The organism is Hamadaea sp. NPDC050747, from assembly GCF_040654195.1.
Taxonomy (GTDB): domain Bacteria; phylum Actinomycetota; class Actinomycetes; order Mycobacteriales; family Micromonosporaceae; genus Hamadaea.
Genome location: NZ_JBFAHM010000008.1, coordinates 113,288 through 157,008 on the forward strand (window position 1 = coordinate 113,288; position 43,721 = coordinate 157,008).

At 67.8% G+C, this 43,721-nt stretch carries 49 protein-coding genes, 3 tRNA genes and 2 pseudogenes (1 of these 54 cut by a window edge); 25 read left to right on the forward strand and 29 right to left on the reverse strand.

The window, feature by feature from the left end:
* Together AB0H43_RS20195 and AB0H43_RS20200 are read left to right on the forward strand one after the other, a co-directional pair.
* Positions 1-51, forward strand: partial view of an isochorismatase family protein gene (locus AB0H43_RS20195; protein WP_360001101.1) — the 3' portion only. Its footprint begins 537 nt before the window's first position; the window shows 51 of its 588 coding nt (coding positions 538-588); its start codon lies off the left edge, out of view; its stop codon occupies positions 49-51.
* Positions 48-956 carry a DJ-1/PfpI family protein gene (locus AB0H43_RS20200; protein ID WP_360001103.1) on the forward strand — a complete coding sequence of 303 codons (909 nt, stop codon included), beginning with the start codon at positions 48-50 and terminating at the stop codon, positions 954-956. Before AB0H43_RS20195 ends, AB0H43_RS20200 begins: the two co-directional genes overlap by 4 nt.
* A gap of 122 nt (positions 957-1,078) precedes the next feature.
* On the opposite strand, the gene AB0H43_RS20205 is transcribed toward AB0H43_RS20200, so the two are convergent.
* From AB0H43_RS20205 to AB0H43_RS20215, 3 genes are all read right to left on the reverse strand, one after another.
* Entirely contained in the window at positions 1,079-2,086 is a 1,008-nt protein-coding gene (locus AB0H43_RS20205; protein ID WP_360001104.1) for a LacI family DNA-binding transcriptional regulator, read from the reverse strand.
* 79 nt (positions 2,087-2,165) lie between these two features.
* Entirely contained in the window at positions 2,166-2,603 is a 438-nt protein-coding gene (locus tag AB0H43_RS20210; protein WP_360001106.1) for a YdeI/OmpD-associated family protein, read from the reverse strand.
* A gap of 129 nt (positions 2,604-2,732) precedes the next feature.
* Positions 2,733-3,125: a VOC family protein gene (locus AB0H43_RS20215; protein WP_360001108.1), complete on the reverse strand. Its 393-nt coding sequence runs from the start codon at positions 3,123-3,125 to the stop codon at positions 2,733-2,735.
* Positions 3,126-3,211: 86 nt separating this feature from the next.
* On the opposite strand from AB0H43_RS20215, the gene AB0H43_RS20220 reads away from it, so the two are divergent.
* Complete coding sequence (locus AB0H43_RS20220; RefSeq protein ID WP_360001110.1) at positions 3,212-4,060, forward strand: sigma-70 family RNA polymerase sigma factor; 849 nt, start codon at positions 3,212-3,214, stop codon at positions 4,058-4,060.
* 26 nt (positions 4,061-4,086) lie between these two features.
* On the opposite strand, the gene AB0H43_RS20225 is transcribed toward AB0H43_RS20220, so the two are convergent.
* Entirely contained in the window at positions 4,087-5,049 is a 963-nt protein-coding gene (locus tag AB0H43_RS20225) for a TetR/AcrR family transcriptional regulator C-terminal domain-containing protein (RefSeq protein ID WP_360001112.1), read from the reverse strand.
* Positions 5,050-5,272: 223 nt separating this feature from the next.
* Between AB0H43_RS20225 and AB0H43_RS20230 the strand changes: the two genes are divergently transcribed.
* The 3 genes from AB0H43_RS20230 (at position 5,273) to AB0H43_RS20240 (ending at position 10,106) form a co-directional block, all read left to right on the forward strand.
* On the forward strand, positions 5,273-6,490 hold the full coding sequence (locus AB0H43_RS20230; RefSeq protein WP_360001115.1) for an FAD-dependent monooxygenase: 1,218 nt from the start codon (positions 5,273-5,275) through the stop codon (positions 6,488-6,490).
* 59 nt (positions 6,491-6,549) lie between these two features.
* The gene (locus AB0H43_RS20235; RefSeq protein ID WP_360001117.1) at positions 6,550-7,917 is read left to right on the forward strand and encodes an exonuclease domain-containing protein; all 1,368 of its coding nucleotides are present in this window, start codon (positions 6,550-6,552) and stop codon (positions 7,915-7,917) included.
* Positions 7,918-8,174: 257 nt separating this feature from the next.
* The gene (locus AB0H43_RS20240) at positions 8,175-10,106 is read left to right on the forward strand and encodes an EAL domain-containing protein (RefSeq protein WP_360001119.1); all 1,932 of its coding nucleotides are present in this window, start codon (positions 8,175-8,177) and stop codon (positions 10,104-10,106) included.
* 15 nt (positions 10,107-10,121) lie between these two features.
* Here the strand turns inward: AB0H43_RS20240 and AB0H43_RS20245 are convergent, their stop codons facing one another.
* The gene (locus tag AB0H43_RS20245; RefSeq protein WP_360001120.1) at positions 10,122-10,382 is read right to left on the reverse strand and encodes a hypothetical protein; all 261 of its coding nucleotides are present in this window, start codon (positions 10,380-10,382) and stop codon (positions 10,122-10,124) included.
* A 16-nt stretch (positions 10,383-10,398) separates the two neighbouring features.
* Between AB0H43_RS20245 and AB0H43_RS20250 the strand changes: the two genes are divergently transcribed.
* Positions 10,399-11,325, forward strand: coding sequence for a substrate-binding domain-containing protein (locus AB0H43_RS20250; RefSeq protein ID WP_360001122.1), 927 nt, complete (start codon positions 10,399-10,401; stop codon positions 11,323-11,325).
* 34 nt (positions 11,326-11,359) lie between these two features.
* Here the strand turns inward: AB0H43_RS20250 and AB0H43_RS20255 are convergent.
* From AB0H43_RS20255 to AB0H43_RS20265, 3 genes are all read right to left on the reverse strand, one after another.
* Positions 11,360-11,432 (reverse strand) — tRNA-Arg (locus AB0H43_RS20255).
* Positions 11,433-11,446: 14 nt separating this feature from the next.
* Positions 11,447-11,520: transfer RNA gene (locus tag AB0H43_RS20260), tRNA-Arg, on the reverse strand.
* A gap of 389 nt (positions 11,521-11,909) precedes the next feature.
* Positions 11,910-11,982: transfer RNA gene (locus AB0H43_RS20265), tRNA-Trp, on the reverse strand.
* 252 nt (positions 11,983-12,234) lie between these two features.
* Between AB0H43_RS20265 and AB0H43_RS20270 the strand changes: the two genes are divergently transcribed.
* Genes AB0H43_RS20270 through AB0H43_RS20280 form a run of 3 tightly spaced genes read left to right on the forward strand, consistent with a single transcriptional unit; the run spans position 12,235 to position 14,656 of the window.
* Positions 12,235-13,188 (forward strand): threonine/serine dehydratase, encoded by a 954-nt coding sequence (locus tag AB0H43_RS20270; RefSeq protein ID WP_360001124.1) that lies wholly within the window; start codon positions 12,235-12,237, stop codon positions 13,186-13,188.
* 9 nt (positions 13,189-13,197) lie between these two features.
* Positions 13,198-13,971 carry a hypothetical protein gene (locus tag AB0H43_RS20275; protein ID WP_360001126.1) on the forward strand — a complete coding sequence of 258 codons (774 nt, stop codon included), beginning with the start codon at positions 13,198-13,200 and terminating at the stop codon, positions 13,969-13,971.
* A 22-nt stretch (positions 13,972-13,993) separates the two neighbouring features.
* The gene (locus tag AB0H43_RS20280) at positions 13,994-14,656 is read left to right on the forward strand and encodes a nitroreductase (RefSeq protein WP_360001127.1); all 663 of its coding nucleotides are present in this window, start codon (positions 13,994-13,996) and stop codon (positions 14,654-14,656) included.
* A gap of 43 nt (positions 14,657-14,699) precedes the next feature.
* On the opposite strand, the gene AB0H43_RS20285 is transcribed toward AB0H43_RS20280, so the two are convergent.
* From AB0H43_RS20285 to AB0H43_RS20310, 6 genes are all read right to left on the reverse strand, one after another.
* Positions 14,700-15,443, reverse strand: coding sequence for an isocitrate lyase/phosphoenolpyruvate mutase family protein (locus AB0H43_RS20285; protein ID WP_360001129.1), 744 nt, complete (start codon positions 15,441-15,443; stop codon positions 14,700-14,702).
* Positions 15,440-16,114 carry a hypothetical protein gene (locus AB0H43_RS20290; RefSeq protein ID WP_360001130.1) on the reverse strand — a complete coding sequence of 225 codons (675 nt, stop codon included), beginning with the start codon at positions 16,112-16,114 and terminating at the stop codon, positions 15,440-15,442. Before AB0H43_RS20290 ends, AB0H43_RS20285 begins: the two co-directional genes overlap by 4 nt.
* A 45-nt stretch (positions 16,115-16,159) precedes the next feature.
* Positions 16,160-16,528, reverse strand: a complete 369-nt coding sequence (locus tag AB0H43_RS20295) for a hypothetical protein (protein ID WP_360001132.1) — start codon at positions 16,526-16,528, stop codon at positions 16,160-16,162.
* 62 nt (positions 16,529-16,590) lie between these two features.
* A complete protein-coding gene (locus AB0H43_RS20300; protein WP_360001133.1) occupies positions 16,591-18,024 on the reverse strand; it encodes an MFS transporter in 1,434 nt (477 codons plus the stop codon).
* Entirely contained in the window at positions 18,021-18,338 is a 318-nt protein-coding gene (locus AB0H43_RS20305; protein WP_360001135.1) for a heavy metal-associated domain-containing protein, read from the reverse strand. Before AB0H43_RS20305 ends, AB0H43_RS20300 begins: the two co-directional genes overlap by 4 nt.
* Before the next feature lie 79 nt (positions 18,339-18,417).
* Entirely contained in the window at positions 18,418-20,529 is a 2,112-nt protein-coding gene (locus AB0H43_RS20310) for a tetratricopeptide repeat protein (RefSeq protein WP_360001137.1), read from the reverse strand.
* A 96-nt stretch (positions 20,530-20,625) separates the two neighbouring features.
* Between AB0H43_RS20310 and AB0H43_RS20315 the strand changes: the two genes are divergently transcribed.
* Positions 20,626-22,203: a recombinase family protein gene (locus AB0H43_RS20315; protein WP_360001139.1), complete on the forward strand. Its 1,578-nt coding sequence runs from the start codon at positions 20,626-20,628 to the stop codon at positions 22,201-22,203.
* 325 nt (positions 22,204-22,528) lie between these two features.
* On the forward strand, positions 22,529-22,822 hold the full coding sequence (locus tag AB0H43_RS20320) for an STAS domain-containing protein (protein ID WP_360001140.1): 294 nt from the start codon (positions 22,529-22,531) through the stop codon (positions 22,820-22,822).
* A gap of 53 nt (positions 22,823-22,875) precedes the next feature.
* Here the strand turns inward: AB0H43_RS20320 and AB0H43_RS20325 are convergent, their stop codons facing one another.
* Positions 22,876-23,187, reverse strand: a complete 312-nt coding sequence (locus tag AB0H43_RS20325; RefSeq protein ID WP_360001142.1) for an alkyl sulfatase C-terminal domain-containing protein — start codon at positions 23,185-23,187, stop codon at positions 22,876-22,878.
* A gap of 113 nt (positions 23,188-23,300) precedes the next feature.
* Between AB0H43_RS20325 and AB0H43_RS20330 the strand changes: the two genes are divergently transcribed.
* Positions 23,301-23,843 (forward strand): hypothetical protein, encoded by a 543-nt coding sequence (locus tag AB0H43_RS20330; protein ID WP_360001144.1) that lies wholly within the window; start codon positions 23,301-23,303, stop codon positions 23,841-23,843.
* Positions 23,844-24,183: 340 nt separating this feature from the next.
* On the opposite strand, the gene AB0H43_RS20335 is transcribed toward AB0H43_RS20330, so the two are convergent.
* Complete coding sequence (locus AB0H43_RS20335; RefSeq protein WP_360001146.1) at positions 24,184-24,771, reverse strand: hypothetical protein; 588 nt, start codon at positions 24,769-24,771, stop codon at positions 24,184-24,186.
* 223 nt (positions 24,772-24,994) lie between these two features.
* On the opposite strand from AB0H43_RS20335, the gene AB0H43_RS20340 reads away from it, so the two are divergent.
* Positions 24,995-25,558 carry a hypothetical protein gene (locus AB0H43_RS20340; RefSeq protein ID WP_360001148.1) on the forward strand — a complete coding sequence of 188 codons (564 nt, stop codon included), beginning with the start codon at positions 24,995-24,997 and terminating at the stop codon, positions 25,556-25,558.
* A 115-nt stretch (positions 25,559-25,673) separates the two neighbouring features.
* On the opposite strand, the gene AB0H43_RS20345 is transcribed toward AB0H43_RS20340, so the two are convergent.
* Together AB0H43_RS20345 and AB0H43_RS20350 are read right to left on the reverse strand one after the other, a co-directional pair.
* Positions 25,674-25,928, reverse strand: a complete 255-nt coding sequence (locus tag AB0H43_RS20345; protein ID WP_360001150.1) for a hypothetical protein — start codon at positions 25,926-25,928, stop codon at positions 25,674-25,676.
* Positions 25,929-26,160: 232 nt separating this feature from the next.
* Positions 26,161-27,132, reverse strand: a complete 972-nt coding sequence (locus tag AB0H43_RS20350; protein ID WP_360001152.1) for a replication-relaxation family protein — start codon at positions 27,130-27,132, stop codon at positions 26,161-26,163.
* A gap of 1,071 nt (positions 27,133-28,203) precedes the next feature.
* Here AB0H43_RS20350 and AB0H43_RS20355 point away from each other — a divergent pair.
* Positions 28,204-29,028 carry a hypothetical protein gene (locus AB0H43_RS20355; RefSeq protein ID WP_360001154.1) on the forward strand — a complete coding sequence of 275 codons (825 nt, stop codon included), beginning with the start codon at positions 28,204-28,206 and terminating at the stop codon, positions 29,026-29,028.
* On the opposite strand, the gene AB0H43_RS20360 is transcribed toward AB0H43_RS20355, so the two are convergent.
* Together AB0H43_RS20360 and AB0H43_RS20365 are read right to left on the reverse strand one after the other, a co-directional pair.
* The gene (locus AB0H43_RS20360; protein ID WP_360001155.1) at positions 28,988-29,530 is read right to left on the reverse strand and encodes a hypothetical protein; all 543 of its coding nucleotides are present in this window, start codon (positions 29,528-29,530) and stop codon (positions 28,988-28,990) included. The genes AB0H43_RS20355 and AB0H43_RS20360 overlap by 41 nt on opposite strands.
* 661 nt (positions 29,531-30,191) lie before the next feature.
* On the reverse strand, positions 30,192-30,518 hold the full coding sequence (locus tag AB0H43_RS20365) for a hypothetical protein (RefSeq protein WP_360001157.1): 327 nt from the start codon (positions 30,516-30,518) through the stop codon (positions 30,192-30,194).
* Between the two features lie 627 nt (positions 30,519-31,145).
* On the opposite strand from AB0H43_RS20365, the gene AB0H43_RS20370 reads away from it, so the two are divergent.
* The 3 genes from AB0H43_RS20370 to AB0H43_RS20380 all read left to right on the forward strand — a co-directional run bounded on the left by AB0H43_RS20370 (position 31,146) and on the right by AB0H43_RS20380 (position 33,498).
* Positions 31,146-31,979, forward strand: coding sequence for a hypothetical protein (locus AB0H43_RS20370; protein ID WP_360001159.1), 834 nt, complete (start codon positions 31,146-31,148; stop codon positions 31,977-31,979).
* Between the two features lie 97 nt (positions 31,980-32,076).
* A complete protein-coding gene (locus tag AB0H43_RS20375; RefSeq protein ID WP_360001161.1) occupies positions 32,077-32,424 on the forward strand; it encodes a hypothetical protein in 348 nt (115 codons plus the stop codon).
* Positions 32,425-32,499: 75 nt separating this feature from the next.
* Entirely contained in the window at positions 32,500-33,498 is a 999-nt protein-coding gene (locus AB0H43_RS20380) for a restriction endonuclease (RefSeq protein WP_360001163.1), read from the forward strand.
* Positions 33,499-33,797: 299 nt separating this feature from the next.
* Here the strand turns inward: AB0H43_RS20380 and AB0H43_RS20385 are convergent, their stop codons facing one another.
* The 7 genes and pseudogenes from AB0H43_RS20385 to AB0H43_RS20415 form a co-directional block, all read right to left on the reverse strand.
* Complete coding sequence (locus AB0H43_RS20385; protein WP_360001165.1) at positions 33,798-34,469, reverse strand: helix-turn-helix transcriptional regulator; 672 nt, start codon at positions 34,467-34,469, stop codon at positions 33,798-33,800.
* Positions 34,470-34,471: 2 nt separating this feature from the next.
* A complete protein-coding gene (locus tag AB0H43_RS20390) occupies positions 34,472-34,819 on the reverse strand; it encodes a hypothetical protein (RefSeq protein WP_360001167.1) in 348 nt (115 codons plus the stop codon).
* A 941-nt stretch (positions 34,820-35,760) separates the two neighbouring features.
* Positions 35,761-36,105, reverse strand: a complete 345-nt coding sequence (locus AB0H43_RS20395) for a hypothetical protein (protein WP_360001169.1) — start codon at positions 36,103-36,105, stop codon at positions 35,761-35,763.
* A gap of 193 nt (positions 36,106-36,298) precedes the next feature.
* Positions 36,299-36,496, reverse strand: a pseudogene (locus AB0H43_RS20400) (hypothetical protein); the annotation flags it as partial.
* 89 nt (positions 36,497-36,585) lie between these two features.
* On the reverse strand, positions 36,586-37,032 hold the full coding sequence (locus AB0H43_RS20405) for a helix-turn-helix transcriptional regulator (RefSeq protein ID WP_360001171.1): 447 nt from the start codon (positions 37,030-37,032) through the stop codon (positions 36,586-36,588).
* 11 nt (positions 37,033-37,043) lie between these two features.
* Positions 37,044-37,328 carry a hypothetical protein gene (locus tag AB0H43_RS20410; RefSeq protein ID WP_360001172.1) on the reverse strand — a complete coding sequence of 95 codons (285 nt, stop codon included), beginning with the start codon at positions 37,326-37,328 and terminating at the stop codon, positions 37,044-37,046.
* Positions 37,329-37,385: 57 nt separating this feature from the next.
* On the reverse strand, positions 37,386-37,670 hold the full coding sequence (locus AB0H43_RS20415) for a hypothetical protein (RefSeq protein WP_360001173.1): 285 nt from the start codon (positions 37,668-37,670) through the stop codon (positions 37,386-37,388).
* 313 nt (positions 37,671-37,983) lie between these two features.
* Here AB0H43_RS20415 and AB0H43_RS20420 point away from each other — a divergent pair.
* The 5 genes and pseudogenes from AB0H43_RS20420 to AB0H43_RS20440 form a co-directional block, all read left to right on the forward strand.
* Positions 37,984-38,121 (forward strand): annotated as a pseudogene (locus tag AB0H43_RS20420) (GntR family transcriptional regulator); the annotation flags it as partial.
* 120 nt (positions 38,122-38,241) lie between these two features.
* Positions 38,242-38,751, forward strand: a complete 510-nt coding sequence (locus AB0H43_RS20425) for a UTRA domain-containing protein (RefSeq protein ID WP_360001677.1) — start codon at positions 38,242-38,244, stop codon at positions 38,749-38,751.
* 9 nt (positions 38,752-38,760) lie between these two features.
* Positions 38,761-39,588, forward strand: a complete 828-nt coding sequence (locus tag AB0H43_RS20430; protein ID WP_360001174.1) for a glycosyltransferase — start codon at positions 38,761-38,763, stop codon at positions 39,586-39,588.
* A 128-nt stretch (positions 39,589-39,716) separates the two neighbouring features.
* Complete coding sequence (locus AB0H43_RS20435; protein ID WP_360001176.1) at positions 39,717-40,166, forward strand: hypothetical protein; 450 nt, start codon at positions 39,717-39,719, stop codon at positions 40,164-40,166.
* 15 nt (positions 40,167-40,181) lie between these two features.
* A complete protein-coding gene (locus AB0H43_RS20440; protein WP_360001178.1) occupies positions 40,182-40,610 on the forward strand; it encodes a hypothetical protein in 429 nt (142 codons plus the stop codon).
* 28 nt (positions 40,611-40,638) lie between these two features.
* Here the strand turns inward: AB0H43_RS20440 and AB0H43_RS20445 are convergent, their stop codons facing one another.
* Positions 40,639-40,767: a hypothetical protein gene (locus AB0H43_RS20445; RefSeq protein WP_360001180.1), complete on the reverse strand. Its 129-nt coding sequence runs from the start codon at positions 40,765-40,767 to the stop codon at positions 40,639-40,641.
* An 86-nt stretch (positions 40,768-40,853) separates the two neighbouring features.
* Between AB0H43_RS20445 and AB0H43_RS20450 the strand changes: the two genes are divergently transcribed.
* Entirely contained in the window at positions 40,854-41,561 is a 708-nt protein-coding gene (locus AB0H43_RS20450; protein WP_360001182.1) for a hypothetical protein, read from the forward strand.
* Between the two features lie 100 nt (positions 41,562-41,661).
* A complete protein-coding gene (locus tag AB0H43_RS20455; protein WP_360001184.1) occupies positions 41,662-42,378 on the forward strand; it encodes a hypothetical protein in 717 nt (238 codons plus the stop codon).
* 545 nt (positions 42,379-42,923) lie between these two features.
* Here the strand turns inward: AB0H43_RS20455 and AB0H43_RS20460 are convergent.
* The coding region (locus AB0H43_RS20460; protein WP_360001186.1) for a hypothetical protein at positions 42,924-43,721 on the reverse strand (798 nt) is incomplete at its 5' end.

Here is a 43,721-nt window from a genome sequence, read left to right on the forward strand (position 1 = left end):
AGCGGCCGGTTCGCCACGATCGCCACGGTCGAGGAGCTGACCGGCGCGTGACCACCGTCGTCTTCCTGCTCGCCCCCGGCGTGCACCTGCTGGACCTGGCCGGACCGGCGCAGGCGTTCTCGTCCGCCGCCGACTTCGGCGCGGACTACCGGCTGGCATACGTGGGCGAGCAGGAGGGCGTGGCGGCCAACCAGGGATTGTCGCTGCTCGCGGGCGTCGAGTGGCCGGAGCTGACCGCCGACGACCTCGTGGTGGTGCCCGGCTGGAAGGCGGCCTCGGCACACAACCGGGACAAGTTCCGCCCGGCGACACTGGAACGGCTGCGGGAGCACCACCGTCGAGGTGGGACGGTCGCGTCGGTCTGCGCGGGCGCGTTCGCCCTCGGCGAGGCGGGCCTGTTGGACGGCCGTCGCTGCACGACCCACCACGACCTCCAGGACGAGCTCGCCGCGGTCTACCGCCGGGCCGGCGTCGTGCGCGACGTGCTCTACGTCGTGGACGGCCGCGTCGTCACCTCGGCCGGCATCGCCAGCGGCATCGACCTGGCCCTGCACCTGCTCGCCCAGCGCCACGGCCCGGCCCTGGCCGCGCGGGTCGCCCGCGAGATGGTCGTGTACGCCCGGCGCAACGGCGACGAACGCCAGGAAAGCGCGATGCTGCGTCATCGGGCCCACGTGAACGACGCGGTGCACCGGGTCCAGGACGTCATCGACTCCCGGTACGCCGACCGCCTGCCGTTGGCGGAACTGGCCGCGTCCGGCGGAGTCAGCGAGCGTACGCTCACCCGCCTGTTCGACCGGGTGCTCGGGCTGACCCCGTTGCGGTATCAGCAACTGCTGCGAGTGGAACGCGCGGAGCACCTGATCGGGCACGGTGCGACCGTCGAGGCGGCGGCGCGGGCGGTCGGCTTCGAGGATGCCCGGATGCTGCGGCGGCTGCGCTCCCGCACCGCCTAGCGTTCCGCCCTCGTCGGCGCTCGCCGATTCAGCGCGTTATCCGGGATGACGCGGCCTTCCGATCGGCCAGGAAGATGATCTAGGCGATGAAGGGTCGTCGGGGCGACCATAACTCGCCAAGATCACCTAGGGCCCGCCGTGGGGCGGGTGCTGTCCCGGCGGACCAGGCTGACCGGGAACCGCACCCGGAGGCCGCTCGGCGGGACGCCGTCGAGCAACAGGCGGGTGGCGGCCGCGGCCATCTCCTCGACGGGCAGTCCCATCGTGGTCAGGGGCGGGTTGGTGCAGCTGGCGACGATGCTGTCGTCGAACCCGATGACGCTCACGTCGTCGGGTACGCGCCGCCCGCTCGCGGTGATCGCCTGGATCGCCCCGGCGGCCATGAGGTCGCAGGCGACGAAGATGCCGTCGATGTCGGGGTGCCGCTCAAGCAGCCGCTGGGTCCCCTGGTAGCCGCCGTGGCGGTTGAAGTCCTCGTCGACGGTCAGCTCGGCGAGGCCGAACCGCTCGATCGCCTGCCGATGACCGGTACGCCGGTCGGTCGCGCACGGATTCAGGATCGGGCCGTGCACGGCGGCGATCCTCCGGCAGCCCAGCCGATACAGCTCCTCGATCGCGGCGTACGCCCCGCCGACGTTGTCGGCCGCCATCCCTGGAACGACAGGGGAGGTGGGCACCATCGAAACGACCCGGCGGCACCGGCGATGGAACCGGGCCGCCAGGTCGGGCGGGACGTCGGCGAGCACCGCGCCGAGGGTGGAGTTCGCGGCGATCTCGTCGATGGCGTCGGCGGCGTTCTCCCAGCCGACGGCATGCAGTCGCAGCTGCGTGTTCACCCCGTCGAGGACGGGCACCATGCCGGCCAGGACACGGCCGAAGTAGGGGTGGTTGCCCAGCCAGCCGGCGTCGGGGCAGCTGATCGCGACGACGTCCACGGCTCGCGTACGCCCGGAGGCCAGCGCCCGTGCGTGCTCGTCGGGCCGGTACCCCAGGGATGCGATGGCCGCCTCGACGCGAGCGCGTAACGGCGCGGCCACCCCGGGCGCGTTGTTGATCACGCGGGATGCGGTTGCCCGCGACACTCCGGCGGCACGCCCCACGTCCTCGATCGTGGGCTTGAATTTGCTCATCGGGCCTGGCCTCTCTGCCAAGCGGCTCGGGTATGCCGCAGGGAGAACGCTAGACCCGAGAGCGCTCTCAGCAGAAGGGTCATTCGCCGCGCAGCATCGCGATCGCCTTCTCGATCCGCCGCGCCCGGGTCTCGGGCTTCTTCGCGCTCTCGATCGCCAGCACATGCTCGCGCTTATGGCTGTGCGCCAACCCCTCGTACGCCGCCCGAGCAGCCGGATCGGCGTCGAGCGCGCGGGCGAAGTCATCGGGTTCGACCACGACCCGGGGTTCGGCGTCGAGTTCCAGTGTGACCTCGACCTGTTCGCCGACGGTGACGCCGGCGGCCTGCCGGTTGGCGTTGCTCAGGCCGAGCAGGTTGCGCCCGCGCATGATGGCGACCCGGCTCTTCCAGGTATGCCCGTTGACCGTGATGATCACCGGCGGGCGTTTGCCGCCGCCGAGGGCTTCCACCACATCGGGCGGCACCTCCAGTCCGTGCATCGGTTCTGGCGGCTCGACGTACGTCCGAAACTTCATGGCTTGAATCCTTCCGGCTTCTCCCGCTGGATCAGGGTTCCCGGTCGAATCTTGACCCAAGATTCGACCCAGATCCCTGATCCAGCGGGAAATGGTGCGGCTAGCAAGGCGAGGCAGGTGAGGGGAGTGTCACTCGCCGTAGGTGGTGACCTTCCAGAGGTAGCCGTCCGGGTCGCTGAAGTAGCCGAAGTAGCCGCCCCACTGGGCGGACGCCGCCTCCTTCACCACGCTGCCGCCGGCGGCGACCGCCTTGGCGATCGTCTCGTCGACCTCGGCTCGGGTGGCCGGATTGAAGTGGAACGAAGCGCCCCGGAACCCGGTTCCCTCGGCGGAGACACCGGCGTCCAGGGCCGCCGCGTCCCATTCGTAGAGCGCCAGCTGCGGCGTACCCTCGCCGAGGTTGAGCAGCGCGAAGTGCCGGGTGTCCTTCTCGATCTCGCAGCCCAGACCCTCGGCGTAGAACTTCTTGGCCCGGTCCAGGTCTCGTACGCCGAGCATCAGGGCGCTCAGGTGCAGGTGCATGGGTTTCTCCTTGTAGGTTCCGGATGTCACATCGGCTGGATCTCGCCGGTCATTCGGTATGACAGGGGAGAACGGAGGAACGTGACATGGCCGAGCAGGAGTGGCTCAACGAGCAGTTCGCCGAGCATCAGGACCGGCTGCGGGCGGTGGCGTACCGGATGCTGCGCTCGTCGAGCGATGCCGAGGACGCGGTGCAGGAAGCGTGGCTGCGGGTGAGCCGGGCCGACACCGCCCAGGTGGAGAACCCGGCGGGCTGGCTGACCACCGTCGTCGCCCGGGTCTGCCTCAACATGCTGGAATCCCGCCGTACGCGACGCGAGGACCCGGCCGGAGCGCTGCCGCCCGAGCAGGACGAGCCGGCGGTGCCGACCGGCTCGGCCGGTCCCGAGGACGAGGCGCTGCTGGCGGACTCGGTCGGCGTCGCGCTGCTGGTGGTGCTGGACACGCTGACCCCCGCCGAGCGGCTGGCGTTCGTCATGCACGACGTCTTCGACGTCTCGTTCGCCGAGATCGGCACGATCCTCGACCGGTCGCCCGTCGCGGCACGTCAGCTCGCCAGCCGGGCCCGGCGCCGGGTGCAGGGCGCGGCGGCCGCGTCCGACGCCGCCCGATCGCGTAAGCGCGAGGTCATCGCGGCGTTCCTGGCGGCTTCCCGCGCCGGGGACTTCACCGCGCTCGTCGAGCTGCTGGATCCCGACGCGGTGGCCGGCGACGCCCAAGGGGCTCAGGCGGTCGCGGCGATGTTCTCCGGGCGGGCTCAGGCCGCCGTGCTCGCGCTGGTCGACGGCGTGCCGGCGGCGGTGTGGGCGCATCGTGGCCGGGCCAAGGCGGTCCTCGCGTTCACCTTCGACGACGGCAAGATCACCAACATCGAGTTCGAGACCGATGAGGACCGGCTGCGCGACCTCGACATCGTCCTGCTCGGCGTCGGCTGAGCCCCGACCGGCGGGAAGCAGCCGGGTCAGGGCTTGCCGTGTGCGAGGAAGGCCGCCAGGCCGTCGAGCATCCGGCCCAAGCCGAACTCGAACAGCTTGTCCAGATCGAAGTCGAAGTCGACGTTCTTGGTGAACTCGAAGAACCGCTTCAGGTGCCCGGCGCTCACGAAGTCGTGGAAGGCCTGTTCCTGGGTCTGCATCCATTCGTCCTCGGTCAGCCCGGTCTCGCGCTGGGCCTCCTGCTCCGGTTCGAAGGCGGTGGCGATGCCGCGGACGAAGCTGAACATCGTGATGTGGATGAGCATGCGGGTCAGCATGTCGAGGTCTTCGTCGTCGAACGCGCCGAGGATCCACTCCGTGTGCTGGAGCGCGTTCGGGGCCAGTTGGGGCCGGGTCAGCGACAACACCGGGGCGAGCCACGGATGCCGGTGGAACAGCCGCCATTGGAGGCGGGCGGCCAATTCGAGCTGGGCGCGCCAGCCGGCCGGGCGTTCGGGCGGGAAGTTGTCCTCGCCCATGACGATATCGATCATGTGCAGGATCAGGTCGTCCTTGCTGGGCACGTAGCGGTACAGCGACATCGTCGCCGCCCCGAGTTCGGCCGCGATGCGGCGCATCGAGACCTCGTTCATCCCTTCGGCGTCGGCGATCTCGACCGCCTTGCGGACGATCTTGTCGCGGGTCAGCTCGCCTTCGGACCGCCGGGCCGAGGCCCGTGAAGCCGCCGCGTTCGTGGTCTCGGAGTTCGAGGCCGCCGTGTTCGCCAGGGCCCCGTCGATGTTCGCGACGATGGTGCCGATCCCGGGCACGACGGTGACGACGCCGTCCTGCTGGAGCACGGCGAGCACCTTGGTCGCGGTCGCCAGCGCCACACCCCATTCGCGGGTGATCGCGCGCGCGGACGGCACTCGGTGCCCCGGTTGCAGCTCCCCGGTGGCGATGCGGTGCCGGATCTGGTCGGCGATGCGCTGGTAGGGCGGGACGCTCACGGCTCCTCCGTCACAAGTTCGGGCTGTACTAGTACACCACTGTCCGCCACCGGACTTTGCGTGGCCGCGTGTCGGTTCCCGGCAGCTCCACGCGTACCTCGGTGTTCTAGTACAGTGGTCAGCTGAAACGCCCGGTGTTCTAGGCACTTGCGCTGTTCTAGGGGGCGAACGTATGGTGTACGCATCACGATGTACAGCGTACACGAGACACCCTGGGGGAGTCATGAGCAAGACGGTCCTGATCTCCGGCGCCAGCATCGCCGGACCGGCCCTGGCCTTCTGGCTGAAGCGGTACGGCTTCACGCCGACGGTGGTCGAGATCGCGCCGACGTTCCGGCCCGGCGGCCAGGCCGTCGACCTGCGCGGCGCCGGCAAAGAGGTCACCGAGCGCATGGGCGTCATGCCCCGAGTCAAGGAACTGTGCGTCGACGAGCGCGGCATCGCCGGCGTCAACGCCAAGGGACAGCGCACGTACGCGATGCCCGCCGACATGTTCGGCGGCGAGGGGATCGTCGCCGAGATCGAGATCATGCGCGGCGACCTGACGCAGGTGCTGGCCGAGGCGACGACCGACGTCGAGTACCTGTTCGACGACCGGATCGTCGAACTGACCGAGGTCGGCGACGGCGTCCAGGTCACCTTCGCGAGCGGGCTCACCCGTCGGTTCGACTTCGTCGTCGGAGCCGACGGCGTGCACTCGGGCGTACGCCGGCTGGCCTTCGGTCCGGAGGAGCAGTACGTGACGCCGCTGGGCGCGTACACGGCGTATTTCACCGTGCCGGACCCGGGCGACCTGGACCACTGGTTCCTGATGTACAACGAGCCCGGCGGCCTGTGCGTGGGCATCCGCCCGGAGCGTGGCGGCACCGCGAAGGCGATGATGACGTTCCTGTCGCCGCCGCTGCGGTACGACCGCCGGGACATCACCGCGCAGCAGGAGATCCTGCGGCAGAAGTTCGGCCGCGCGGGCTGGAAGGTTCCGGCGATGCTGGCCGCGATGCCGCACGCCGACGACTTCTACTTCGACACCATGTGCCAGGTGCACGTGGACAAGTGGTGGCAGGGCCGCACGGTCCTGCTGGGCGACGCCGGCTACTGCGCCTCGCCACTCGCGGGGCTCGGTACCAGCCTGTCGCTGGTCGGCGCGTATGTGCTGGCCGGTGAGCTGGCGGCGACCCCGGACGACCACGAGGCGGCGTTCGCGCGATACCAGCAGGAGATGGCCGCCTACGTCAAGCAGGCCCAGGAGCTGCCGCCCGGCGGGGCGAAGGGGATGGCGCCGGGATCCGCCTTCATGATCTCGATGCGCAACCTCTCCATGCGCATGAGCACGCACTGGCCGATGAAGAACGTCATGGCCAAGTTCATGTCGAAGGCGGACGCGATCACCCTGAAGGACTACCGCCGATCCGTCGCGGCGGTGTCGTCCGGGGCGAGGTAGCACCGGTCGCCCGCAAGAGGATACGACTCTGTCGTATCCTCTTGCGACAATCGGACGCGATGGAGCTTTTCGCGTATGCCGAACTGGGCGCCGACGGTCACGAGCTGCCGCGCGGCCCCTACGTCGTCATCGACCTGGAGACCACCGGGCTGTTCCCGGCGGAGGACCGGATCGTCGAGATCGCCATGGCCCGGGTCGAGGACGACCGGATCGTGGAGGAGTGGGCGACGCTCATCGATCCCGGCCGCGACCCCGGCCCCACCTTCCTGCATCACATCAGTCAGGACATGGTGACCGGCGCGCCCACGTTCCGGGAGATCGCGGGGGAGATCCTCGCCCGGCTCGACGGGACTATCGTGGTCGCCCACAACGCCGCGTTCGAGGAGGGCTTCCTCGCCGCGGAACTCGCCCGGCTGCCGATCGAGGTGCCACCGATCCCCGCGTTCTGCACCTTGCGCGTCGCCCGGGAAGTCCTGGCCTCGCCCAACTATCGGCTGGCCACCTGCTGTGAGGTCTGCGGCATCGACCTGCGGGACGCGCATACCGCGCTCGGTGACGTCCGGGCGACCGCCGAACTGCTGCCTCGGCTCGTCGCGGCGGCGCCCGGCCTGCGGTACCCGGTCGCTCCGGCGGCGCTGCCGCGGTTACGCCGGCTGGCCGGCCCGCGTACGCGGGTGACCCGGCTGCGCAAAGGTCAGGACGGCTGGATTCGGTCGATCGTCACCAAGCTTCCGGTGTCGATGTCCGATCACGACCCGATCGGGGCGCAGCCCTACCTCGACTACCTCACCGAAGCGCTGGCCGACGGCCGGCTCACCGGCGACAAGGCGCGTCGGCTGGGTCGCCTCGCCGGCCGGGCCGGGATGGGCGCCGAGCAGGTGCGCGAGCTGCACCGGCGGTTCCTCGACGGCGTACGCGACGCCGCGCTGGGCAGCGGGGTACTGACGCGGCAGGAGCAACTGCGGCTGACCACCATCGCGCAGTTGCTCGACCTGCCCGATTACTTCGCCGACGTCACCCCCGACCTGCCCGCGCAGCCGACCGGCACCGGCCCCCGCGTCTGGTGCAGCCCGCAGGTGCCGCGCCAGATCCGCGTACGCCTGGAGGACGCCGGTTACCAGCTCGCCACGAACCTGACCCGGACCGTCGCCGCCGCCGTGCTCGCCGACACCGACGTACGCCTTCCGCAGGCCCGTCGTGCGGGCGAACTCGGCGCCCGGCTGGTCCCACTGGACGATGTGGACACGTTCATCGACGGCGGGGCGGCGGTCGTGCCCGAACGGGACCGGCTGCCCGCCCCGATCGCGCCGTCCGGCTGGTACCCCGACCCCACCGGTCGGCACGTGTACCGGTTCTGGAACGGTTCGAGCTGGACCGATCGGGTCAGCCCCGGCGGGACGGCGATCTTCACCGACCCGCTCCGCTAGCTGTTCTGTCCCACCCGCGCCCGCGACCGATTAGGTGGCGTATCGACTGATTCTGCTCAATCAACATGAAACAGTCGAATACCTGACAGAAGCGGCGCGCGACCGAGGAAGCCGGCGTGCTGCTCCGAGTCAGCGGGCTGCCTTGGCTTGTCTGGCGAAGGCGACCTAGGCTGGTGATGACGGGACGGGGGTTTCCGTTGGCCAGAAGATCCACGGCACCGACAGAGTCACGCGGGTTGGCGTCGTGGCGGGTTTTGGTGGCGGTGGTAACCGTTGTGGCCTTGACTGTTGTCACCGGCGTTCTGGCCTTCCGCGAGCAGATCCGGTCGCGGACGGTGCAGAGTGCGGTGCAAGAAGCCGAGGTCCTCAGCTCAGTCGTCATCGACCGCAGCCTGACCCTCACCGACATCACCCACGGTATGCATCCGGTGGACCGCTCCGATCTGAAGGCGGATGTCATCCTCCTCAAGCGTCGCGGCGAGGTGGTGGACCTCAGCATCTGGTCGATGACGACCGGAGAGCTCGTTTACGCGGACGAAGGCCAGGGTGGCATCGTCGCACCGAGGCCCGAGGTGTTCGAGCGGGCACGGGCCGGTGAGCCGTTCCTCGGCGACGCGACCGACAATCCCCGCCACGGCGAAAACCTGGTCGTCTACCAGCCGTACGACGCCAACGGCGACGGCGTGATGGACGCGGTAGCCGAGGTCGTGCTGCCCAGCACGTCGGTCGAGGAGTCATTGAGCCGGTCGATGTGGCTGCTGTACGTCGGCGGGCTGCTCGTCCTCCTCCTTGCGATAGCCGGCATTCTGCAGGTACGCCGCAACCAGCTCAGACAAGATCGCGCCGCTATACACGACTCGCTGACCGGTCTGGGCAACCGGATGCTGATGCGCCGGGTGGCGCCACAGATCCTGGCCGACGCGACCGATGCGGCTCCGGCCGCGCTGCTTCTGATCGACCTGGACAGGTTCAAGGCGGTCAACGACACCTTGGGCCACCATGCCGGCGATGACCTACTCGTGGCCGTGGCCGACATCATCCAGCGGGAAGGCGGACCTTCCAGCATCGCGGCGAGGCTCGGTGGGGACGAGTTCGCAGTGCTCCTGCCCCGGGTGTCCGACCGTGCCGCGGCCCGCGAGGTGCCCGACCGGATCCGCCAGGCCATCCGCCGGCCCATGACAATCGCTGGCAGCCGCGTGCAGGTCGACGCCAGCATCGGAATAGCGTGGGCGCCAGCCGACGGCACGGTGCCGGAGGACCTGATGCGCAGCGCCGACATGGCCATGTATCGCGCGAAGCACTCCGGAGCGGGTGTCGCCGAGTACACGCAGGTCGCGGTCGCCAGGCCGCCGAAGCCCGCGGCCACGACGGTGCGCCAGCTGAGCCGAGCCCTGGCCGGCCATCAGCTCGAGCTCTATTACCAGCCAGTCCGCGCCGCAGACTCGACGATCTCCTCGGCGGAAGCCTTGGCGCGGTGGCGTCATCCCGAATACGGACTGCTTGAGGCGAGCATGTTCATCCCCGAGGTGGCCCACACCTCGCTGATGTCCGCCCTGACCGAGTGGGTGCTGCGGCAGGCCGCCGACAGACAGGCCCAATGGCTGGCCGACGGGCTGGACGTCAAGGTGTCGGTGAACCTCGCGGCACGTAGCCTTTACGGCGAGTCCACCGCCGATCTCGTCCGGCGCGTGATCGAAGATCGCCGACTGCCACCAGCCTTGCTCGAACTTGAGGTGAGCGAGGCGACCGTGGTGATCGAGCCAGACCGCGCGATCCCAGCGATGCTGCGTCTGCGCGATGCCGGCGCCGACTTGTGTCTCGACAACTTCGGCGCGGCCTACGGCGCTGTGTCGATCCTGGCCGACGCTCCGATTCACACCGTGAAGATCGATCGGCGATTCGGCGGCCAGATCGTGGAGAGCTCGCTGGCCAGCACCCTGGTGAGCGGGTGGGTGAGGGCTGCTCATGAGCGTGGCCTGTACGTGATCGCCCAGGGCGTCGAGACGCCGGCCGCCGGGCAGTGCCTGATCGATCTCGGGTGTGACGGGGTGCAGGGGTACGGCGTATGCCGGCCTATGCCCGCGCAGGACTTCACCGCATGGCTGACGTCCGTCAGCGGGGGCGCCGGCGGAACAGAGCAAACCACCGAGCCCGAACACTCGCCGGAGACGTCGATGACAGACGCATGACGACCGAGCCGAGCGTCACTTCACGAGACGCACGTCTTTCCAGCCGGGAGGCGACATGTACGCAGTTCGACGGCCACCGCCACGGGCTCGTGCTGCCGTCGCGACCGCCGCCGTCGCCATCATCGCCATCACCGCGTGCACGGCCGGTCCCAGCGACACAGCTCGGCATCGGCCTCCGTCCGGCGACGGGTCGAGCTGTCCGGGCGCGTACGCCTCGGCCAAGGCGGCGGTGGCCCGCGCGAAGATCCCCGCACACGCGTGGACCGGTCCTACCACCGGCCCCCCTGCGGCAGTGGGCAAGACCGTCGTGTTCGTCGCGGCGACCATGACCAATCCCGGGATAGCCGGCGTCGCCAAGGGCACCTCTGAAGCTGCCGGCGCCATCGGGTGGAACATGCACGTCATCGACGGCGACGGCACGCAAGCCGGCATCAACCTCGCCTTCAGTCAGGCCCTCGGTCTGGATCCCGACGGCATCATCATCGCGGGATTCGACACCAGGCCGACAGCTCGCCAAGTGCGCCAGGCAAGAGCGGCAGGCATCCCACTGGTCGGCTGGCACGTCATCGACACGCCTCACCCCGGCACGGGATCAGAGCTGTTTGCGAACGTCACCACCAACGTCGGGGACGTCGCCAGAATCAGTGCGCAGTGGATCATTGCGGAATCGGGAGGAAGCGCCGGCGTGGTGGTATTCACCGATCTGTCCATCCCGTTCGCCCGGAACAAGTCCCAGTTGATCAAGAGAGCTCTGGCGGACTGTTCCGGAGTCAAGGTTCTGTCGACCGAAGACATACCGATCGCCGATTCCAGCAATCAGACGCCGCAGCGAACCTCGGCGTTGATCCGCCGCCTGGGCGACACGTGGACGTACTCCGTGGCAATCAACGATCTTTACTTCGCTGACGCCGCCGCAGCGCTGGACGACGCCGGAAAGCCGGGTGACGGTGCGCCCCTCAACATCGGAGCCGGTGACGGCGACCCGATGGCCTTCAACAGCATCCGAACCGGCCACTACCAGGCCGCGACCGTGCCCGAGCCGTTGCTCGAACAGGGGTGGCAGACGATCGATGAACTCAATCGGGCCCTCAGCGGCACGCCCCGCAGCGGGTACGTCGCGCCCGTGCACCTCACGACCGTCGACAACATCGACGGCGCCACCTACTGGGAACCCGCCGACAACTATCGCGAGCACTACATGCAGGTCTGGCGAAAGTAGCCGCAGCAAGCCGCGACCTCGACGACACGGAAAGCGCCCTCGGCTGGACTCGAACCAGCGACCCCCGAGCTCGGAACCCGGTGCTCTCTCCGCTGAGCTACGAAGGCTTGTCAATCCCCAGTACGCCTGGCAGGACTCGAACCTGCCACCTCCCGCTTCGTAGGCGGGCGCTCTGTCCCGATGAGCTACAGGCGCGTGTTCAGTTGTGCCGTACCCCGCCGGGGAGCGCTTGCGCGAGCCGCCAGAAGTGCGGTCAGCGGGATTCGAACCCCCAAACCTGCGCGTTCTAAGTGCGCCGCCTCTCCCGTTGGGCCAGCCGGGCATCGTGGACAACCGAGGTATCGAACCCCACCCGCGATGTTTGCAGGACATCGCTGCGCACCTGCGCGTCGCCCGAGTACGCGCCCGCCCCCCACGGGCACGCCGTGGCGTACCCGCCCCCGTCGGGCGCGTCAGTCCGGAACCTCCGAGTCGAACGGAGTGTCTCGCGTTCCCAAAACGCACGGGTTGCCGTCTCCCCCGTTCCGGTCGAACTGCAATTCAAATTGCAGAATCCACTATGGAATTAAGAATGCGTGAATAAGCACGGGCGGTAGGAGTCGAACCCACGGCCGCCGGATTTGGAGTCCGGTGCTCTACCAGCTGAGCTACACCCGCAGGGAGCAAAGAAAAAGCCGTCCGCCGGAGTGCCCGGGGACGGCGAAAGCCAAATGTGGCGCGCTTAGCGGCGCCAGCCAACCCGGGTGAGCGAGCCCCGTCGGGGGCACGGCAGTGCGGCGGCGAGTGAGGCTCGGCGCCAGCGTCGGCTTCGCATGTCGTTCCCCTTTCTCATCGGGCTTGCGGGACTGAAGACAACGATAAGGCGTCCACGCTGATTGCGCAATGAAATAAAGCGGTAGGCTGAACGCCGTGACTACTCTGGTGACTCTGGCCGACGTTCGGGCCGCCGCGGACCGCGTCGAGGGGGTCGTCGTGCGCACGCCGCTGCTGCCCGTGCCCGGGATCGGCCCGGATCTGTGGCTCAAACCGGAGAGCCTGCAGCCGACCGGCGCGTTCAAGGTGCGCGGCGCGACCAACGCCGTCCGTTCCCTGCCGGCGGAGTCGCTTCGGGCGGGCGTGGTCACCCACTCCTCGGGCAACCACGGCCAGGCTTTGGCATACGCCGCTCGCATGGCCGGGATCGCCTGCTGGGTGGTCGTCCCCGAAGGCGCGCCGAGCGTCAAGGTCGAGGCCATCCGGGCACAGGGTGCCGAGATCGTGCTGGTCCCGCCCGCCCAGCGGCTGCCGGAGGCGGAGCGGATCGCAGCCGTACGCGGCGCCACCCTCGTGCCGCCGTTCGACGATCCGGCGGTCATCGCCGGTCAGGGCACGCTCGGACTGGAGATCGTCGCGGATCTGCCCGACGTGGACGTCGTGCTGGTGCAGGTCGGCGGCGGTGGGCTGGTCTCCGGTGTCGCCGCGGCGGTGAAGGCGCTCAGCCCGTCGGCCCGCGTCATCGGCGTCGAGCCGGAGCTGGCGGCCGAGACCGCCGAAGGGCTGCATACCGGGACCCTGGTGCCCTGGCCGGTGGAGCGGACCTACCGGACGATCGCCGACGGCGTTCGCACCAGCCCGTCCGAGCTGACCTTCGCCCATATACAGGCCTATGTGGACGACATCGTCACCGTCACCGAGGAGCAGATCCGGGCGGCGGTCGGCGTACTGGCGCATCAGGCGCGGATCGTCGCCGAGCCCAGCGGCGCGCTCACCACCGCGGCGTACCTGGCGGGGAAGGCGCCCGGCGGGCGTACCGTCGCGATCGTGTCCGGAGGAAACGCGGACCCGGCGCTGTTGCACGAACTTCTCCGGCCGTCCGCCGGATAATCAGACCCCGTGGGGTGGACGGCGGGGGCTGTGCGGATCGCGCGCGACGTGCTGCGACGGATGGCGCAGGTCGAGTTGCTCGACCGGGTCTACGTGATCGCGGCCGGCACGTTCGTCTCGGCGCTGCCGATGTTGTTGCTGCTCACCGGGGTGTTCGGACCGTCACGGCGGAGCGAGTCGGTGTTCGCGACCCAGCTCATCAGCCGGCTCGGCCTGGGCGGGGCGGCGGCCGACGCGGTGCGCACACTGCTGCCCGCGAGCCCGTTGCGCTTCTACGCGGTCGGTGTGGCGATCACTCTCTTCGGGCTCTACTCGCTGACCCGGCGAGTGGCGCGGGCGTACGCGGCGGTCTGGCAGATCCCGGAACTCCCGCGTAGCCGGTGGTGGCGCGCCCTGGCCTGGCTGCTGGTGGAACTCGCCGCGATCGTATCGGTCGCGGTCGCCCGCGACCTGGCGCGCGAGTCCTCGGCGCCCGCGCGAATCGCTCTGTTCGTGGTCGGGATCATCATCTGGTACGCCGCGGAACTGGCCGGTCAGCGGTTGATCACCGACGGCCGGGTGCCGTGGCGGTCGTTGCACCTGGCCGCCGGATTGACGGCGGTCGGACGCCTCGGCGTGGCCGTCTGGGCCGCGGTCTACCTCGGCACGTCCCTGGCTCGGCAGGCCGAGCTGTACGGCCCGATCGGCGTCGTGTTCGCCCTGTTCACCAGCCTGTTCGCGTCGATCGCGGCGACCCTGGTGGCGACTCTGATCGCCGCCACCGTCACGGCGGAGAAGGCATGATCACCGCCGGTACGCTGGCGTGATGGACGTCTACGGCGCGGTCCTGACGCGGCAGTCGATTCGCCGGTTCACCGGCCGACCCGTGCCCCGCGAAGCGTTGGAACGGGTGCTGGCGGTGGCCGCCAACGCTCCGTCCGGCAGCAACCTGCAACCGTGGCACATCTACGTCCTTTCGGGCGAACCGTTGGCGGACTTGAAGAAGCGGGTCGCCGTCCGCGTGGCGGCCGGGGACACCGGCGATCCCCGCGAGTTCGCGATCTATCCGCCGGAGCTGCGGCCGGCGTACCTGGAACGCATGGCGGCGCTCGGCGAGGCGCGCTACGGCTCGCTCGGCGTCGGCCGTGACGACGTCGTCGCCCGGGCGCGCGTACGCGCGGAGAACTGGAACTGCTTCGGAGCCGGCACCGCGCTGTTCTGCTATCTCGACCGGGACATGCCACTGCCGCGCTGGTCCGACGCCGGGATCTATCTGCAGACCGTGATGCTGCTGTTGCGCGGCGAAGGGCTGCACAGCTGTACGCAGGAGGCCTGGGCGGAATACCACCGCAGCGTCGCCGAGGTCGTCGCGCCGCCGCCGGAACGGATGCTCTTCTGCGGCATGTCCATCGGGTACGCCGACCCGGCCGTCACCCATCCGCGGATCCGGCGAGCAGAGTTGTCGGAGACGGTGACGTTTCTCGGCTGACCGGTTTCTCGGCTGACCGGTTTCTCCAGGTGCGGCGCGGCCGTCAGTTCCCGGGCTGATCCGCCCAGGCGTTCACCTCGGCGTACGCCGGTAGGCCCGGGTCGACCTCGGCCCCGTCGCGGACGGCCGTCGCGGTGCGGAGTGTCGCCGCGAGCGCGGCCCGGAACAGCAGCGAACCGGTGCTGATCCGGCGTACGCCCAGGTCGGCCAGGCTCGCGACGGTCATCCGGCCCGGCAGGAACAGGATGTTGACGGGGAGGTCGACCGCGGCGACGACGGCTTCGATGTCGGACGGGTCGGCCAGGCCGGGGACGAAGACGCCGTCGGCGCCCGCGTCGGCGTACAGGCGCACTCGTCGGAGGGTCTCGGGGAGGCCGGCCGAGCGCTGCCAGTAGGTGTCGGTTCGCGCGTTGACGAACAGGCCGGGCGCTTCCCGTTTCACCGAGCGGATGAGGTCGGCGTGCGCGTCGGCGGGGCCGAAGGCATCCTCCACGTTGACCCCGACCGCACCTGCATCGGCCACGGCGACCGCGGCGGCGACTGATCCGCCCTCGATGTCGGCGGTGACGTACGCCGGCAGCCCGGCGAGGTTCCGGACCAGCTCCAGCGTCGCCGCCTCGGCGGCGCCGACCCCGTCGGGCAGCCCGGCGGCGGCGGCGACGCCGAGGCTCGTCGTGCCGACGGCCGGGAACCCGGCTTCGGCGAGGCAGCGGGCCGACGCGACGTCCCAGGCGTTCGGCAGGACGAGCGGGTCGCCTACCCGGTGCAGACCGGCGAACGTGGTCACGAGGATGCTCCTTCCACCAGGGCCAAAGCGTGGGCGCGTCCGGGGCATGCGCGCGGTCCGGCTCCGAAGGCCAGCTCACCGGCCAGCTCGATCTGCACGGTCTCACCGGCCTCCACCGTGACGTCGCCGACTGTGGTGCGGGTGACCGCCTGCCGCTTGGTGAACGGCACGGGTGGCTGATCGCGCAGCACCTCGTCGAGCGAAGCGTGCCGCGTCCGGTCGATCAGGATCGCCGTGGCGTCACACGCCTGCACGAGGGCGCCGATCCGCGCCGCCGTCGCCTCGTCTTGAACGCCGCCGAAGCAGGCGACGAGCTGGTTCACCGCGGCATCGGCTCGCGCCTCGTCACCGGTCCCCGGCTGGTACGCCTGCGCGACGTCCCGTACGCGGTCCACGACGTCGGCGAGATCGTGCTCGGTGACTCCGAGCGCCACGGCCAGAACCGCGACGGGGTGACGCGTACCGGTGTGCCGCAACGCTTCCAGCGGGATGTCGTCGAGCACGCCGACCGACAGCGCCCGCCGGCGGGCGTACTCGTCGCCCGAGCTGAATCGCCCGACGGCCGACCGCAGCCAGGCGATGCCATGTGTGCCGGGCGGCACCGGTGGGACGATGAACCCGGGATCGTGCAGGACGGCGAGCGCGGCATCGTGTCCGCGAATCTGCTGCATACCTCGACGCTACGGCCCCGAGACTTCGGCGTACGCCGAACCGTCTCAACGAAGCCAGGGGCGTACGCGTCGCGCCGTGAGCAGGACACCGGCCGCCATGGCCGTGATGACCGCCTGCGAGATCACCGCCAGCGCCGGAGCCTTGCCCAAGCCGTAGACGGCGTAACCGTTGGCGGCCGCGTCGGTGACGAAGATGAAGGCGCTCAAGAACAGACCGGCCCGGCGGCGGAGCCACAGCAGGACGGCGGCCAGCGGGTCGAGCAAAGTCAGCGCGGTGAAGTACGCGGCGAGCCAGCCCGGCGCCCACCCGTACGGGGGCCAGCCGCCGGTCGCGAGCTGAACGATGTGCACGACGCCGCCGTAGCACAGGATCGCGATCTGGAGACCGAGGATCCACCGGACGTCCCGAGGCACGCGTACGACGATAGCCGGACGGCCCGGAGCGATGACGCTCCGGGCCGTCCCGCGTGGAGGGATCAGACGGCCGCGTGCTCCTCCGCCGGCCGGACCTCCCTCGATCCACTCTGGACCTTTCGGCCCCGGAACGTGAGCGCCGCCAGCAGCGCCCCGGCCAGGGCCACCGCCGCCGTCACGGTGAACGCCGTCGTGTAGCCGCTCGTCAACTCGATCGGGTCGGTGGTCTGCCCCGCGCCGTTGGCGACCGCGACCGCGGTCATCGCCGCCAGGCCCAGCGCCGAGCCCACCTGATACGTGGTGTTGACGATGCCGGAGGCGAGACCGCCCTCGGCCGGGGCGACGCCGCCGATCGCGGTCATCGTGGCCGGGATGAAGGCCAGCGCCATGCCGGCCGCGGCGACCAGCGAACCGGGCAGGACGTCGGCCACGAACGATCCGTGCGGATCGGCCAGCGCCAGCAGACCGAGTCCGGCCGCGAGGACCAGCAGCCCGGTGACGACGAGCGGACGGGCGCCGAACCGCATCAGCAGACGACCCGTGATCCCGATCATGCCGATCATGATGAGCGCGGTCATCGGCAGCAGGGCCGCGCCGCTGGCGAACGAACCGAAGCCGAGCACCTGCTGGATGTAGAGGTTCAGGAAGTACCACATCGGAATCCAGGCCGCGCCGAGCAGCGCCATCGAGACGTTGGCCGCCGCCAGTCCCGGCGTACGCCAGATGCGCAACGGCATGAGCGGTGCGCGTACCAGTCGCTGAAGCAGCAGGAACCCTGCGATCAGCGCGACCGACGCGATCAGCTGGCCCAGGGTGGCGGCCGAGGTCCAGCCGTTGGCCGGCGCGGTGACCAGCGCCGCGACGGCGAGGGCGAGACCCGCGGTGACCGCGAGCGCGCCCGCCAGGTCGGTGCTGCTCCGGCGACCGGGCACCGCGGGCAGGGTGGCCGGGGTGAGGGCGAGGGTGATCAGGCCGATGGGCACGTAGATCACGAACACCCACGGCCAGGTGAGCCATTCGGTGATCACGCCGCCGAGGAAGACCCCGGCGGTGCCACCGGCCGGTGCGGCGGCCCCGTAGAAGGACAACGCTTTCGGCAATTCGGCCGGCTGACCGGCGAACAGCACCATCAGCAGCGTCATCGCGGCCGGAGCGAGCAGTGCGGCGCCCACACCCTGGACTGCGCGGCCCGCGACCTCGACGCCGGGCGATCCGGCCGCCGCGGCCAGGACGGACCCGGCGATCAGGACCAGCCAGCCGGTGGCGAACACGCGCCGCGCGCCGAACAGGTCGGACAGCCGCCCGCCGAGCAGCAGCAGGCCGCCGAAGGCGACCGCATAGCCGTTGAACACCCACTGCAGGCCGCTGGGGCTGAAGCCCAGGTCCTCCTGCATCCGGGGGAGCGCGACGGCGATGATCGAGGTGTCCATGATGACCATGAACTGGGCGGTGGCGAGGACGGCGAGCGCCCACCAACGCCGGGGATCGGGATTCATGACAAGCCTTCCGAGGTTTCGAGGTGGTAGCCGGCCGCGCTGACGGCGGCGGCGATCGCTGAGGTGGAGGCGAGGCCTCCGACGGTGACGCGTCCGGCGCCGAAATCGACGCTGACGCCGGTGACACCGGGTACGCCGCTGACGGCGTCGGTCACCTTCGTGGCGCAGGACTGGCAGGTCATGCCGGCCACGCTGAATTCACGACCGTCCACGACGGCGGGAGTGGCGGATTCGCTTGTCTGGCAACAGGTGCACATGGCATGCCTCCTCGGAAGGATACCCCCCATGGGTATCTGGCTCGGAGACAGTAGCATACCCCCGGGGGGTAGGCAAAGATCGTTTGCGGGCAGGCGAACGCCGGCCGAGGCGGTGCCCCCGGCCGGATCTCGGCGGCTAGGGTTTGGCCAGCTCGGTGAGGGTGGTGCGGACCTCGTCCGCCTCCGGCATGCGCAGCGCGGTGTAGAGCTTGAGCGAGGTCTCCAGGTGGGCGCGGGCGCGGTCGGCCTCGTTCAGCGCGTGGAGGACACGGCCGAGCCCGAGGTGGGCCTGGGCTTGCTGGTGGAGCCCCTTGGTCTGCTCCGCCATGGCCAATGCCTCCTGGTGATGCGCCAGGGCGTCGTCGAGCCGGCCCTGACGCATCGCCGCCTCACCGAGGCCGTTGAGCGAGCCCGCCTCGGCGGCCGGCACGCCGACCTGATGGAAGAGCCGGACCGCCTGCCGGAATCGTTCGGACGCCGCCGGGGCATCGCCGAGACGCAGCAGCAACGTCCCCAGTTTGTCCAGGGTGTGCGCCTCCACGATCGGCGTGCTCAGCTCGTGGAGGATGACAAGCGAGGCGTCGAAGTGGCCCGCGGCCGCGGTGAGGTTGCCGAGTCTGGTCTCGATGACCCCGAGGTTGGTCAGCGCATTCGCCTGGAACCGCCGGGCGTCGAGCGCCTGGAAACGGCTCAGCGCCTCGCGTAGGTGCTCGCCGGCCTCGGCGTACCGGCCGTGCTGCTGCTCGAGGACAGCGACGTTGTTGAACGCGATCGCCTGACCCAGCGCGTCCGCCGCCTCGGTCGCGACGGCGATCGCGTCGCGCGTGCGTTCGATCGCCTCCTCGCCCCGGCCGAGATGACTCAGCGCGACCCCGAGGCCGAGGTACGCCAGCGTCTCGGCGAGCGGGTCGGCGGCTCGGCGCGCCTCAGCCAGCGAAGCGAGCTGACACTCGAGGGCCAGGTCGACCTGACTCATCCGGCTGTACGCCGCCCCGAGCAGGCGTAACGCGTGCGCCAACGCGCTCGGGTCGTCGGTGCCCTCGGCCGACCGGCGGGCCTGGTCGCTGAGCGCGATCGCCTCGATGAGATGAGTGTCGATCAGGTAGCGGTGCACGGTCCGGGTGAGCGAGACGACGTACGCGTACTCGCCACCGGCCGCGGCGTGGGCGGCGACGGCGATCAGGCAGAAGCGTTCGGCGTCGAGCCAGGCGGACGCCGCCTCCGGCGTCGTCAGGTCGGGAATCGTCGCACTGGACGGCACTCGCGACGGCCGGTGCGGCGCCTCGGCCGGGTGCAGGCAGTCCATCGCCGCCGTGGCGGCCGCCCGGTAGTAGTCGAGCAACCGTCGCGAGGCGTGCGCTCGCTGCTCCTCGGTCAACTTCCGGGTCGCCAGGCCGGCCGCGTACGCCCGCAGCAGATCGTGCAGGCCGTAACGGTTCGGCCCCGACCGGTGCACCAAATGCGCCCGGGCCAGGACGGCGAGATTCTGGCGCGCCTGGTCGACCGGCACACCCGCCAGCGCGGCGACGGCGTACGGGTCGATGTCGGGTCCGGGATGCAGACCTAGCAGCCGAAACGTTTCGAGCGCGGCCGTCGGCAAGTGATGAATCGACCAGGAGAACACCTCCCGGACCGCGGCGTACGGGTCGCCGCCGGGATCGAGCAGGTCGAGCCGGGACTGCCGATCGGTCAGCTCCGCGCTGAGGTCGGCCAGCGTGCTGTCGGGCTGGGAAACGGCCAGCTCCGCCGCCACTCGCAGAGCCAACGACAGTCGCGCGCACTGTTCGGCGAGCAACGCGGTGGCAACCGGTTCCTCCTCCGCCCGGCGACCGATCAGGCGGTTCAGCAGGTCGACCGCCTCCGTGACACTCAGCAGGCCCAGATCCAGCCGGTACGCGCCGTCCACCGCGACCAGCCCGGCCAGGCTGTCCCGGCTGGTGACCACGACCAGGCACGAGCCTGAGCCGGGCAGGAGCGCCCGGACCTGCCGTACGCCCGCCGCGTTGTCGAGCACGATCAGCATCCGTTTGCCGGCGACCTCGCTGCGGAACCGGGCGGCCCGATCCTCCTCGCCGAGCGGGATGTTGTGGCCGGTCAAGCCGAGCGCGGTGAGGAACCGGGCCAGGGCGTCGCCGGTGGCCATCGGCTGCTCGGGATCGTAGCCGCGCAGGTTTACGTAGAGCTGGCCGTCCGGGAACCGGGCGCGTACGCGATGAGCCCAGTGCACGGCCAGCGTGGTCTTGCCCATTCCCGGATTACGACACATAGCCGGGGTGTTGTGAGAGGTGGCACCATGGTTGAGATGAGTAGGCGCACCCCTACCACGAAGCAGATCTTATGCATCTTGTACCTGCGCTTGTCTGACGGACGCCGTGAGAACGGCACGTTTGTGGAGCGTGAGGCCGTTTTGCGGGCGGACGCGCAGCGGCGGGGTTGGGTGGTGTACCGGGTCGTGATCGAGAACGACATGACCGAGGACGGTCGGGTCAAGAACGCGAGCGCTTGGAAGCGGCGCAAGATCGGCGTCGATGTGTTCGGGAATCCGATCATGCGAGTGTGGCGGCCGGGGTTTCGCGATGTCCTCAATGATCTGGCGTCGGGTGCTGCGCAGGCGCTGTTAGTGGAGGACTCTGACCGGGCTTTGCGTGATCACCGTGATCTGGAGGATCTGCTCGACATCGTCGAGGTGCGCGGCGCGTACGTGGGTTCACGGTCGGGCAGTCTTCAACTGACCGCAGGCGGCACGCCGGAGGAACGCGACCGGGCGCGGGATCGGGTGCGGCATTCGGCGCGGTCGAGTGAGGACACCTCGCGGCGGGTCAAGGATGGCCGTGAGCGTCAGGTGGGGCGCGGAGTGTGGGGTGGTGGCCGCCGCCCGTTCGGGTTCACGCCGGTGCCGCACCCCAACGGCATGTACCAGAACACCGAACTCATCGTCAACGAGGCGGAGGCGGCGATCATCCTGGATTGCTCGGTGCGCATCGTTCAGGCCGCCGAGGCCGACGACGAGTCGGAGAAGTCGGTGACGCTGCGGTCGCTGGCGGCGGAGCTGCGGCGCAAGAAGGTACCGACGGTGACGGGTGTGCCGTGGACGGCTGAGACGTTGCGCGACATCCTGTTGCGTCAGGCCAATGCGGGGTTGCTGGTGTATCTCGGTGAGGAGGTCGGCGACGCGCCGTGGGAGCCGATCGTGCCGTTGCCGACGTTCCGCGCGGTGCAACGGATTCTGCGTGACCCCAATCGGCGCACGGGTCCGGGTGCGGCCCCGAAGTATCTGGGCACGACACTGTTCAAGTGCGGTAAGTGCACCGATGCGGACTTCACCAACCCTGTCGGCGTGCAGGTCACATTGGGTGGGCGCGAACCGCGCTACGTGTGCAAGCGACAGGCCCATCTAACCCGTAACATGGCTGAGGTCAACAAGCTGGTGGTGGCCACGATCCTGGCCCGGTTGAGCCGAGCGGACGCGGTGCAGTTGCTGACTCCGGCCCGTCCGGAGATCGACACCGAGGCACTGCGTAAGGAAGCTGCGGCGATCCGGTTGAACCTCAACGAGATGGCCGCCGACCAGATCTTGGGCAAGGTCACCAAGGAGCAGCTGCACGCCGCGTCGGCGGTCGGCAACGCCCGCATCGAGCAGATCGCGTCGATCTTGAACACGGCGGTGGTGGACTCGCCGATCAAGAATCTGATCGGTGCCGAGGACATCGAGGCGGCGTGGGAGTCGCTGACCCTGGCACATCAGCGGCTGATCGTCGACACGCTCGTGACGGTGCGGATAATGCCGGTCGGGCGGCGGGGGCGCGGCTTCGATCCGGACTCGGTGGAGATCCGGTTCAAGGAACAGTTGGCGTCCGAGCGGCCCCCCGTCCGACCGCGTAGCCGACGCACGGCCGCGTCGAATCACATGGCCGCCGCATAGAGACTCGCGTCTAGCTAATCCAGCATCTCGGAGCCGCCTGGTTTCGGGGCGCTGGCTTTAGCGGCTGACGGTGCGGGCGTTGCTGATCTGGAGGTTGACGGAGGCGTCGTCGAAGTCGCGCCTCAGAGTCGGCGCCTGTGCCAGCGCATACCAAATTGGCTGGCTTCGGGAACGCGAACAGCGTTCACCGGTTCGAGCCCGTCGGGGGTGATCCACCCGGCGGGATCGGGCACGGAGGCGTGCTCGTCGGCCTGCGGCAGTCTGATCGGTCTTCGGCCGCGCGAGCCTGCAGGCTCGCGCGGTCCGTTCGCGGCACAATCGACCGGTGACAACACCGCCTCCGCCGGACGTCACCGCTGTGGTCTTCAACGGCGACCTCGATTTCAGCAACTACGCCGATACGCTCGCCCGGCTGAGAGCCGCAGTCGAATCCGGCAGGGATGTTGAAGTCGATCTCGCAGACGTCCGTTTCGTGGACTCCGCAGCGGTAAGTGCGATCCTCCACGCCCGCAGGCTGGCGATAGCCAGCGGCCATCGCTTGTTCGTCAGCGGCATGTCGGAGGCAGTGCGCCGCCCGCTAGAGCTGATGGGCTTAGTTGATCTGATTGCCGGACGGTGATGCGGTTCGCTGGCGAGCCTCTGCCCGCCAGCAGGCCGAACAGTTGTGCCTTGTCAGGGTGAGACTCGGGTCGGCGTTGGCGGCGTCGGATACCCGTTGGCCCAGTGGATCAGGGCACCGTCGGACAGCTGCATCCGGCTGTGCTGTGTGAGGTTGGTGATCGTCCAGTCGACGACGAACTGTTCCTCGGTGGCGAGTGGTCCGTCGACGCGGATCGCGATCGAGTCGAAGATCTGCTCCACGGTCACGGCTGCGGCCGTGCCGGCCGAGCTGATCGCGGAGGGCGGTACTGACGCGGTGGCGCGTAGTCCCTGGGCACCGACGAGGTAGAAGTTGTGCCAGGTGCCGCTTTCGGCGGCGAGCACGACGTGATTGAGCAGTTCGGCACCATCCCGCCACCGCCGAACCAGGCGAAGCCGACGCGGGTTCTGGTTCGACGGCGACGGGATGGCTTGCTCGGCCTTGGGACTATGTGACGGTGACCGATTTCTGGGCGGGTGCCGTGAGTTCCCTCGTGGGGGCGCTCGTGGGGGGATTGGCAACTGCGGCAGTCGCGTGGATGCAACTGAAAGCTGGGCATCGCCAGCAGCTGGCAGTGCTGAACCTTCAGGCCTCGTACGAGGCCCGCCTCGGCATGGCCGATGCTCTCGACGCTGCTTCGACAGCCTTCTTTCAGTTGCAGCAGCGGCATCAACAGGGCGAAGGTCCCTGCCCGATCGAGGACTACCCCGAAGTCGAGCGGATCCAACGTAGTGTGAACCGTGCATGGGCCCTCTACACGAATGCCCTCCCCGCGGGCGTGTTCGAAGAGGTCGACAGAGCAGTCGAGTTCATCAACCTGAACGGTACGAGCATCGCGCGGCGTGCCGAGGAGTATGCCGAGTATGGGTGTGGCTTCTGCGATTTTGCCGAGAAGGCGGAAGAGGTGTTGTATGACGCTGCGCTCCTTCTCGGCCCCGGCGATCGAAGCGGAAAGCGTGCATATGAGCAGCGCTACCTCTCGAGGGCTGTACAGCAGTGAAGTACAGCAACGCCCGTAACCAATCACGGCCGTCGAAGACCTCTGGAGTGCGCCTGAGCACTGTCGCGCCGTCAATGATCTTGCTGCCGCGAGTTCGCATCGAGGGGGTTAGGGGTTCGAATCCCCTCGTCTCCACCGTGCGACAAGATCGGTTTGGTGAGTACGCCGGACCGCTCCTTGGGTGACGCAATCTCACTCCGACGTCTGGCTACTACGAGTGCGACGCCAGGACACCTTGGAGGCTTCGCTGGATTGCGCCAACGGCGTTGTCCGCCCTCTCACCCGCCCGGCACGCAGCTAGCCTGGATACTCGAAGATCCAGGTAGTCGCTCTCAAGTGCTCACTCCCGGCTGCGGCGGCAACCGCGGGCGATGACATCGTGCCAGAGCGTTCCCGCCAGCTGAAGCTGCACTTTGGTGGCGCGGTGATGATGGTCTGCGGTGAGGACCGAAAGGGCGACCATCATGCTTGCCGGTGCCGCCGTGTCCATGCAGGGAATCGTCACCTGGGCGGGGAACCAGGTCGTGGCCTCGGCTGCGATGCGGTGACTGGTGTGTAGGACGACCGTCGCGTCGTCGGAGACGTTGGTGACCTCGATGGGCAACGGCCCGCCGTTCATAATGGCCAGGGTGCCTTCGATCCGGACGTGGTCGGCTTCACCATCTTGGGTGGCGGACCCGATACCTGCGACGCTTACGAACAGCGAAACCTGTGTGGACTGGCTCCGTAGTTGCTGTCTCGCTGCCCATGCATCCATCGCCGCCGCCCCAGCCAGGGCGCTACTGACAGACAGAAGGACAACCGTCCAGATGGGCACCCGGCTGGTCCGAATCCGGGACCACGGCTGCGGATGCTCCTGCTTTCGTTGGCGATCCCGAGGATTGTCAAGATCGATGACAGGCGCAGTGTCTGGGGTCCGATCGAGCACGGCTCAATGTAGCCCGAGCCTGGCCGGCGGCGGCGCCAGCGCAGACGAACTCGGACGTCCCGAAGCGCTCGCACATCGAAGAACGGGGCTGCCTTGACGTCGTGGACGTAGTCGGGCAGGAATCGACAGTTTTCGCATCCCGCCACGGCGTCCCAAACTGGCTCTGGGACGGACTTGATCGACTGGATTGGGTTGTCGCATGGCTGCCGTAGTGTCGGCGGCTATGAATGTTTCCGCCGCCGTGGGAGACACGACCGCTCAGGCCGGTCCTGTCCCTTTGGTTCTCGCAAAGTGGAAGCTCGGCAAGATCCACGTGAGCATGGATGGGATCAAGACTGCGTGTGGCGCTTTGATCCCCCAGCAAGCGACGATCAGCCGTCCCACGGTCGAGTGGCACCTACACACGAACTGCTACAACTGCGCGTACCGCCTATGGGACAAGCACGGCCCAGCCGACTACTTTCGACCGAGCAACGGCTCGGATTTCCCGCTGCGCAAGAAGTGCCCGCACGGTCGCGATCGACGCTCGTGTGTGGTCTGCACACCGTCAGCAGCTCAGAATTGGCCTTGCCCCAATGGCTGCACGGACCCGGCAGACCACGACCCTTTGCGTACCTACACCAAGTGCACCGTTTGGCCGCGTTTGCGCGAAGCCGGTCCGGACGGCCGCTGCCTGCAAGGCTGCGAGTCGACCGAACGAGCGATCCGCGCGGCGAACCCGCGGATGATCTTCGACCTCGCCGACAGTGCGGCGATGTATTGCCACCACTGCCGAAAGCCGGTCTGAATGGTGTGTCAGACCACACCGGTCAACGGCACCCTCAGCTTCTGCGCCTCGTGCGAAGCGCGTTAACCGTGATGAGGGGCGCACCGGTATTCGGTGCGCCCCTCATCACGGTGTGTCAGCGTTTGACGGCGCTGACAGCTGGTGCGAACAGTTCGGCGATGCGCCGCCGCTGGGCTTCGCTCAGCGGCGGGGCTTCGGCGGCGAGCCGGGCGGCTGCCTGCTTGATGGCGATATCGGTCTTGCTCTTCTTCGCGGTCGGGTCGGTCGGTGGTGATGGGTTGTTGTTCTTGCGGCGCGGCGGCTTGCGTCGTCGAGCCGGGGGTTGAGGGGTTGGGGTTCCGGCGTCTGTGGCCGGGGTGTGTTCGGCCATGTGTCTCCAAGAGTTCTGCGGGTGATGCGCGTGGTCAGGACTGTGTTCACTGCGGTTGTTCCTTCCTTCGCCCGGCCTCGGGCGCGTTCGGTGTGGGCCGCGAGGTTCGCGACGGCCAGCGTCGGAGTGTCGATGTGTGAGTTTCTGTGGACCTACTTGTAGGTCCCTCATTTGGCGGTGATCAGCGTCGGCGGACCGGCCTGCACTTGTCAGGTCCGATTGGCCCGGAAGCTCACGCGGTGGCTCCGCCCATCGGTCTTCGATCGACGGTTCTATCGGGCGGTGGATGCCAGCGGGTGTCGTGGTCGGGGTCACGGTAGGGCAGCTCGATCAGCCGACGCCGTGGCCTGGTCGAGCCGAGCACCTGCCAGACGTCCTCGGCTGGGGTCTTGCCCAGGCGGGTGAGGTAGTCGGTGGCGGTGGTGACGACGACGGCCGGTGCCTGGTTGGGGTAGGCGGCGTGGAGGCGGTCGTGCCAGTGCCGCTCGCGTAGCGCGGTCGGCAGGACGAACAGCACCGGCCAGCTCCATGTTTTGGCGTAGGAGAACAGCAGCCCGTATTTGGCGACCTTGTCGGTGAGCACGTTGAGGCGTTCGGTGCCGGTGTCGTACTCGACGAAGAAAGCGACCGTGTTGCCGTCCTCGGTCCAGGCTCCGGCTCCGTCCGGGCGGGGCAGGCCGAGGAACTTGGTCATCAGCCGGTGGTCGGACCCGTCGCGGAACAGTGCTCCGGGTTCGTGGAACGCCGACGCCGGCCGCCATTCCGCGAGCTTTGTGCCGGGGTGGGTGCGCTCATATGCGGCGAGGTCGGTGAACACGCCGTTGGTGCCGAGCAGGTGCGGCAGGTCCGGGCGGGAGATCAGCGACTGGTAGCGGCGGCGGGCCTGGTCACGTTTGGGCAGCCCGTGGCCGTGTTGGCCCATGACGTGCTCGTAGCCGAGCTGGGCTAGGACGTAGTGGTACGGGTGGGAGCCTCCGTCGAGCTTGTTGGGCCGGAACCGGGTGACCGCGCCCAGGACGGTCAGGCGAAGCAGGCGGCGTTGGGCGAAGTCGAGGGAAGAGAACAAGGCTTTGGCGATCTGGTCGGTGGTCAGGACTCCGTGGTCGTAGAGCCAGCCGAGCAGTCGATCGTCTCGGCTGGTGATGGAGGTTTGCAGCCGCAGCAGCGGCGGCACGAGCGCAGCTCGCTTGTTGGGTTTGTTCATGTACACCCCCTGTGGGAGAGACCCCGTGAAGGGTCTGTCTGGATACTTGCCGCGACCCTGTTGGGTGCGGTGACCTGCAATGTTGGGTTTTTCCGGGGGTCGGTGTGGGGGTCGGTGTAAAGCCGGACGGCCAATCGGAGTCCTACGCCGACCCGCGCATGGCCACCAAGGCCGTTCGGGTCCAAAGTCGAGCGGGACGAGGCTTCTGCTCCTGTCGGGTTGAGTTGTGGCGGATGTCGGCTGGGGTCGAGTGCGGTCGCGGTCTGTCCTTCCGGGACGTTGTTGGAGGCGGGGTTGCCCTGGGATCGGGCGCGAGCGGATGTGTCGGGCGCAGTGGACCAGCCGCCGCTGACAATCGCTGACACGAGCCGGGGAGCTGCGCTGACAGGACTGCTTCGGTCGGGCCGGGACCGTCCCGGACAGCCGTCCGGCCGAGCCGGACGGACCGGGTCCGTCCGCCTTCGGTCCGCCGCGCGCGGACGGCGAGCGCTCGCAGTGGACGGACGAGTCCCGCCTGCGGACCGGGACCTGTCGATGCTGCAGCGGGACCGAACGGACCGAGCGGGACTACGAGCGGGACCGTCCAGCGGGACCGGGAGTCGCGGAGCGGGACTCCGGGCGACGGCAGTCCCGCTTCAGCGCGATGGCCTGGACGACGCCGCTGTCGCGTCTTCTTTGGCGACGGCTGCTGGGTGTGATGCTCGTTCGTCCGGATGGGTGGTGTCCGTGGCGAGCGGCACGTGACCGCACGTGGTCGGCGTAGAGCCGATGGCAGACGGTGAGGTGAGCGCCGCCGCTGCACTCAGGACGCCGCCGACAGGTCCAGCGAACGCCCACCGGATGCTGTCAGCGAGGGCCGAAATCTGTCAGCGCCTGACACCGCAGCTCAGCGGCATGTTCGAGTCGGCGCGTGATGAGAATTGCGCCGGGTAAGGTTCGGCTGACAGGAATGTGCCTCACCCTCTTTCGGCACGGCGAGCCCGCTGCTTTGGACACGATGTGACCGGTCTCACTCCTGACGGCGGCTGACAGCGCTGCTCTCACGGGCCAGGCGCGCTGACAATCATCACAGTGGAGCGTGTCGCCGTCGTCCCGGAGGTTGTCGCGGCTGGGCCGATCCTGCGCTGGCTCGACCCGATCTTCCTCGCCATGGCCGGACAGGTGCGCATCGGGGCCGGAACGTTCCTCGATGGCCAGTGGCCGCCGTTTGACTGCACGCCGGAGCTGCTGCGCGCCGAGCTGGAAAGCCGTAGCGACGAAAAAAGAGCCACAGACGCCCTGTGGTCGGCGGTCGTGGATCGTGCCCGCCTGCCGGGCGAGGCGGGCCGGGTGTGGCGGCTGCTGGCGCTCGGCCTAGCGGTGAAAGCGCTGCGCCGCATCGACCGGACCCTGCCCGCCGAGAATGCGTACGAGCGCGACGACGTTCACGCCGATCTGGTCGAAGGGTTCCTCGCCCGGCTGGCGCGCATCGATACCAGCAGGCCCAACGTTGCGGCGAGGCTCGTCAACGGCGCCCACTACCACGCGCGCAAAGGACGCAAGGCCCGCCGTAGCCACGTCCCGGCCGAAGCCGCGCTCGCGCTGCCCGATCCTGGCGCGATGCCGGATGGCGACCCGCGCAACCTGACCGACGCCCTCGACGCGGTCGCCTCCGCGGTGACCGCCGCCGGCCATCGGCTCGACCGGCTCGGCCTGGAGCTGATCGCCCGCACCCTGCTCGACGGCCAAGACCTCGCCGACGCCGCCACGGATCTCGGACTGACGGTCGCGGCGGCCTACAAACGCCGTAGGCGTACCGAGGACACCATCGCGGTCGTGTGCCGCATCCGCGTACGCCGACCCGCCAGCGGCCGACCTACGGCCGTGCATCGCGATGCCACGGCAGCCGGGGCATAGGCGGGATCGCGGATTCGTCCACCGCTGGACGGCCGTGCGCGACCTCCCACAACTCGCGGAAGATCTCCGCCAGATCATCAGCCCACACTTCGTCGGCTTCGACCCGCCACACCGTGCGCCCGAGCGCGTCGGCCATCACCAGCACCGGACCCCCTGACCGGGCCACCATCGTGGCCGACGCGGCATGCCCGACCACGATCGCGGCCTCGTCACCCTGCGCGGCGTAAACCCGATCACGTTCCGGTGGCGGGTCCTCGCGCGCCAGATCCCACACCGCGAATACCGCTTCCTCGATGGCCGGGACCGCACCGATCCTGGCCATCAGCGCGAGCGACGCGCCCTTGCACGACTCCCATCGCCGGCCCGGCAGGATCGCCAGCTCCAGCGCGAACTCCGCGCTGCTCGCGATCCGCCACGCTCGGCGCTGTTCGGCCAGCACGCTCGCCTGCTCAGCCGACGCGGCCACGCCCGCAAGCATCCGCGGGTCGTCACGTTCGCTCACGATCACCAGAGTGCCACCCACGCTGAAGACGCGCGTCTTCGGGCACGAGAGCCCGGCTTCCGGCAGTGCTCCGCCCAGGCGGAGTGCCGCTTCCCGGTCGAAAGGAGGTTCGCCGCCACGGCGGCGGTCGCCGACACCAGTCGACCGGCCCGCAGCGGGGGCGAGTGGGCTGATGCCACGTACCGCACGACGGCAACCTCGACAACCGAGGCACAACCATCACAGTTCGTCGATACGAACATGATGACGGTAACTCTGTCACCAGGCACCCGGCAAGTCTGTGCCTCACCACGTGGGCCGATACGGGGACATCAGTGAGAGCACCGTCGGCACGAGCATCGTGATGCACGGGCCTTGCGCCCCAAGGGAAACCCCTGGTAAGGAGTTCCAGTCGCGTGGGTCGCCTCAGCCGCAGGACAGCGGCCTGCAAACCTTCATTCAGGGTTTCGTGTTGCTGACCAGGGGGTTGGAAACCCAGTTCGCAAGCGGTAACGAAACCCCTTCCGCATCCAGCGATTTCGACGGGTGAGCGGCTCTCGTCCGATTGGGAATGGGTGTGTCCTGATGGCCGGAGGCTGATGTCGGCGTCGGCTGAGGCGACCGCAGGAAGTCAGGTCCCCCGCGGATGCGGCGTAGCCAGTGGTGCGCTCTGGCGGTCGAGCTAGTCGTCGAGGCCAAGCAGCCGCTTGCGTAGCTTCGTCAGCGCGTCGAGGGCCGCCCGGGCGTCGCCGTCGCTGTCGGTGATCATCTCCAGCGTGGCGAGAAGTTCCCGCACCTCGTCGCCGCCCAAGACGACCGACCGGATCGCCGGCAGGGTTACCTCCTGCTCGAACGCCTCCAGACCGAAGTCGTCGCCGTTGTGCTCGGTACGGACCTGTTTTACCAGGGCATCCGGGGAGACGCCGCTGTCGCGGACGATGTCCACGAAGTCGAAGAGCTCGCCGTAGGTCAGGTTGTCGTCGATGTCGACTCGGGCACGAAGGGTCATCGACCGATTCTGCCACGGCCATGCTCCACGAGCCCTTCGCCGACAGGACGCGTACGGTGGCGGCCCGCCGGATTCTCCGAGATCCGCACCAGTGGTCCCGGGTGCGCTTGCGCCGGGCATTCACTGTTCCGGCGGCGACGCCAAACCCCGCGCGAGACCGCGGCGGGCCGTGGATTCGAGGCCATTGGGAAACGAGCATGCGATGCGTGCCGTCGTAGATCCGCGTGGCGTCGCGATGATCTCCGTCCTCGACGCGACGTTCAGATCGGGGTAGGCGGCGGCGATCCGCACACCCAGGGTACGGCCGAGCAGGGCGTGTTTGTGTCGCGGTAGATCCGCTGGGTCGCCGACCGCAGGACGAGAAACGCTGGCGTGATCGCGCCGCCGTGGCCAGCGGCACCCGCCGACCAGCCGAGCCGTCGATGCGGACAAGCGGATCTGTCTGCATCCGATGGATTGACCGTCCTGGCTGCCGCGCAAGAGACTTTCCAGCAAGCCACTTCATCCATGTAAACGGTTGAATGTGTGGGCTGCCCGGCCGCACGTGCCGCGTGCGGTAGGGCGGCTTGCGATGGTAGCGCACCGCAAGCCGCGACCGTCCTCTCCCCTCTAGGCAAAGGAGCATCTGTGAGGACACGTTCGAGACTACTGGCCATCCTCCTCGCGGCCCTCGGGCTGCCTGGGGTCCTCATCACCCCGATCCCGGGATACGCCGCACCGGTTCCCGGCGAGACCACGACCTCCGACAACACCGTGGCGCGTGACTACACGGCAGCCGGGCAGCTCGCAACGTCCGGTTCAGACCAATGCGGGCTGCCGCTGGCCGCCCGCAAGGGCGCGTGGCTGTGCTTGAGCCAGACCACGACCCGGACTCAGCCGCGAACCCGACCGACCGCCGTCAACGGTGACGTCGGCATCCAAAGCGGTGTCTGCTCCGCGCTGGGCTGCTACTACTACCTTGACAACTACTACGTTTACTTCGACGGCACCGGCGTCTACGGCTACGGCGGCACCCACCTGGGCGACCTCTACTTCTACGTCGAGGACAAGTTCAGCGGTGGGCGCAGCTACTCGCAGCGTTTCCAGTTCGAGTCAACACGTGGCGTGCGAACTCTCGCTGCCACTGGTGAACGCCTGTACTTCAGCACCGCGCACCCGGAGGGCTACCCGATCAGCAGCGGTGCCTCCCAGCAGGGCTGGGGGCCATACGGCCCGTACGCCGCCGGCACACTCGTGACGGCGTTCGGCACGACCGGCTACACCTACTACGACTCCAGCGTCGCCTGGGCCGGCATCGCGCACGAGTTCACCTGGACCGACCCTTCAAGTGCCTACCCCGGCCGCTGGTACGCCTGGTGGAAGAGCCCCAAGTTCCAGAAGCAGAGCAGCGGCGCCTACACCACCACCAACCCGCCCACCATGGGCTCCAACTGGTACGGCTCAGGCTACTCGCCCTTCTAACCGAGCGACCGCATCGACCATGATTCGGGCCGCTGGCCAGCCGAAACGATAGGCGGCCAGCGGCCCACCATCATGATCAAGAGATAGAATTGCCCTCATGTCCAGCAGCCCGCCCCGGCGTGACTACGCCCCGGAGCTCACGAACCCTGGCGTGCCTCAACGCCTCGGAAGACCTCGCCCCGGACACGGCACGGTCTACTTCCATACCGAAGGCGGCACACCCCGCTATCCCGACATCACATACGTGGCCGAATGGGTCGACGACTACGGGCAGCCGAACGCCGATGGCGAGGTCGCGGGGGTCGTCAGGTTCGACGGAACCCGCCAGCAGGTCCTTGACTGGGCGCGCGCGCAACCCGCCGCCGAACGGCTCATACCTGGCGGCGACGGATGGATCGCCCTGCCCGCCGACGACACCGACGTCCGCCTCCGAGGAGACGACTGACCCGATGTGGCGGCTGATCTCAGGTCGCCGGACCGAAGATCGTTTTGTCGGTGAGGTTCGCTAGGCTCGCCGCCCGTGAAGATCAACTCGCTGGCGACAATCAAGCCCCCCAAGCTCGCCGATGCCAGACTCAACCATACGTTCGGCGCGATTCTCGGCCGGATGAGCGACGACGACGTCAGCGCACTGGCGTTCCGCCACACCGAAATCCGCGTTGCGCGGCAACTGTGTGAACTCTGGCGCAAGCATGAGCAATTCATAGATGAGTCCTCGGTTCCCAATGCCGATTACCACCAGCAGCTTCGACAAGACCCGCGCGGACTGGCGTCGATTGCTAACGATCTTGCCGCGTTCCTGCATGCGGATCAGAACGCTCTGGACAACGAGAAGTGCCTTGCCCGCGCGCACGTCATGCTGTGCGAGAAGGTTGTGGCCGCGCTCGCAGAGGCATTTGTCGACGGTTCGGTCGCGGGCGACTACCGCATCGGTGTACCGCGGGACCGTTCGCCGCTGCGCCACCTCCAAGGATCAGCCGATGCTCTCCAGCGGGCGCAACAGCGCGTTGGGAAATCCAATGTCGCGTGGAACGAGGTCACCACGCGGATGTTCAAGGAGGCCGAAGAGCGCAATGTGTTTGCCACGACACCCCAGTCGATCACGCTCGACCGGCTGGACGCGCTCACGCCGGATCAGTTCGAAGAATGGATCGCCTACCTGCTTGAACGTGACGGATGCACGATCGAACGTCGGCGAGGTGGCCCCAACGATCAGGGAGCCGACGTGATCGCGGTGACGTCGGCCGGTCAGCGCGTCGTTGTGCAGTGCAAGCACTCGATCAAGCCGGCAACCTGCCTTCACCCGAACCATTTGTACGCACTCCACGGCACGGCCGTTCCCATCCACAAGGCACACATCGTTGCCATGGTCACTAATCGCCGGGTCTCCGACACAGCCAGAGCCTTTGCCAAGCAGCAGGGCATCCACATCATCGATCGGCCGCAGCTGGAGAAGTGGGCGACTTACGGCGTGAGCTGGCTACCCGCCGGCAGCCACGTCCTCTCCCGCGCCGTCTGACCTCGCCCCTGGGTCAGGTGATGTAGGTCAGCCATCGTGACGTTCGTCGAGACTTCTCGACTCTCCGTCGGCGGTCACCGATTCCCAATGCGATTGAACGCCGATGGGTGGGCCGGACGTGGCATGCTGCACGGGGTCAGCGGGAGGCTTTGCCACGTCCGGCCGGTCTTCATCTGAGGACGTTCCAGAGCGTGAAGGCGCGCTGCGCAGGGCACTGAGGGTGAACAGAGCCAAGATCACGGCTACTCCCAGTCGCCGCTTGGCTGGAGTCTGCGCTTGCGTAGGCCGCAGGCCTCGGCTCATCGCTGTCCTCCAGACGGTGTGGCAGACGCGGTCGCGGACGTCGCCTGCTGTGTCGCTGGTGGTGGCGTGGCGGCCAGGAGCTTTCGGAACCGCGCTCGTACATCGATGTCGACGCGTGACAGGTATGCGTCGAACAGCGCTTGTTCTTGCAAGCTGGGCAACGGCCCGTGCGGGCTTTCCCACCCGTACACGGTTTCTAGATCCGTCTGCATGACAGATGCCCACAGCGGGAAGCCGAGCCGCAGAGCCACGCGCAGTGCGCGGATCTCCCGCTGTGTCCAGCGCGTCACCACCACCTGGCACAGGCAGTCGGCCGGGCTCAGACACCGGCTTGCCGCATCGTTCACGGCCGCCTTTTCGGCGGAGTACGCCTCGGCAGCCCTGTGATGAACGGCGACGTGGCCCCACGCGGTGGCTAGGACTCCGCCCGTGTTGAGCTCGTCGTCGGCCGTGCGCCAGAAGTCTGCGGTGAAGTGGTTGGCACCGATTTCGGCGCGGCGGATGGTCGACACGCTGGACCCCATCGCCGACGCGAGTTGCTTGCGGGTCAGTCCGGCGTTGTTGCGATAGGCGGCCAGCCGTGCGCCGAGCGCTTGGCATGCCTGCGAATAGGTGGCCCACGGATCCGTAGTCTGTGTGATCGGCGCTGTGGCGTGTCCGGGGGTCACTGTCACTCCACGATTCGACGGATGTTGTCCGGACCGGTCACGGTCCGGCTGGCAGGGATCTTCGGTCGCCAACTGAGGCGACCGGGCGGGTGTGCGGGGTCGACGTCTCGACGGTCGAGCCAGCGTTGGGCCAGGTTGATCGCCGAGACGATCCCGAACGCGGTGAAGACCGTGGGCACGGCTTTGGTGAGCAGGAACCTGGCGACATCGGACAGGCCGAGCAGCGCCGTCGCGACTCCGAGGAGGCCGATCACGGCGAGGCCGAGCCCGAGCACGGCGACACCGTGTTGGGTCCAGCGGCGTAGCGTCGTTCCATCGTGGCGTGGCTGCACCGCCTGGAAGTCGTCCATGACCTGATTTCGTTGTTCGGTGGGCATGTCCCATGGCAGTCGGGGCGCGTCAGCAGGGATGCCGCTCCGGCAGGTCCATATGCCGGTCCGGCATGCCGGGCACCACATCGACGCGAACCCCATCAGGTTGTCCCCGCCTGTGTAGACCAGTCGCAACCCGAGATGGCGGCAGCAAGGGCATCTCAGAGCTGGCTGATCAATCGTGCGCGGGTCGGCGGCGGCGTAGGCCGCGAGCCAGCCGTTCCACAGCCTGTCGCTGAGAATGACGCCGCCCGACACCCGCACGCCGCGCGTACGCCAACGGCGTACCAGCTCCCGTCCCACCAAGGACGCAATGGACTCAGGCATCGGCCGGACCTGCTGTCACTGAGGCGGTCACGATCTTGAGCAGGTGAACGGCTAGACCGAGCCGACTCGACGGGAGCGCGCGACTTGGCGCCGCACCAGTGCTTAGCGCGGCTTTCGAGGTCGGGGCCGAAATGGTGGAAGTTGCTTGGACGACGGTCGCAGCGGAGGCGGAACCGCGACCAGGCAGCGGCCGGACAATGCTGGCTCGGGTGCCACCTTGGATCTCTTCCCGAACGCTGCCCTCGACGGTTGTCAGGGTATGCAGTGCGCGCACCTGTCCTCCCTCCGCGTGTGAGGCGGCACCGTTCGAGCTGTTGTCCGCGTGCGGATGCGGCACGTGCTCGTTGGGCTTCATCGGCGTTCCAAGAACGCATCGAATGTGTCAGCTGTCGCCTGCGTGAGTCCGGGGCGTCGTTGCGGCAACAATCCAGCGGCGGAGAACGCGGCATGCGCCAGAGCTCGCATGTGGCAGGGTGCGACCTGGCCGCAGTTCCGGCAGCGGCCAGCCAGGTCGGAGCTGAGGTGCTCGTCGATGAGTGCCTGCGCCGTAATGATGTCAGGCAGCCTCGGAGCCGGAACGATCGCGCGGACGGTCATGGCGATTCCTCTGACGGGTAGCGCAAGGCTGCCGGTGCTCCGGCTTCCGCGGACCCGGACGACTGGGTCCAGCGTTCACGGATTTCATGGATCGTCGAGCGGCCAGTCTCGGTCAGGCGCAAGGTGAGGCTGCGGCTGAAGGGCACCGGTTCCATCATCTGCTCGCCGAGCAGCAGATACAGCGTCGTGCGGACGGCTTCGACCGAAACGTCGGGCAGCAAGGCGGCGAGCTGGCTCACCCGCCACTCTCTGGTCGGCTCCCGCAGCAGCGCGGCGAAGATCTTTGCGCGAGGGGCGCTGTAGACATCGAGGATCTTTGCGTGCAAGGGTCGGGTAGTCACAGCTTGCCTCCTCTCTTCTGGGTTGGACACTGACGACTTGGTTGTTGACAGATCACCGGCTCTGCTGGCCAGCCGAAGGGGCGATAATCGCGACCAGGAGGCTCGGCAAGGCAACAAACGCCGCGAGGTCTACCAGGCGGTCTTCCAACGGACGTTCACCATCTGGAAGGGGTGTGAATGTGTCCGTGGTTCTGCGGCGTATGTAAAAGCCGAGATCGGTGTCGCTGGCGGCGCCGAGCACACTTCGGAACGCTTCGCGGTACACCCGCTGGGGCCACCGATGAATTCCTCTCTCGAGCTTTCCTACGTACCCGCCATCGAGCTGTGCGTGATTGACGCCGTTCTGTGCGAGCCATTCGTTGACCAGCTCGGCGAGGTCCTGGCGGGACATCGGGCGACCGGATCCAGCCGGGGACAGTCGCGCGAGCCGAGCGGCCCGCAGACGCTCGTTCGGAGGCAGATGCGAGGTCGAAGACGCCGTCATTGCATCCTCCGTTCCATCGAGAGCATCGACGGACTCGCTGTCTCCAAGGCGAAGTCCATTCGGTCGAACACGTCGGTCATCAAGCCGCGCGAGGGCGCCGGATCTTCGGCAGCGTCGCCTGCGAGCAGACGGCGCAACGCTCGTGCCTCTGGACCACTGAGGACGACGGGCTCGTTCAGCGGTTCGTCTGCTCTCGCACGTTCGGCCATCACGAACTTGTGCAGCCGCACCAATGCGCCTTCTGCTCCCAGCACGTCGTCACATCTGGCCGCTAGGTCGGCGGACGGGAACCGCAGCGCGAGTTCCACCTTGTTCAGCGAGGACGCAGCCATGATCACCCGACTGGCGAGAGCCGCCTGAGAGAACCCGGCCGCGAGTCGACGGTGGCGTAGCTCGGCACCGAAGAAGTGACGGGCGGACTCATGGGGATTGAGCCTGGACATGTGAGCGCCCATCACGCCGTCTCCGCTGCGTGCCAAGGGTTGCGCATCACCCGTGCGAAGGCAGTCCAGTACGCGGACAGACCACCTTGCACGCCCATCGCAGTAGCCAAACCCTCGCGGGCCAAGTCCGTGCCCGGACAGCAGCGCACACCGCATGTGACGCATCTGCCGATGTCGTTGAGTCCGTGCTGGTCAAATCGCTGTCGTGCCAGCTGCCACATCAGCGGATCAACGCAGTCTTCGGGCGCCGATACCGGTGGAGACTCAAGATCGGCCATCGCGGTTCGCTTGGTCACGCTTACCTCCCTTCATGGTGCGGCCGGAGCCGCTCGGACTGCAGCCGCCTTGTGCTGCTACCGCCCGCGCTCGTCGGGGTCGGTCCCGATGGCGAGACGCGAATTTGCCGTCTGGTCCGCAGGCGAGGACTCGCCGGACTTCGCGCGCGCCACCGCGTCGACGCGCACCATGACGTTCTTCAGATGCCGTCCCAGGTGATCGAGACCAGCGAGCCAGACCCAACCAGCGGCATCGACTCCGTCGATGTGGGACACGGTCAGCTGCAGCGGCCCGTCGGAGGCCGCCCAATCGCCTTCGTCAAGACGCAGCCGGTCGCCGATCTTCAAGAAGTCCTCGTTCATCGGTCCCACTCGCATTCGCGCGCATCCGCGCTCCGCCTGGTCGCAGGAGCGTGCAGCGGATCAATCGGCTGGGTCTGCCGGGCGCCGCGGACCATGTTGCTGGCGGGAAGGCGTCTGGGCTGGTCAGAGGACCTGCCGAACGGCGACGAGCCGATTCGGATGCGCATGGCAGATCTCCCTCGTTAGGGGTGTGAGGGGCTGTTGCTGCGTTACGATGGCTCCACGCTAGGTGAGACGTTGCAACGTGTCAACGTGTATTCGTGTCGACATGCTATAAGGTGGTCTTGTGGACGTACCCCCTCGCCGACCCGGCGTGTCCAAGCAGCAGCACATCGCCGATGTCCTACGCGGCCTCATCGAGGACGGCACCTTCGCGCCGGGCGAACAACTGCCCGCCGAACCCGAACTGCAACGGCTGTTCGACGCCGACCGCGGAACAGTCCGGCGAGGCGTCGCCGTGCTCCGACAGTCCGGCGTGGTCGAGACCGTGCATGGGCGCGGGACGTTCGTACGGCAACGGCGTCTAATCCGCCACGAGATCCTTTCGGTCCTGCGCGCTGAGTACGCTCACGTGCTGGCCGGCACCATGCCTGACCGAGGCTTGTTCGAGGCGACGACGGGAGTGCCAGTCGGCCACGTCGAGGTCGCCATCGCCTACAGCCACGTTCCGGCCACGCCAGACCTCGCGGCGACCTTCGGCGTGGAGGAGGGCACCAAGCTTCTGTGCCGGCGATACATCTTCGCCGTGGATGGCAAGCCTCACCAGATCACCCACTCCTATCTGCTCGCCGATATGGTCGAGGGCACGCCGCTGGCCGATCCCGATAACGAGCAGCCTGGGCGAGGAACCCTCGCCCAGCTTCACGACATCGGCGCCCTGCCGGAGTACGCGACGATCGACATCTACGCCCGCATGCCGACGCCGGACGAAGCCGCGACGTTGGGTATGACGGAAGGAACGCCCGTGCTGGTCGACCGCCGTCGTGGTCTGTTCAGTGGCAAAGTCGTGTTCGTCGCTGACGGCGTCGCACCCGCCGACCAGGTCAAAGTCGGACTCGACATCCGACTCGCGCAACTGTAGGAGCCACCGATGCCGCTGATCTCAGTCCTATCCACCACGCACATCGCAGGCGCGACCTACCTGGAGGACGCCCTGGAAAGCGTCGCCGCGCAGCGCCTGCCACCCGGCTGGGAACTGGAGTGGGTGATCCAGGACGACGGCCCAGAAAGCGAACTACGTGACCGCCTCACCGCCAAGTACGACTGGGTCCGCTACGAGGCCAACGGCGCACGCCTCGGGATCGCCGCCACCCGCAACTTCGCCCTTGCCCGCGTGCGCGGCCAACTAGTCCAGAATCTCGACCACGACGACCTGCTCCTCCCCGGCGCGCTCGACCTCGTCCAGCGCTTCGACGACCACCGGATTCACTGGGCGATCGGGCAAGCGGACGACCTCATGCCTGACGGCAGCCGCAAGAGCTTCCCGCCCGCGCTACCCTTCGGAAGAATCCCAGCAGGCACGGTCAACGCGTGGGCCGACGAACACGGCGGAAACTGGCCCATCCACTGCGCCGGACTCATGATGCGCACCGCCTCCCTGCGAGCTGTCGGCGGCTACGCCGGCACACCCGCAGACGACGACGTCGTCATGTTCGCCGCACTCTCGGAGGCCGCCGACGGCTGGTGGGACGAACAATTCACCTGGCTCTACCGTCAACACGCGGGCCAGACCATCCGCGACCCGAACTGGGCACGCTGGGGCGAGACCGGACGCCGCATAGCCTTACAACGAGCCAACGCCGTACGGCACGCAGGAATGCAGCTCACCGCCGTCAACCTCGACACGCACCACGTCGAGGTCGCGCCACCCATAAAGGAAACCGTGAAGGTCGACCCCGACGACGATATCCGCTGCTGAGAACTCCGCTGTGATTGGATAGCGGGAAGCGCCATCTGCCAGACCGTGTTGGCGTGGTTCGCTCGAACCCCGAGGTCGCGGCCGTCGAACGACGTTCGGGCAGTCGACGATGAGCATAGGTGCCGCACATGACGATGTTCTGGACGGTCGAAACACAGTTCCGCGCCGAGTCCGGTTGGAGGCTTGTCGGTGGCATCGCCAGCGAACATCTACTGCACATCGTGGCGGAGGGGCCGAACCCCGACCCGCGTCGACCCGGTCAGCCACAGATCGTCGAACCTCCGACCGACGCGCAAGCGGCAGCGACGCTGCGGCTCACGAATGCCGAACCGCCAGGACCGGCTCGTTTCCCGCTCTACATCATGAAGCTCATTGGCCCCGATGGGCACGAATTGCCCAGCCGCGGGGCGGGCATCTCCTGGAGCGGGCGGATTCGCGGCGGGCAGCACCCACCGTCTGTCCTCAACGCGTTATTTGAGACTCCTCTGGCAGGCGCGCGGCTACTAGCGGCTGCGCTGTACGACGATGGCGAACTCATGGCGACCGGCAGGCTATGTTCCAGACGTCCGTGGAAGTAGTGAGAAGATGCTTCGATGGAAGAAGACCTCGTCGCTCGAGTCAAGGAAGGCCGGCGCCGCCGCGAACTCGCCGACCAAGCGGGCTTCGTGCGGGGCCGTCACTTCACCGAGTGGAGCAATCATCTTGACAGGCTTCGGTCCGAGGGCCGCGACAGCGAGGCGCTTCCACTCCTATTCGAGATCATCGAAGCCACGGAGCGAGCAGCGGCGATCACGGAGACGGGCCCGCCACCTGGCTGGACCAAACGGGCTGCCATCATTCTGCGGCGTCTCGGCGATCGCGATGGGGAAATGGAAGTGCTGCGCCGCTATGCTGCGGCCTGCCCGCTCGGACGTGGGAGTCAGGCCCTCCTCGGCAGGCTAGCGAAGCTAGCGGGTGAACGAGACGCCCGGGATCGCTCGACGGCCGCGCCAGCCACTGGTTCTGTCGGACTCGCACCGTAGCCTCACAGCATGAACAACGGCGTAATCGTCACGGATAGCCTTGCGAATCAACTTCGGCAGGGCGGTCGCCGCGCTGCGCGATGCGGAACTGCTGGCCGCCGCGCGTCTTGACCTCAGTGCCGCTCACCTTGCGGCTGACGATCTGAACGCCACGCACGCGAAGCTGCCCGTACTCGACGCGGGCGGCAGGCGGCCCAAGTCACCGTCCGTCGGGAGCCGCGGTTCGTCGCCGATGTGGTGCCCGTGGACCAAGATATTCGAGAAGGACTCGCGAAAGGCGTAAAGATGCGGCTAGACCAGGCGAGTATTCTCAGCCAACTCGATGGGCTCGACGCGCTCTACAAGCAAGCTTCGGGAACGTATAGCTCCGACCCGGAAGAAGCGCTGTGCGCTCAGCACAACGTATCAGCGCTTGCGGTAATCGAGCGGGTAGTCGGAAGACAGCACTCCTACTACGAGCAGGCACTCAAATGCGTTGAGAGCTATGGCATCGCGCATCCCTTCGCCTTTACCCAGGTTCACGGCGTCCTCCAGGGCCTTCGTGCAGACGTCGAGAACGGGTACCTAGACCACGTGCGAGTCTTGGTCCACGCGGCCATGTTCACGGACTTTGTCGAAATGGCGGACCACCTCCTCGCAGAGGGATACAAAGACCCGGCAGCGGTACTGCTCGGCGGGGCGCTGGAAAGCCACCTGCGCAACCTCGCGGCGCTCCACGGAATCTCGCTGGAAGAACCAGACCGTTCGGGCAAGTTGAAGCCTAAGCGTGCCCAGGCGCTTAACCAGGAACTTGGCAAGGTCGTCTACAACACGTTGCAGCAGAAGAAGATCACGGCGTGGCTTGACCTCCGGAACTCGGCAGCACACGCGAAGTACGTTGACTACGACGGCGCCGACGTCCAACAGTTCTCGCAGTCCCTGCAGGACTTTCTGCTCCGGTATCCGGCATAGGCGACGTCGGCTTGGCTCCTTTGTGAGTTGACAGCGGGGGGCGGTGCCGTCTACGCAGATCCTGCCGTGAAGTGTCGTACCCTTCGGGCATTCTCCGAACATGACGAACGCCAACGGTTCTGGTGAGGCTGCCGGGCAGCGCAAGAACGTCAACGCGGCGATCCAGGCGGCTCTGTGGACCGTTAGCAATGGTCGCTGCTACGCACCTGGGTGCCCAATGCCAGTCGTGCTGGAGGTGCGTCCGGGCGTATACCAGAAGAATGCCCAGGTCGCCCACATCTACGGTGTGAAGCCCGGAGCGCCGCGCTTTCGCCGCGATCTCGACGCAGCCGTCCGCGACTCGTTCGCCAACCTGCTGCTGTTGTGCCTGGCACACCACGAGGAGGTAGATGGCAAAGAGGGCGAGACCCGTTATCCCCCGGAAGTTCTGCTGCGGTGGAAGCGTGAGCACGAAGGCGCGCAAGGATCCGTTCTACAGAACCTGCCGGTCGCCCAGCCAGAGTTTATTATGAAGGTCTTGGTCCACTTGGCCGAGCCGCCATTGAGGCGGCTGGAGGCCGTCGCCGATCATTTCGAGCGCACGGGCAAGGTCACCACCGAAGCGCTCGCCGAACTGAGGCGGATCATCGCCGCGATGTCAGACATAGGCATTGGTGTCGATGCGAGGATCGCCAGTCAGTTGACGTTCGCGGCTGAGGTCTTCAGCAATCAGGAGCTCTACTCGACGGCCAAGCTCCTGGCTGAGGCCGCAGAAACCCTTCCGTACTCCGCAGACCGATTGGAGACCGCGATTAGATCGGCAGGCCAGTTCATGTAACAATCAGTCGAACTGCGACGGAGGTGCTCCAACCTGGCCTCCCCCCGGGAAACACATGCGCACGAACTGCGGCGAGCCTTCCTGAACTCAGCACCAGCGCGGCTGAGGCGGCAGCCCCATCGCAGCCCCGTCAGCGTTGAGCAAGGCGGCGGACAGCCAGGGCGGACGCACAAGCCAGAAGTCACGAGCCTGTGCCTGTGCGGCAGTGTCCAGCCACAGCCACGCCTGGTTGAGTGCGCGTGCGGCGTCCAGCGCGGGCATTCCTGATACATCGATGGTTACCCTCATCGCTCCATAAACGCAAGCGTAGGGCCGCATCGGCGGTGGCGGATGAGGCGGATCGTCTACAACCGTCTACAGTTCCCGGCTGCGCGTGAGGTGCGCACCTGGCTCAAGCTCGACCGCCGAGCTGGTTCATCCAGCTGCCCTGTAGTGAAGTGCGCGTCCGCTGCGATCAGTGCGAGCGTAGCCATGACGCGCTGACAGGGCCCCTCCGCACTACGCCGCAACTTCACAATTCCCTATAGCAAGCGCTGGGTGCTGGACTATCGACGGCCCGCCTGGCCAATGAGAACCAGAATGGTCAAATAGAGAGCAATCATTCCATTCTGGTCAACGATAGCCTTCCAGACTTCTGGATATCCGATCTGGAGCACCATGGTCGCGATAAGGAGAATCGCCGCTCCGGAGGCCACGTTCGAGACTTGCTGAACACGCTCAATGGACGGTAAGCACAGCCTTACCTGAAGTAGTAGCGACTCGACAAACCCCAATGTTTCGTTGTCAATTACCGTAAGTCCCGACGTGGTTTCGGGCTGAAAGATGCGCGCGGGTTCGAGCAGGGTCGACTCGCCACCCGAGTCCACAAGGCTCGTAGGGATGCCTGAATTGCGATCATCCTGACCAAAGTCAGCGAAGCGGTCGCGTTCGCTGACCATCGCCGAGACGCTGCCAACTGTCCTAACCTGGGCCAAGCCAAGCGACCCGCCATCCGCCAGCCCGTTGAACCACTCCCACTCCGCGGAATGGGCGCCGAACGAGACCGCCCGGCCGAAGCCGGTCGTTGGGCCGCTGGTGCGCAGGAGTTCGGTCAGGCCGAACAGTTGGCTCGCGGTCTGTGACTTGAACTTGGCGTAGTCGTCGGCCGGCCTGGTCGCGCGGATTAGGTCCGAGATGCTGGTGAACTTGCGGGAGTCCAAGGCTGGGCCGCTGGTGCGCAGGAGTTCGGTCAGGCCGAACAGTTGGCCCGCGGTCTGTGACTTGAACTTGGCGTAGTCGTCGGCCGGCCTGGTCGCGCGGATTAGGTCCGAGATGCTGGTGAACTTGCGGGAGTCCAAGGCTGG

Excerpts from the sequence above, each read along its gene's own strand:
- AB0H43_RS20310 (WP_360001137.1), bottom strand. The coding sequence starts at position 20,529 with ATGGGCAAGACCACGCTGGCCGTGCACTGGGCTCATCGCGTACGCGCC.
- AB0H43_RS20230 (WP_360001115.1), top strand. The coding sequence starts at position 5,273 with ATGAGCAAGACGGTCCTGATCTCCGGCGCCAGCATCGCCGGACCGGCC.
- AB0H43_RS20405 (WP_360001171.1), bottom strand. The coding sequence starts at position 37,032 with ATGTCCAGGCTCAATCCCCATGAGTCCGCCCGTCACTTCTTCGGTGCC.
- AB0H43_RS20280 (WP_360001127.1), top strand. The coding sequence starts at position 13,994 with ATGGACGTCTACGGCGCGGTCCTGACGCGGCAGTCGATTCGCCGGTTC.
- AB0H43_RS20305 (WP_360001135.1), bottom strand. The coding sequence starts at position 18,338 with ATGCTACTGTCTCCGAGCCAGATACCCATGGGGGGTATCCTTCCGAGG.
- AB0H43_RS20430 (WP_360001174.1), top strand. The coding sequence starts at position 38,761 with ATGCCGCTGATCTCAGTCCTATCCACCACGCACATCGCAGGCGCGACC.
- AB0H43_RS20375 (WP_360001161.1), top strand. The coding sequence starts at position 32,077 with ATGTCCAGCAGCCCGCCCCGGCGTGACTACGCCCCGGAGCTCACGAAC.
- AB0H43_RS20455 (WP_360001184.1), top strand. The coding sequence starts at position 41,662 with ATGACGAACGCCAACGGTTCTGGTGAGGCTGCCGGGCAGCGCAAGAAC.
- AB0H43_RS20435 (WP_360001176.1), top strand. The coding sequence starts at position 39,717 with ATGACGATGTTCTGGACGGTCGAAACACAGTTCCGCGCCGAGTCCGGT.
- AB0H43_RS20290 (WP_360001130.1), bottom strand. The coding sequence starts at position 16,114 with ATGCAGCAGATTCGCGGACACGATGCCGCGCTCGCCGTCCTGCACGAT.
- AB0H43_RS20415 (WP_360001173.1), bottom strand. The coding sequence starts at position 37,670 with ATGAACGAGGACTTCTTGAAGATCGGCGACCGGCTGCGTCTTGACGAA.
- AB0H43_RS20220 (WP_360001110.1), top strand. The coding sequence starts at position 3,212 with ATGGCCGAGCAGGAGTGGCTCAACGAGCAGTTCGCCGAGCATCAGGAC.
- AB0H43_RS20440 (WP_360001178.1), top strand. The coding sequence starts at position 40,182 with ATGGAAGAAGACCTCGTCGCTCGAGTCAAGGAAGGCCGGCGCCGCCGC.
- AB0H43_RS20365 (WP_360001157.1), bottom strand. The coding sequence starts at position 30,518 with ATGACCCTTCGTGCCCGAGTCGACATCGACGACAACCTGACCTACGGC.
- AB0H43_RS20350 (WP_360001152.1), bottom strand. The coding sequence starts at position 27,132 with ATGAACAAACCCAACAAGCGAGCTGCGCTCGTGCCGCCGCTGCTGCGG.
- AB0H43_RS20390 (WP_360001167.1), bottom strand. The coding sequence starts at position 34,819 with ATGGACGACTTCCAGGCGGTGCAGCCACGCCACGATGGAACGACGCTA.
- AB0H43_RS20215 (WP_360001108.1), bottom strand. The coding sequence starts at position 3,125 with ATGCACCTGCACCTGAGCGCCCTGATGCTCGGCGTACGAGACCTGGAC.
- AB0H43_RS20210 (WP_360001106.1), bottom strand. The coding sequence starts at position 2,603 with ATGAAGTTTCGGACGTACGTCGAGCCGCCAGAACCGATGCACGGACTG.
- AB0H43_RS20340 (WP_360001148.1), top strand. The coding sequence starts at position 24,995 with ATGAATGTTTCCGCCGCCGTGGGAGACACGACCGCTCAGGCCGGTCCT.
- AB0H43_RS20300 (WP_360001133.1), bottom strand. The coding sequence starts at position 18,024 with ATGAATCCCGATCCCCGGCGTTGGTGGGCGCTCGCCGTCCTCGCCACC.
- AB0H43_RS20345 (WP_360001150.1), bottom strand. The coding sequence starts at position 25,928 with ATGGCCGAACACACCCCGGCCACAGACGCCGGAACCCCAACCCCTCAA.
- AB0H43_RS20205 (WP_360001104.1), bottom strand. The coding sequence starts at position 2,086 with ATGAGCAAATTCAAGCCCACGATCGAGGACGTGGGGCGTGCCGCCGGA.
- AB0H43_RS20235 (WP_360001117.1), top strand. The coding sequence starts at position 6,550 with ATGGAGCTTTTCGCGTATGCCGAACTGGGCGCCGACGGTCACGAGCTG.